Annotated in this window: 60 protein-coding genes and 8 pseudogenes (2 of these 68 cut by a window edge); 26 read left to right on the forward strand and 42 right to left on the reverse strand. The window is 46.2% G+C overall.

From position 1 onward, the window contains the following. The 4 genes from ABXS88_RS00575 to ABXS88_RS00590 form a co-directional block, all read right to left on the reverse strand. A protein-coding gene (locus ABXS88_RS00575; protein ID WP_353673275.1) for a cation:proton antiporter crosses the window boundary here: on the reverse strand, window positions 1-2,020 show its 5' portion. Its footprint begins 107 nt before the window's first position; the window shows 2,020 of its 2,127 coding nt (coding positions 1-2,020); the start codon lies at window positions 2,018-2,020; the stop codon falls past the left edge of the window. Between the two features lie 333 nt (window positions 2,021-2,353). Beyond that, window positions 2,354-2,833, reverse strand: coding sequence for a Spy/CpxP family protein refolding chaperone (locus ABXS88_RS00580; protein WP_353673276.1), 480 nt, complete (start codon window positions 2,831-2,833; stop codon window positions 2,354-2,356). Between the two features lie 67 nt (window positions 2,834-2,900). Then, window positions 2,901-3,245: a hypothetical protein gene (locus ABXS88_RS00585; RefSeq protein ID WP_353673277.1), complete on the reverse strand. Its 345-nt coding sequence runs from the start codon at window positions 3,243-3,245 to the stop codon at window positions 2,901-2,903. Next, window positions 3,235-3,864 (reverse strand): sigma-70 family RNA polymerase sigma factor, encoded by a 630-nt coding sequence (locus ABXS88_RS00590; RefSeq protein WP_353673278.1) that lies wholly within the window; start codon window positions 3,862-3,864, stop codon window positions 3,235-3,237. Before ABXS88_RS00590 ends, ABXS88_RS00585 begins: the two co-directional genes overlap by 11 nt. 70 nt (window positions 3,865-3,934) lie before the next feature. Between ABXS88_RS00590 and ABXS88_RS00595 the strand changes: the two genes are divergently transcribed. The 4 genes from ABXS88_RS00595 to ABXS88_RS00610 all read left to right on the forward strand — a co-directional run bounded on the left by ABXS88_RS00595 (window position 3,935) and on the right by ABXS88_RS00610 (window position 8,721). After that, entirely contained in the window at window positions 3,935-5,077 is a 1,143-nt protein-coding gene (locus ABXS88_RS00595; protein ID WP_353673279.1) for a Na/Pi symporter, read from the forward strand. A gap of 42 nt (window positions 5,078-5,119) precedes the next feature. Continuing rightward, on the forward strand, window positions 5,120-5,698 hold the full coding sequence (locus ABXS88_RS00600; protein ID WP_353673280.1) for a thioredoxin family protein: 579 nt from the start codon (window positions 5,120-5,122) through the stop codon (window positions 5,696-5,698). A gap of 411 nt (window positions 5,699-6,109) precedes the next feature. After that, window positions 6,110-7,030, forward strand: coding sequence for an alpha/beta hydrolase-fold protein (locus ABXS88_RS00605; protein ID WP_353673281.1), 921 nt, complete (start codon window positions 6,110-6,112; stop codon window positions 7,028-7,030). Continuing rightward, the gene (locus tag ABXS88_RS00610) at window positions 7,030-8,721 is read left to right on the forward strand and encodes a phosphatidylglycerol lysyltransferase domain-containing protein (RefSeq protein WP_353674846.1); all 1,692 of its coding nucleotides are present in this window, start codon (window positions 7,030-7,032) and stop codon (window positions 8,719-8,721) included. Before ABXS88_RS00605 ends, ABXS88_RS00610 begins: the two co-directional genes overlap by 1 nt. Window positions 8,722-8,869: 148 nt before the next feature. Here ABXS88_RS00610 and ABXS88_RS00615 read toward each other — a convergent pair. Continuing rightward, window positions 8,870-9,022: pseudogene (locus ABXS88_RS00615) on the reverse strand (transposase); the annotation flags it as partial. Between the two features lie 82 nt (window positions 9,023-9,104). Between ABXS88_RS00615 and ABXS88_RS00620 the strand changes: the two are divergent. Then, entirely contained in the window at window positions 9,105-9,614 is a 510-nt protein-coding gene (locus tag ABXS88_RS00620) for a helix-turn-helix domain-containing protein (RefSeq protein WP_353673282.1), read from the forward strand. Between the two features lie 38 nt (window positions 9,615-9,652). After that, window positions 9,653-10,174: an IS630 family transposase gene (locus ABXS88_RS00625; RefSeq protein ID WP_353673283.1), complete on the forward strand. Its 522-nt coding sequence runs from the start codon at window positions 9,653-9,655 to the stop codon at window positions 10,172-10,174. On the opposite strand, the pseudogene ABXS88_RS00630 reads toward ABXS88_RS00625, so the two are convergent. Then, a pseudogene (locus tag ABXS88_RS00630) lies at window positions 10,174-10,505 on the reverse strand (transposase); the annotation flags it as partial. The gene ABXS88_RS00625 and the pseudogene ABXS88_RS00630 sit on opposite strands and share 1 nt — an antisense overlap. Between ABXS88_RS00630 and ABXS88_RS00635 the strand changes: the two are divergent. Then, entirely contained in the window at window positions 10,476-11,261 is a 786-nt protein-coding gene (locus tag ABXS88_RS00635; RefSeq protein WP_353673284.1) for a hypothetical protein, read from the forward strand. The pseudogene ABXS88_RS00630 and the gene ABXS88_RS00635 overlap by 30 nt on opposite strands. 36 nt (window positions 11,262-11,297) lie before the next feature. On the opposite strand, the gene ABXS88_RS00640 is transcribed toward ABXS88_RS00635, so the two are convergent. The 7 genes from ABXS88_RS00640 to glsA form a co-directional block, all read right to left on the reverse strand. After that, window positions 11,298-11,450, reverse strand: a complete 153-nt coding sequence (locus tag ABXS88_RS00640) for a DUF3368 domain-containing protein (RefSeq protein WP_353673285.1) — start codon at window positions 11,448-11,450, stop codon at window positions 11,298-11,300. Beyond that, entirely contained in the window at window positions 11,447-11,797 is a 351-nt protein-coding gene (locus tag ABXS88_RS00645) for a DUF3368 domain-containing protein (protein WP_353673286.1), read from the reverse strand. The genes ABXS88_RS00640 and ABXS88_RS00645 overlap by 4 nt, the downstream gene beginning before the upstream one ends. Then, a complete protein-coding gene (locus ABXS88_RS00650; RefSeq protein WP_353673287.1) occupies window positions 11,790-12,044 on the reverse strand; it encodes a UPF0175 family protein in 255 nt (84 codons plus the stop codon). Before ABXS88_RS00650 ends, ABXS88_RS00645 begins: the two co-directional genes overlap by 8 nt. A gap of 112 nt (window positions 12,045-12,156) precedes the next feature. Further along, window positions 12,157-12,552 (reverse strand): type II toxin-antitoxin system VapC family toxin, encoded by a 396-nt coding sequence (locus ABXS88_RS00655; RefSeq protein ID WP_353673288.1) that lies wholly within the window; start codon window positions 12,550-12,552, stop codon window positions 12,157-12,159. Beyond that, entirely contained in the window at window positions 12,553-12,792 is a 240-nt protein-coding gene (gene vapB / locus ABXS88_RS00660) for a type II toxin-antitoxin system VapB family antitoxin (RefSeq protein WP_353673289.1), read from the reverse strand. It lies immediately after the preceding gene. Window positions 12,793-13,102: 310 nt separating this feature from the next. Next, window positions 13,103-14,017 carry a transglutaminase family protein gene (locus ABXS88_RS00665; protein WP_353673290.1) on the reverse strand — a complete coding sequence of 305 codons (915 nt, stop codon included), beginning with the start codon at window positions 14,015-14,017 and terminating at the stop codon, window positions 13,103-13,105. Between the two features lie 57 nt (window positions 14,018-14,074). Next, a complete protein-coding gene (gene glsA / locus ABXS88_RS00670) occupies window positions 14,075-14,911 on the reverse strand; it encodes a glutaminase A (protein WP_353673291.1) in 837 nt (278 codons plus the stop codon). Here glsA and ABXS88_RS00675 point away from each other — a divergent pair. Continuing rightward, window positions 14,876-15,250 carry a hypothetical protein gene (locus ABXS88_RS00675; protein WP_353673292.1) on the forward strand — a complete coding sequence of 125 codons (375 nt, stop codon included), beginning with the start codon at window positions 14,876-14,878 and terminating at the stop codon, window positions 15,248-15,250. The genes glsA and ABXS88_RS00675 overlap by 36 nt on opposite strands. A 470-nt stretch (window positions 15,251-15,720) precedes the next feature. Here ABXS88_RS00675 and ABXS88_RS00680 read toward each other — a convergent pair. The 3 genes and pseudogenes from ABXS88_RS00680 to ABXS88_RS00690 form a co-directional block, all read right to left on the reverse strand. Beyond that, a pseudogene (locus ABXS88_RS00680) lies at window positions 15,721-15,825 on the reverse strand (hypothetical protein); the annotation flags it as partial. A 336-nt stretch (window positions 15,826-16,161) separates the two neighbouring features. Next, the gene (locus ABXS88_RS00685; protein WP_353673293.1) at window positions 16,162-16,422 is read right to left on the reverse strand and encodes a hypothetical protein; all 261 of its coding nucleotides are present in this window, start codon (window positions 16,420-16,422) and stop codon (window positions 16,162-16,164) included. Window positions 16,423-16,466: 44 nt separating this feature from the next. Further along, a complete protein-coding gene (locus tag ABXS88_RS00690) occupies window positions 16,467-17,129 on the reverse strand; it encodes a HEAT repeat domain-containing protein (RefSeq protein WP_353673294.1) in 663 nt (220 codons plus the stop codon). 333 nt (window positions 17,130-17,462) lie between these two features. On the opposite strand from ABXS88_RS00690, the gene ABXS88_RS00695 reads away from it, so the two are divergent. The 6 genes and pseudogenes from ABXS88_RS00695 to ABXS88_RS00720 form a co-directional block, all read left to right on the forward strand. After that, a complete protein-coding gene (locus tag ABXS88_RS00695) occupies window positions 17,463-17,993 on the forward strand; it encodes a hypothetical protein (RefSeq protein WP_353673295.1) in 531 nt (176 codons plus the stop codon). A gap of 357 nt (window positions 17,994-18,350) precedes the next feature. After that, on the forward strand, window positions 18,351-18,662 hold the full coding sequence (locus ABXS88_RS00700) for a hypothetical protein (protein WP_353673296.1): 312 nt from the start codon (window positions 18,351-18,353) through the stop codon (window positions 18,660-18,662). Window positions 18,663-19,547: 885 nt separating this feature from the next. Beyond that, complete coding sequence (locus ABXS88_RS00705; protein ID WP_353673297.1) at window positions 19,548-19,970, forward strand: hypothetical protein; 423 nt, start codon at window positions 19,548-19,550, stop codon at window positions 19,968-19,970. Window positions 19,971-20,305: 335 nt separating this feature from the next. Continuing rightward, window positions 20,306-20,897, forward strand: a pseudogene (locus tag ABXS88_RS00710) (IS630 transposase-related protein); the annotation flags it as partial. A 90-nt stretch (window positions 20,898-20,987) separates the two neighbouring features. After that, on the forward strand, window positions 20,988-22,007 hold the full coding sequence (locus tag ABXS88_RS00715) for an IS4 family transposase (protein ID WP_353674761.1): 1,020 nt from the start codon (window positions 20,988-20,990) through the stop codon (window positions 22,005-22,007). Window positions 22,008-22,074: 67 nt separating this feature from the next. Continuing rightward, window positions 22,075-22,218 (forward strand): annotated as a pseudogene (locus tag ABXS88_RS00720) (transposase); the annotation flags it as partial. A gap of 93 nt (window positions 22,219-22,311) precedes the next feature. Here the strand turns inward: ABXS88_RS00720 and ABXS88_RS00725 are convergent. Then, window positions 22,312-22,845 (reverse strand): AbfB domain-containing protein, encoded by a 534-nt coding sequence (locus ABXS88_RS00725; protein ID WP_353673298.1) that lies wholly within the window; start codon window positions 22,843-22,845, stop codon window positions 22,312-22,314. A gap of 531 nt (window positions 22,846-23,376) precedes the next feature. Here ABXS88_RS00725 and ABXS88_RS00730 point away from each other — a divergent pair. Further along, entirely contained in the window at window positions 23,377-23,898 is a 522-nt protein-coding gene (locus ABXS88_RS00730) for a hypothetical protein (RefSeq protein WP_353673299.1), read from the forward strand. Between the two features lie 93 nt (window positions 23,899-23,991). On the opposite strand, the gene ABXS88_RS00735 is transcribed toward ABXS88_RS00730, so the two are convergent. Then, complete coding sequence (locus ABXS88_RS00735; RefSeq protein ID WP_353673300.1) at window positions 23,992-24,405, reverse strand: hypothetical protein; 414 nt, start codon at window positions 24,403-24,405, stop codon at window positions 23,992-23,994. Between the two features lie 155 nt (window positions 24,406-24,560). Between ABXS88_RS00735 and ABXS88_RS00740 the strand changes: the two genes are divergently transcribed. The 4 genes and pseudogenes from ABXS88_RS00740 to ABXS88_RS00755 all read left to right on the forward strand — a co-directional run bounded on the left by ABXS88_RS00740 (window position 24,561) and on the right by ABXS88_RS00755 (window position 30,035). Further along, a complete protein-coding gene (locus ABXS88_RS00740) occupies window positions 24,561-26,324 on the forward strand; it encodes a bifunctional serine/threonine-protein kinase/formylglycine-generating enzyme family protein (protein WP_353673301.1) in 1,764 nt (587 codons plus the stop codon). 853 nt (window positions 26,325-27,177) lie between these two features. Further along, complete coding sequence (locus tag ABXS88_RS00745; protein WP_353673302.1) at window positions 27,178-27,636, forward strand: PIN domain-containing protein; 459 nt, start codon at window positions 27,178-27,180, stop codon at window positions 27,634-27,636. 617 nt (window positions 27,637-28,253) lie between these two features. Beyond that, window positions 28,254-29,105 (forward strand): annotated as a pseudogene (locus tag ABXS88_RS00750) (IS4 family transposase); the annotation flags it as partial. Window positions 29,106-29,188: 83 nt separating this feature from the next. Then, window positions 29,189-30,035: pseudogene (locus ABXS88_RS00755) on the forward strand (IS630 family transposase). Between the two features lie 328 nt (window positions 30,036-30,363). On the opposite strand, the gene ABXS88_RS00760 reads toward ABXS88_RS00755, so the two are convergent. From ABXS88_RS00760 to ABXS88_RS00775, 4 genes are all read right to left on the reverse strand, one after another. After that, complete coding sequence (locus ABXS88_RS00760) at window positions 30,364-31,749, reverse strand: flotillin domain-containing protein (protein WP_353673303.1); 1,386 nt, start codon at window positions 31,747-31,749, stop codon at window positions 30,364-30,366. Window positions 31,750-31,770: 21 nt separating this feature from the next. Then, window positions 31,771-32,790 (reverse strand): IS4 family transposase, encoded by a 1,020-nt coding sequence (locus ABXS88_RS00765; protein ID WP_353674761.1) that lies wholly within the window; start codon window positions 32,788-32,790, stop codon window positions 31,771-31,773. 51 nt (window positions 32,791-32,841) lie between these two features. Beyond that, the gene (locus ABXS88_RS00770; RefSeq protein ID WP_353673304.1) at window positions 32,842-33,375 is read right to left on the reverse strand and encodes a hypothetical protein; all 534 of its coding nucleotides are present in this window, start codon (window positions 33,373-33,375) and stop codon (window positions 32,842-32,844) included. A gap of 66 nt (window positions 33,376-33,441) precedes the next feature. Beyond that, on the reverse strand, window positions 33,442-34,113 hold the full coding sequence (locus ABXS88_RS00775) for a hypothetical protein (RefSeq protein ID WP_353673305.1): 672 nt from the start codon (window positions 34,111-34,113) through the stop codon (window positions 33,442-33,444). Window positions 34,114-34,563: 450 nt separating this feature from the next. Here ABXS88_RS00775 and ABXS88_RS00780 point away from each other — a divergent pair, with 450 nt between their 5' ends. Beyond that, the gene (locus ABXS88_RS00780; protein ID WP_353673306.1) at window positions 34,564-35,628 is read left to right on the forward strand and encodes an alpha/beta hydrolase; all 1,065 of its coding nucleotides are present in this window, start codon (window positions 34,564-34,566) and stop codon (window positions 35,626-35,628) included. 704 nt (window positions 35,629-36,332) lie between these two features. Then, window positions 36,333-36,743: a hypothetical protein gene (locus ABXS88_RS00785; RefSeq protein ID WP_353673307.1), complete on the forward strand. Its 411-nt coding sequence runs from the start codon at window positions 36,333-36,335 to the stop codon at window positions 36,741-36,743. A 337-nt stretch (window positions 36,744-37,080) separates the two neighbouring features. Here ABXS88_RS00785 and ABXS88_RS00790 read toward each other — a convergent pair whose 3' ends face one another. The 8 genes and pseudogenes from ABXS88_RS00790 to ABXS88_RS00825 all read right to left on the reverse strand — a co-directional run bounded on the left by ABXS88_RS00790 (window position 37,081) and on the right by ABXS88_RS00825 (window position 40,799). Continuing rightward, on the reverse strand, window positions 37,081-37,572 hold the full coding sequence (locus ABXS88_RS00790; RefSeq protein ID WP_353673308.1) for a hypothetical protein: 492 nt from the start codon (window positions 37,570-37,572) through the stop codon (window positions 37,081-37,083). A 115-nt stretch (window positions 37,573-37,687) separates the two neighbouring features. Beyond that, entirely contained in the window at window positions 37,688-38,023 is a 336-nt protein-coding gene (locus ABXS88_RS00795; protein WP_353673309.1) for a hypothetical protein, read from the reverse strand. 22 nt (window positions 38,024-38,045) lie between these two features. Then, window positions 38,046-38,630 (reverse strand): annotated as a pseudogene (locus ABXS88_RS00800) (IS630 family transposase); the annotation flags it as partial. A 10-nt stretch (window positions 38,631-38,640) separates the two neighbouring features. After that, window positions 38,641-38,991 carry a transposase gene (locus tag ABXS88_RS00805; protein WP_353673310.1) on the reverse strand — a complete coding sequence of 117 codons (351 nt, stop codon included), beginning with the start codon at window positions 38,989-38,991 and terminating at the stop codon, window positions 38,641-38,643. Window positions 38,992-39,105: 114 nt separating this feature from the next. Continuing rightward, window positions 39,106-39,465: a nuclear transport factor 2 family protein gene (locus ABXS88_RS00810; protein WP_353673311.1), complete on the reverse strand. Its 360-nt coding sequence runs from the start codon at window positions 39,463-39,465 to the stop codon at window positions 39,106-39,108. Between the two features lie 23 nt (window positions 39,466-39,488). Beyond that, window positions 39,489-39,959, reverse strand: a complete 471-nt coding sequence (locus tag ABXS88_RS00815; RefSeq protein WP_353673312.1) for a cupin domain-containing protein — start codon at window positions 39,957-39,959, stop codon at window positions 39,489-39,491. Between the two features lie 49 nt (window positions 39,960-40,008). Beyond that, window positions 40,009-40,272, reverse strand: a complete 264-nt coding sequence (locus ABXS88_RS00820) for an antibiotic biosynthesis monooxygenase (RefSeq protein WP_353673313.1) — start codon at window positions 40,270-40,272, stop codon at window positions 40,009-40,011. An 8-nt stretch (window positions 40,273-40,280) separates the two neighbouring features. Continuing rightward, window positions 40,281-40,799, reverse strand: a complete 519-nt coding sequence (locus ABXS88_RS00825; RefSeq protein ID WP_353673314.1) for a hypothetical protein — start codon at window positions 40,797-40,799, stop codon at window positions 40,281-40,283. A gap of 253 nt (window positions 40,800-41,052) precedes the next feature. Between ABXS88_RS00825 and ABXS88_RS00830 the strand changes: the two genes are divergently transcribed. Continuing rightward, window positions 41,053-41,520 (forward strand): helix-turn-helix domain-containing protein, encoded by a 468-nt coding sequence (locus ABXS88_RS00830; protein WP_353673315.1) that lies wholly within the window; start codon window positions 41,053-41,055, stop codon window positions 41,518-41,520. A 143-nt stretch (window positions 41,521-41,663) separates the two neighbouring features. On the opposite strand, the gene ABXS88_RS00835 is transcribed toward ABXS88_RS00830, so the two are convergent. After that, window positions 41,664-42,335, reverse strand: a complete 672-nt coding sequence (locus tag ABXS88_RS00835; RefSeq protein WP_353673316.1) for a recombinase family protein — start codon at window positions 42,333-42,335, stop codon at window positions 41,664-41,666. Window positions 42,336-42,874: 539 nt separating this feature from the next. Here ABXS88_RS00835 and ABXS88_RS00840 point away from each other — a divergent pair. The 3 genes from ABXS88_RS00840 to ABXS88_RS00850 all read left to right on the forward strand — a co-directional run bounded on the left by ABXS88_RS00840 (window position 42,875) and on the right by ABXS88_RS00850 (window position 46,854). Next, a complete protein-coding gene (locus ABXS88_RS00840) occupies window positions 42,875-43,528 on the forward strand; it encodes a TetR/AcrR family transcriptional regulator (protein ID WP_353673317.1) in 654 nt (217 codons plus the stop codon). A gap of 65 nt (window positions 43,529-43,593) precedes the next feature. Further along, window positions 43,594-45,177 carry an HlyD family secretion protein gene (locus tag ABXS88_RS00845; protein ID WP_353673318.1) on the forward strand — a complete coding sequence of 528 codons (1,584 nt, stop codon included), beginning with the start codon at window positions 43,594-43,596 and terminating at the stop codon, window positions 45,175-45,177. A 162-nt stretch (window positions 45,178-45,339) separates the two neighbouring features. Further along, a complete protein-coding gene (locus ABXS88_RS00850) occupies window positions 45,340-46,854 on the forward strand; it encodes a DHA2 family efflux MFS transporter permease subunit (protein WP_353673319.1) in 1,515 nt (504 codons plus the stop codon). Here the strand turns inward: ABXS88_RS00850 and ABXS88_RS00855 are convergent. The 7 genes from ABXS88_RS00855 to ABXS88_RS00885 form a co-directional block, all read right to left on the reverse strand. After that, window positions 46,851-47,120, reverse strand: a complete 270-nt coding sequence (locus ABXS88_RS00855) for a hypothetical protein (RefSeq protein ID WP_353673320.1) — start codon at window positions 47,118-47,120, stop codon at window positions 46,851-46,853. The genes ABXS88_RS00850 and ABXS88_RS00855 overlap by 4 nt on opposite strands. A gap of 738 nt (window positions 47,121-47,858) precedes the next feature. Next, the gene (locus tag ABXS88_RS00860; protein WP_353673321.1) at window positions 47,859-48,209 is read right to left on the reverse strand and encodes a DUF5615 family PIN-like protein; all 351 of its coding nucleotides are present in this window, start codon (window positions 48,207-48,209) and stop codon (window positions 47,859-47,861) included. Continuing rightward, window positions 48,210-48,521, reverse strand: coding sequence for a DUF433 domain-containing protein (locus ABXS88_RS00865; RefSeq protein ID WP_353673322.1), 312 nt, complete (start codon window positions 48,519-48,521; stop codon window positions 48,210-48,212). A gap of 16 nt (window positions 48,522-48,537) precedes the next feature. Continuing rightward, entirely contained in the window at window positions 48,538-50,052 is a 1,515-nt protein-coding gene (locus ABXS88_RS00870) for a WD40 repeat domain-containing protein (RefSeq protein WP_353673323.1), read from the reverse strand. Then, on the reverse strand, window positions 50,049-50,249 hold the full coding sequence (locus tag ABXS88_RS00875; RefSeq protein ID WP_353673324.1) for a hypothetical protein: 201 nt from the start codon (window positions 50,247-50,249) through the stop codon (window positions 50,049-50,051). The genes ABXS88_RS00870 and ABXS88_RS00875 overlap by 4 nt, the downstream gene beginning before the upstream one ends. A 4-nt stretch (window positions 50,250-50,253) precedes the next feature. After that, a complete protein-coding gene (locus ABXS88_RS00880; protein ID WP_353673325.1) occupies window positions 50,254-51,192 on the reverse strand; it encodes a hypothetical protein in 939 nt (312 codons plus the stop codon). A gap of 1,123 nt (window positions 51,193-52,315) precedes the next feature. Continuing rightward, window positions 52,316-53,125: a sulfite exporter TauE/SafE family protein gene (locus tag ABXS88_RS00885; protein WP_353673326.1), complete on the reverse strand. Its 810-nt coding sequence runs from the start codon at window positions 53,123-53,125 to the stop codon at window positions 52,316-52,318. An 84-nt stretch (window positions 53,126-53,209) separates the two neighbouring features. On the opposite strand from ABXS88_RS00885, the gene ABXS88_RS00890 reads away from it, so the two are divergent. After that, window positions 53,210-53,668, forward strand: a complete 459-nt coding sequence (locus tag ABXS88_RS00890; RefSeq protein WP_353673327.1) for a helix-turn-helix domain-containing protein — start codon at window positions 53,210-53,212, stop codon at window positions 53,666-53,668. 135 nt (window positions 53,669-53,803) lie between these two features. Here the strand turns inward: ABXS88_RS00890 and ABXS88_RS00895 are convergent, their stop codons facing one another. The 4 genes in view from ABXS88_RS00895 to ABXS88_RS00910 are tightly spaced (at most 54 nt apart) and all read right to left on the reverse strand, a layout consistent with a single transcriptional unit that may run on beyond the window. Next, window positions 53,804-54,301, reverse strand: coding sequence for a hypothetical protein (locus tag ABXS88_RS00895; RefSeq protein ID WP_353673328.1), 498 nt, complete (start codon window positions 54,299-54,301; stop codon window positions 53,804-53,806). Beyond that, window positions 54,298-55,062, reverse strand: coding sequence for a hypothetical protein (locus ABXS88_RS00900; RefSeq protein ID WP_353673329.1), 765 nt, complete (start codon window positions 55,060-55,062; stop codon window positions 54,298-54,300). Before ABXS88_RS00900 ends, ABXS88_RS00895 begins: the two co-directional genes overlap by 4 nt. Next, window positions 55,059-55,199, reverse strand: a complete 141-nt coding sequence (locus ABXS88_RS00905; protein WP_353673330.1) for a hypothetical protein — start codon at window positions 55,197-55,199, stop codon at window positions 55,059-55,061. Before ABXS88_RS00905 ends, ABXS88_RS00900 begins: the two co-directional genes overlap by 4 nt. 54 nt (window positions 55,200-55,253) lie before the next feature. Next, a protein-coding gene (locus tag ABXS88_RS00910) for a hypothetical protein (RefSeq protein ID WP_353673331.1) crosses the window boundary here: on the reverse strand, window positions 55,254-55,627 show its 3' portion. 163 nt of this gene lie beyond the right edge of the window; the window shows 374 of its 537 coding nt (coding positions 164-537); its start codon lies off the right edge, out of view — the gene reads right to left on this strand; it ends in the stop codon at window positions 55,254-55,256.

Below are 55,627 nucleotides of genomic sequence, written 5' to 3' on the forward strand. Positions count from 1 at the left end.
CAGCAGTACGACGGCGGAAGGAACGGAGAATAATTAGATCAAAAGCTTTGGCCAGCCGGAGAATAACCTTCGCCGCATCTTCATGAACCACAATTTTAATCTGGCAGGGCAGGGAGAAAGGACTAGTGGCTAGCAAATCCGTCAGGGCCGTTTTGAAGGCGGCTGTTTGTTCAGAAGAGGTATGGCGGTCACAAACATGGAGCACTGTCAGGGTGGCCTGATTCGCCTTGGCCAGAAGTTGGGCAAATTGCAGAATTTTTAGGGATTGGGGCGCAATATTTTTCAGAGGTAGGAGAATCCGCCGGAATTGAGTGGGGTTGTCTAGCAAGCGCATAACGGCCACCGGGCAGTGGGCTGACCAAAACACACCGTCAATGACACTGCCGAAGAGCTTGGCCCGGAGGCCAGTGGTACTTTCACTCCAGCCCATCACGATTAATTGGGCATCGTTTTCCCGTGCGGCGCGACTAATGCCCAGGGCCACATCATCATCAATGCGGATAGCCGGTTGAGTCGCTACCTGGAGGTCTTGGCCTAAGGCCTCGGCTTGCTGGAGTAGATGTTGGCTCTGTTGGAGGCGGTTATTCAATTGGGGGTCGTCCATGTGGACATGGGCCTTGGCAATGGCCAGGGGCACCATCACCCCTGATTCATAGCGGGCTAGCATGGCCCCCATCGCCAACAGATATTGCTGGGTGTCGGGATTGGACAGGGGCACAATCACCCGAAAAGTCGAGAGGGCCGACTGGGGCCTATCCGGTGGTGTGATCCAGTCGTTGGTACTAGCGGGTTCCTGCAAGTCAGGAGCCTTGGCGAGGGCTGTCTGGGAGGCAAGCTTGGGGGCAAACCGAGCCGTTAACAGGGGCCCCAGAATGGAGGTCACCAGCATCAAGACGATGACACTATTCAGTACGTTGGCATTGATTAAGCGCACCCCGAGGGCGTTCTGGGCCTGGTAAGCCGCCACGGCCGCCGCTAGGGTCGCCGCAACCTGCGGTAAGGACAAAGACCACATGGTTAGGCCTTCTATCCAGTTATAGCGAAAGCATTGCTTAATAATGGCCGCCGCTAAAAACTTGGACAAAATCAGGCCCCCGACAATACCCAACACCAGGGGGAGATTAAACTGGAGCGTTTGGATAAAGGCCGGAACATCCAGCAGGAGACCCATACCCACAAAAAAGAAAGGAATAAAGAGGGTACTGCCGACAAACTCGACCTTTTCCTTGACGGGCCCTTCTCCCACCACATCATTGACAGCCAGACCCGCTAAAAAGGCCCCGACGATCTGTTCAATGTTAATCACCTGGGCCCCCACAGCGGCTAAAAAGACGGCTAGGAGAATAAACAGAAACTGATTACTCTGCTCATCGCCAGTACGCCGGAAATATTCCTTACCGGCCCAGTCAAAACCGACCAGCACAACCACACTGTAGAGACCCAAAAGTACCAACTGAACGACGAGACTCCCCAGAGAAAATTCCCCTGCATGGATGGCCACACAGACGGCTAAGACGAGGAGGGCCGCAATATCCGTAAAAATCGTTGCGCCAATGGTCACCATCACGGCTTCCGAGCGCACCACCCCCAACCGTTGCACGATCGGATAGCCCAGAAGCGTATGGGAGGCCAACAGAGAACCGATTAAAACCGCCGGATTCCAGCCAAAACCAAAGGCTTGTCCCACAGCAATCCCCATGGCCATCGGTACGGCAAAGGTGGCCAGGCCAAAGGCCAGGGAACGATTGCGGGTTTTACGAAATTCCACCAGGTCAATTTCTAGGCCCGCAACAAACATCAGGTAAATTTTGCCAATATCGGAAAGAAGTTTGATGCTTTCGGAGTCGTGGCTCAACAGACCCAGGCCATCCTGGCCGAGGACAACCCCTGCGAATAATAACCCTACCAGGCCCGGCAGACGCAGGCGTTCAAACAAGGGAGGAATCGTGAGGATTACCAGTAGAAGAATGGTAAAGGCCACCAAGGGGTTGTGGGTGACCGTAGAGAGAAATGGTTCCATGGTAGGGAAAGTTAGGATAGCTTGACCTAGTGTCAGCTCAGGAAACCTTTTTTGCAAGAGGGTCGCATAGAGGACAACCAAAATAATCACCAACTTTGGTTTGCAACTCCAGGGCCGTTAATTTGCGTATGGTATTAAGTCCAGTGTATTCTTCCAGGGCAAGCGGCCTTGAAGCTAGGCGTTCAGAGTCCGTTGGCCCACTATCCCGTACTAATTCTCTCTGTCTGCGATTTTTCGTGCTGCCAATAGCGTTGTTTAGCAGGGCCTGCAAAAATCTCCCTAGTAGAGCTAGGGAGACGAAGGCGAAGCGGAGCAATCTAATGTAATTGAAGATTATTGGTTATTCGCGCCCTGGCGTTTGTTTTGCCACTTGGCCCGACGGGCATTCATGAGTTGGGCCAGTTGTTGGCGTTGTTCCGGGGAGAGAATGTCCCGGCTTTCTAGCATGCTTTCAAAGCGGAGTTTCTCGAGTTGTTGCCGTAGGCCGGTAATTTGGTCGTGCTTAGCTCGGATACTGGCGACGTTGGTTGTATCGCTGGCCATTAATTGGCGGAGTTCATCCTGATTGGCCCGCAGTTGTTGTCGAATTGGCTCCATCTGTCCTTTATATTTCTGGCGAATCGCACTGAGCTGTTGTTGTTGCTGGGGAGATAGATTCAACTGCTGGAGCCAACGTTCTCCTTTGCCTCCATCTGGCCCTCCTTGGGCGAGCCATGGCATATTGGAGGCGCCATCCGGTAAGGCTAAGGCAGTCAGTGGGCTAAAGCCAACGAACATTAGGCCAAGGGCAAGGGCAAAAAATTTGATTTTCATTGTCAACGATCTCCAAGGGATAAAAAGAATTTGGGACAGGGCCAGGGGAAGTCGGTTCTGCTGCCCCCTAGTCATAGCCGGCGGAAAGGAGGGCTGGTTCATCGGTGTTGCTATCCGCCGTTACCGACCAACTTTCCAGCAAAAAGGCCTCAAGTTCTGTGGGGGTCGCCGTCTGCTGGGCGGTTCGCCAGGAGGAAGGCAGGACGATGGCTCCGGCCATAACACTAGCCACCGCCGCTAGAGGGAGGCCCCAGGCCAGCAGGCGGCGGGGGGCCTTTTGGGAGGCCAGGGCCTGACGCGGCAAACAGGCTATCAACTCGTCTTCCAAGGCCGGGAGGGCCGGAGGGGGAAGCGGGCGATGCCGTTGTAGGAAGTGGACGAGGGGCCGGTCATGGGGGGAATTAGAGGACATCTTGAACTCCTTGCGCCTGGAGGTACTGGCGAATAGCCTGACGCGCATAGAACAGGCGAGATTTGATGGTTCCCGTGGGCAGTTGTAAAATATCCGCCACGGTTTTTTGAGGCAGGTCTTCGAGGTCGTGCAATACCAAGACAGTACGGTGCTCAAAACTGAGTTGCTGGAGGCCCCGCCACACCAAGTCTTGATAATGCAAGTGCATTAAATCCGGGCTATCCTGGGGACGACTGAGGGAAACCGTCTCCAGCAGGGCTTCTTCCGGGGCCTGATGACGGGCCACTTGACCCAAGGCCCTGCGTTCATCCTGGGCTACATTCCAGGTAATCCGATAGAGCCAAGTGGCAAAGTAGCGATGCTGACGCAGTTGGGGCAGGCTCTTCCAGACCCGCAGAAAGACTTCCTGCACCAAATCATCCAGGCGTTGGGCCCCACAGAGTTGATAGAGGGTCGAACGAACCTTTTGTTGGTGCCGTCGGTACAATTGTCGGAAGGCCCCGCTGTCCCCCCGCTGACTTTGTAGAACTAACTGCTGATCTCCCAGGGCTTCCCTGGAGGATGGCGCTGAAATTGGCCGGGGGCCGTTGCCGCTCTGGATTGGATTATCCACCAGCATCCACTAACCTCAATGGTGGCTACGGGGGTTTAGACCCAGGGACAGTAGAAAGGGTTCACCTTGTCTGCCTATGACCGCTACTTCTCCTTCCTCCTCCTCAGCCATTTCTCCCTGGGCCTGGGGCCTGGTTCTGGGTCTCGTCTATGCCTTACTCCTGGCTATTGCACTGCTGGGGGCTGGTTTGGCCCTTTTGACCGACCAGCGCTTAGAGGCCCTCTTTACCTTTGCCAATCAACCCTGGGCTGGTCTTTTAGTTGGTTTACTTGCCACGGCCCTGCTCCAGTCCTCTAGTACCGTCACTACCATTATTGTCGGCCTGGTGGCCGGGGGCCTGCCGATTAGCTTGGCGATTCCGATGGTCATGGGGTCCAATGTCGGCACAACCGTCACCAATACCCTGGTCAGCCTGGCCCAAGGGGGCGATCAGGAGGATTTTGAACGGGCCTTTGGGGCGGCCACGGTACATGACTTTTTTAATCTTTGGAGTCTGTTGCTCTTTTTCCCCCTCGAACTAACCACCCATGGGCTAGAGCACCTGGCCTTAGCTGGCAGTCACTGGCTCCAGGGGATGAGTCTGCCAGGCCTTACGGGCTTTAATCCCATTCAGGCCTCAACTCAGCCCCTTGTCCATTTAGCCATGACAGTTATCCATCCCCTACCCTCAGTCTGGGGCGGTCTGGCCCTGCTGGTAGGGGGAATGTTGCTGATTTTTCTAAGTATTGGCGGTCTAGGTCGTCTGTTGAAGCAGTTACTTTTGGGGCCCGCCCAAGGCCTACTCAAACGAGTTCTGGGGCAAAGCGGCATTCTGGCCCTGGGGGCTGGCCTGTTGATTACAGTGCTCGTCCAATCTTCCTCCACTACCACCAGCTTGATCGTTCCTTTGGCTGGCCTCGGCCTCCTAAGTCTCGAAGAAGTCTATCCCTTCACCCTGGGGGCCAATGTGGGGACTTGTTTAACGGCTCTGTTGGCGGCCCTGGCCGTGACCCAAAATCCTGAGGCGGCCCTGGCCATTGCCCTGGTACATCTATTGTTTAACATCGGCGGCGTGCTGGTCTTCTACGGCTTGCCCGGATTGCGAAAACTGCCCCTGGTCTGTGCCCGTCGTCTGGCTCACTTTGCCGCTCATCGTCGTTACTGGGCCCTGATTTACCTGCTTGCGGTCTTCTTTCTCCTACCGGGTTGCGGCCTCCTGCTGTCCTTGCCGAGGTCGTGAATTGAATGGCAGACTAGGAAAAATTCCTATTGCTTCCAAACCATGGCTTTAACTCCCTCCACCATGCTGCCCCTGGGAACCCAGGCCCCCGACTTTACCCTGCCCGATGTCGTCTCCGGCCAAACCATTTCCCTAGCCACCTTTGCAGAGGCAAAGGGCCTGCTGGTGATGTTTATTTGTCGTCATTGCCCCTTTGTTAAACATATTCAGGCGGAATTAGCCCAGTTAGGCCAGGATTATCTTCCCCAGGGCCTGGGCATGGTGGCCATCAGCGCCAACGATGCCGAAAAGTACCCCGACGATGCCCCAGCCAGCCTCAAAGCCATGGCCGAAAGTTTGAGCTTTACCTTTCCCCTCTGTTTCGATGAAAGCCAAGCCGTCGCCCTAGCTTACCAAGCGGCCTGTACTCCCGACTTTTTCCTTTTTGATGGCCAACGTCGTTTAGTCTACCGAGGCCAACTTGATGACAGCCGCCCCAGCAATGGCCTTCCTGTGACCGGCCAGGATCTGCGCCAAGCCATTCAGGCCCTGTTAGCTGGTCAGCCCATTAATCCCGACCAGAAACCCAGCATTGGTTGCAATATCAAATGGAAAGCCGGCCAAGAACCGGCCCTAGCCTAACGCTAGTCTGGCCCTTTTCTAGCGTGCTATAGGGAATATTGATTCAATTCCTTCTTTAAATCGCCAAAGCTTTCGTCTCGCAGGCCTCCAATTTCTTTGCTTCCTCTCGTTTAGACGAGAGTATAAATCATTCGCTTGTCCACCAGTCATTTCTGTACTAAGTCTATTGTTCATACCCAATCTCTGAAGCCTAACCACACCAATAAATCTACCCATCCCCTCCTGTGCAAGAGGAGGGGACGTAAGAAGAATTCGTACAATAGACCGGCGCTAGTTAGTGCCCAATGATCTAACGGATAAAAACCTGGTTTATAAGGAGGTATAAATACAACTGAGCAGATGTGGGATTGTTATTTTGATTGATGGCAACTGCATCATTTTTAATCTTTGCTTCCATCGTTCAATACTTCTGTGCGAAAAGATATGATGAAGGTCAAACAGATTCTATGGATTGGCACAACCTTGATTGGCGTATTAATGGCACTGATTTACTGGTATGTGTTTGTAGCCGGTGCCCCTCAGCTTGATGCACCTACCATTGTTCAAAGCAAGAATTTTAGCTTTCAGGTAGAAACCTTTAACAGTACGGCAATGGGGGCCCCCCGACGCTATGGTGTGATCTTGCCGCCAAACTACGAAAAGCAGCCTCAACAGAGCTATCCCGTAATTTTTCTGCTCCACGGTGGACATGATGATGAGCGGGCGTTTTATGACAAATATGGCCTCACCTCAGTGCTGGATCAGCTTTACCGCAAGGGACAACTATCTCCCGCTATTCTAATCAGCCCGGATGGTAATGATAATCGAGGGTCTAGCCCAATTTGGGATCCCCAGTATTTTGATGGTCCAAATGGAAACGTAGGGACGTTGATTGGGGTAGAACTGCCACAGGTGATTAAATCCCGCTATCGCACCTTGAATGATCCCAAGTATTGGGCCATAGGAGGCGTATCGTCTGGAGGTTGGGGCGCTTACAATATTGGCTTGCGGCACCTTAATACCTTCCACATTTTTTTCAGTCACACTGGTTATTTCACCGATAGTAGCGGAACTAAGAATAGTCCAAATCAATTTATCCGGCAGATTCCCAGGACTCAGCTTCAGATAATTCGCGCCTATCTAGATGGAGGTCAAAGCGACACCGATTTGCTAGCATCAACTCAACAATTTCATCAAACGTTAAACCACCTAGGGGTTGCCAATGAATTTCATGCCTTTCCAGGTGGGCATGGGTTAACTGGGGCGGACTATGGCTGGAACTATTTCCATAAACATCTTGTAGATTCTCTAAGCTACGTAGGTAGACAATTTAAACAAGCGGGGGTGAGATGATGCGATCGGTCAGAAGCGCATTGCAATCACCTCATCCTCGATTTTGGCTCTGGAGTGTCACTCTACTGACAGCGGGGATGGGTCTTGTCAACCTAGTCTCTGCAGTGACGCCTAGCCTACACGATCGGGTCCGATGGTTAGAAGATTTTTTTCCCTTTCCGGTGCGGGCGGGGGCACATATATTTGCTGCCGTGATTGGTTTTTTGCTATTAATACTGTCTGCAAATCTGCTCAGACGAAAACGGACTGCCTGGTTGCTCACGATTGCCCTGTTGACGCTTTCGATCATTAGTCATTTAATCAAAGGCTGGGATTACGAGGAAAGTATTCTGGCGGGAGTGTTGCTAGTGCAGCTTGTGCTGATGCGTCAGCAGTTTACAGCTCAGTCTGATCGCCCTTCCGTTGCCCAGGGAATTCGGAGTTTAATAGTCGCATTGGTGTTTACACTGGCATACGGTACGTTGGGATTTTATTTACTCGATCGCCACTATTCGGTGAACTTTGATCTGGGGTCAGCCCTTCTGCAAACACTGGCGATGTTTTTCACCGATGATAATGCCGGGTTGCAGCCGACAAATCGATTTGGTAAGTTTTTTGCCGATTCGATTTACATTATTGGTGCAGTTACATTGAGCTATGGAGTATGGATGCTGCTGCGTCCTGTACTGCTGCGATCAGATGCAACAAAGCGCGATCGCCAACGTGCCCAAAGCATTGTCGAACGCTATGGACAGTCCTCCCTGGCACGGTTCACGCTGTTGGATGATAAAGAATATTATTTCAGTCCTTCAGGACAAAGCGTAATTGCCTATGCCGCCAAAGGTCGGGGCGCTCTTGCCCTGGGGGATCCGATCGGCCCCCATGAGGATCGGCAGGAGGCGATTGCCGGATTTCAGCAGTTTTGTGCTCGCAATGACTGGTATCCAGCGTTTTATCAAACCTTGCCTGATGACTTGGATCTGTACAAAGCTCTAGGGCTGCAAGTGCTGCAAATTGGTGAAGAGGCCATTGTTGATCTGCATACGTTTACCCTGGAGGGGAAGGCAGGGAAAAATCTGCGAACTTCGATCCGCAAAATGGTGAAAGCAGGCCACAAGGTTGAGTTTTATCCCCCCCCTATTACCGACAGCCTGTTGAAGGAATTGCGCTGGGTTAGTGATGAATGGCTCCAGATGATGCAAGGATCTGAGAAAAAGTTTTCCCTCGGCTGGTTTAATGAGGCCTATCTGCGGGATTGTGAGATTGCTGTGGTACGAAATGCCCATGGGCAAGCGACGGCTTTTGCCAATGTTATCACTGAGTATCGTCTCAATGAAGCAACAATTGATCTAATGCGCCGTCGGCAAAACGTAGAAAATGGCACCATGGATTTTCTGTTTGTTTCCTTATTTCAGCACTTCAAGGAACAAGGCTATTACAGGTTTAACCTTGGACTGTCGGCACTGTCTGGAATCGGTATGTCCAAGCAATCGCCCCGATTAGAAAGAGCAGTGCGCTATCTCTACAGGCATCTTAACCAATTCTATAACTTTCAGGGGTTACACATCTATAAAGAAAAGTTTCACCCCCGTTGGGAGCCCCGCTATTTGATTTATCCAGGCTGGTTTGCCCTACCCGATGTGGTGGTTGCCCTGGTTAGAGCAGATTCAGGTGATCGCCTTGTGGATTACTTAAAACCCACTGGTAACTAAAAACCCTGCTGAAACGATTATTCCGCTTTTTTCCTTCCTTGATCAGCGGGATCTTGCTAATCACGTCCATCTGGGTGATTTCAGGACTTACGCAAGAGTCATAGGAATATCGGGATGCTGAAGTTGGTGAATCAAGTAATTGGAGAGCAATCCGTCGAGTGGCATACCAACTATCCATTAGGACAGTCCGAAAGGGCAGACCCTTGATATGAACCACACTATCGAGCATTGTCGAGACATGGTCGAGCTTGGTTTGTCCATCCCCTTCCGGGTCATAGAGTCGATAGTCTATCACCCAAAACTGGCTCGTCGCAGGATTAATACCAAATCCCTGAGTTAAGACTACAGATAAAATGGAAGAATGACAATCGTGGGATAAAAAGATGGCCGGTGTCTACAAATTAGAGATTAAGGAAAGTTCAACAGAACTCAAAAACCTACTGCGAGACCCAAAAACAGCCTCGGATAAAGAACGAGTGCAATTGCTGTATCTGCTCAAAAGCCAGCAAGCAACCCCCCTTCAACAAGCCGCCGAGTTATTGGGTCGCCATCGAGTGACTATCCAAACCTGGGCTCGGATGTATCGTCAGGGCGGGCTAGAGCAACTCCTCACTCACAAACCAGCGAGCGGGGCACCCTCAACATTACCCCCATGGGCAGAAGAGAAGTTGAAACAGCGTTTAGAACAACCAAAGGGCTTTGAGAGTTATGAGGAGATACGCCAGTGGTTGGCGAGCAACTTGGGGATTGAAGCTGCTTACAAAACCGTCCACAAATGGGTTTATTACCGACTCAAAGCATCACCGAAAGTAGTGCGACCCCGGAGTGAGCAACAAGACCAAGCTCAGTTAGAAACCTATAAAAAAAACTGGCAGAGAACCTGGCGATGCTAGGGGGGTTTGCTCTGAACGTCTTGGGTTGGAGTGGCTCAGTGAGATTGTTCTGTCAAGACGAAAGCCGCTTTGGCTTGAAAACCATAACAGGACGAAGAATTACAGCCCGGGGAGTCAAACCGGTAGGGAAAGTACGGTGGCAGTTCAAGGCAATGTATTGGTATGGGGTCGTCGAACCAGCAACGGGAGAGTATTTTTTCTGGGAATGTAGTCACTGCAATAGCGACTGTTTTCAAATCTTTCTCAATCTGGTGGCACAGCAGTATAGCGACAGTATTTTGATAATCCAGGTAGACCAAGCGGGTTGGCACAAGGCCAAGCGATTGCAGGTGCCAGAGAATATCATCCTGATGTTTCAACCGGCTCATTGCCCGGAAAGTAATCCGATAGAGCAAGTGTGGCAATACCTGAAAAAAAGATTGCGCTGGAAGAGTCCTAATACCTTAGATGAGCTGAGGGAGTTATTGCGGGAACAATTACTGGTTTTAACGAAGGAGACGATAGCCTCAATCACAGGAAGGGCATCGATACTAGAGGCACTATCTGTAGCCAGACTTTGAAGATTTGGTATAACGTGCACACAGCTCACCAGACCAATTCCCCTAATCACACGATGCTCATTACCACTGTACTGTCGTCGGGTTAGCTCAATCGAATGGGAAAATCGCTTGTCCAGTACGGTGTCATCAAAGATAAGGTAAGCTCTAGCATCAGACACGACAGAGGACTTGACATTGTCCAACAGCAAACGCGGAGTTAGTTTCTCGCCCCGTAGATAACGATTGATAGTGTCGTGACAACCCCAGCCAAATGCTCTGACAAGTTCGTCAGAGTGTAATTTATAGGACTGCTCAATAGGTATTGGCAATAGTCTATTTTTGTCAATCTCATCCCTTCACCATATACCAACTTTGCGTAAGTCCTGTTAGTGAAGATTTTTGGGAGGGCCTGAAGGGAGAATTGCCCTGCGTCCAGGCCACCACTGAATGGGTCAACCAACTCCAGAATGCGGCCCTCAATAGCTCCAAACTCCTGCGGGAACTCGATGAGCGCATCGCCGAGGCCAACAACCGCATTGATGAAGCCAAGGCCAGAAACCTAGACTCCATTGCCCTTTCCACCTTCTCCTCCTTCCTACAAAGCTTCCTCTATTCCACCCTGGGGCCAGTGAACAACGGCGTTGAAGGCCCGGTCGCTAATCCCTTCCGCATCATCTTTGGTGACTTGGGAGCAGCCCTGTTGGGGAAAGGCCTGGGGGCCTTATTCAACTGGTCGAGCCTGAATGCCAACGATGCCCAACTGAGTCGTTCCATTGCCATCAGTGACCTCCAGGTAAAGGTAGCAGAACTGCAACGCAATAAAGCAGAGATTGCCGACAAGCTACGGGAGAGAGTTACCCTAGAGGCCCTGAAGTTGGAGGAAATCGCCCGAGACTTCCAGATAGAGAAGGAGATTGCCAAGCGGGAGAAGCAACGGTTGGAGATTAGTCGAGTTTCCTACCAGTTCGGGGAAGGGGACAGCAAACAGTACCTGGCGGAGTTATCGGCCTATGACCGACAGAAGGCCGCGACCTGGAAGCAGTGGGCCAAGTTGCGGTCACAGTTAACCCTGGTGAAGATCCTGGTCTTGGGGAATAAGGATGAATAAGCAAAGCCTCCAGTTCATCTTAAGCTTGTATACTTATTAATCAATTTCTCCTGACTCTTTTAGGGCAGTTTGAATGACGCTCGAACTAAGACGAATACCTTGATTGAGCATCCGAGTAATCACTGTTTGCATAGAAAAATCATAACCTTCTTGCTTAGCTCTGAGTAAAATGCCAATGGAACCCGTCATTTGAGTGAATTTAACCTGGCAATGCGGCGGCCAATTGCTTCATCAATGCAAACGGTTGCAATCCCTAAATTTAAAGAAAGCTGAATCACAGAGGCTTCCCCTAAATCTAAAGAATTGAGTAAAAAAGGCATAATTTGTAGCGGCTTATCGAGTCGCTGTAAAGATTTAGCTTGTTCAAATTCGGCAATGCCAAATCCTAGTTTCCCTCCTGTTAAAATCTCCTGCCCTACTTCATAGGTTACGAAAACAGTTTCATATAATTCTCCCAAAATAGCTAAATCTCCTAGCCCAGCAATCAGAGCTAATAAAGGAGATGTATTAATGACAATTTGGGTCGGTTTAGGCATTGGCTAAGTCAGATAAAATTTCATCCTCGCTCAGATCTATCATGGCAACTCCAAATTCCTGGAGACGTAGAAGAAAGGTGACTCGATCTACTCCAACTAAGGTGGCTGCCATGCCGGAGGAGAGTCGTCGTCGCTCGAATAACTTAACGGCCATCGACCATTTCGCCTCTTCTTCAAACTCGTGTTTCGTTTCACCCAGAGCATCCGGAAAATTTTCAGGATAGGGGATAGTCAGCATAGAGGTCATGGTTGGCTTGCTCCAGTCGGTTGTGTCTTCAGGCTCTGACTTTAATGTAAAGCTATTTTGAAGGTTTATCCCCTGTTCCATCAGCGGCGGGCCAATATTCACAGCTCAGAGACTAAGCCCAGTTTTCCACCGACAGACCCGGTACCCTTAAAAATTCTCGCTCGTTATTGGTCACCAAAACCCGGTCTAAACTCAAGCAGTGGGCGGCGATCTGTGTATCCAGTAAACCAATAGGAGTTCCTTTTTTATTTAAATCGGCGCGAATCTCCGCATAAATTCGACTAACCGGACGATCCCAACTAAAAACATCTAAATAGCGAACAAAATCCTCAACAACCCGGTAATTCTTTTGAGGATTAGAGGACTTTGCTGCGCCATATTCTAATTCAGCTAACGTGACAATGGATATCCCCAAAGCACTGGGGTCAATTTGCTCGAATCGGGCTAACACGGCTGGTGGTTTTTTCTTGATGATATAGATGCAAATATTGGTATCCAGCAGAAACATCTAAAACAAATCCTCTCGCTCCTGAGGCCGTTCATCATCTCGCTTCACCATAAAATCCTCGGAGGGCAAGGGCCCATTTTCAAAGAAATCACGCCAGGACTTCGGTTTTGGTGACAAAATCACCTCGTCTCCCTCCTTGCGGATATAGACCTCTTTCCCCTCAAAGCGAAACTCCTGGGGCAGTCGGATCGCTTGACTATTACCATTCATAAAGATTTTTGCGGTTTTTGAAGCTTTCATCCTACACTGCAACCCCAAGTATATATTTACAATATATATAACGATTCTCTTTTCGGCCAACCCCTCAGGGAAAATTTCAGCATCGGCTAAGGGAAAGCGGCAAGGAAAGACAAGAGAGTTTTTCTGTAAAATGTTTAAATTTTCTACCACCTAGAACGGCTCAATCTATATTCCAATTATTCCGCTTAATTGTAATCCACGAAGTAGAAGAGGCCCTTGGAGGGGTAAATGCCGAACTGATTCAGTCAAATTTATCGAATGAGAAGGAGGCCAAACTCAGTGAGCATTTTAGCTTAGAGGCTTAGTTTTTTCATCCCGATTTCCCTTCTTCAAACTCAGGGAGCGTGCCCAGTTTGCGAATGCTTACGTTCACCTCCATGCCCAAATAGTCTTGAGCGTCTCCAAACCAGAAACCCGACAGGGGAATGACCTGCCCCGGATGACGGGCGATCGCCACTGGGATCAGATCAAATCCAGCGGTAATTTGATTGGTCGGATCATAATTGCGCCAACCAGCTCCTGGAAGATAGACCTGTAACCAGGTATGGGTGGCCCCGGAGCCAATCATTCCGACTTCTCCACCATCAAGAGCGGCATCGTAGAGGTAGCCGCTAACAAAGCGACAAGCTAAGCCCAACCGCCGCAATGCCTCAATCATTAGCCAAGCATAGTCTCGGCAAGTTCCCGATTTCAACCGCAGAGTTTCACCGGGGGATTGGGTTCCTTCTGTCTCCCTGGCTTGGTAGGTCAAGTTGTTTCTAATGCTATCCATCATGTATTGTAGCACGTTGAGGGTATCATCCTGATCACCGGCAACGAAGCTTTTGGCCCAAGCGGCAAGACAACCATCAGGATCTTCGGCATGGGGACGCATATATCGAGACAGATCGAGCCATTCATCTGGAGTATATTGCACTGGAATTTCGATGGCACGGGCATCTAAAGGAAATTCAGCGATCGCCTTTATGCCAAAATGTTCAGCACGCAACCAGCCAGTGACACTCAGCTCTTGGGCCGGTTCGCTAAAGGTAATTGTTGCCACATTGTTGGAGAGGGTATCCATTGTCCAGCGGATTTTGGCAGGAATATTGGTTGTCAGCGAGTAACTCAAAATCTGTTCGCCATAGCTGGCACTGGGCAAGAAGATGGCGCGATGTTCGCCGAAGGTAACCGGCTTGCGATAACGGTAAGTCGTTATATGTTCTAAGTCATAAATAACAGTCATGAGTTTCACCCATAATCTAAATGTCCTACATTATCCAAAAACCCTGATGAGCCAGGGCTAATGTTCGGCAAAAGGCTGGGAGGCGAATAAATTCAGTCCCAACTGTTGAGAAAGAAAACGAGTCACCAGCTGGCCTTTAACGCTGTTGCCAGCCTCGTCGAGGGGGGGAGCGAAAATCCCTAGCCCGCCTTTACCCGGAGAAACCGTGACCATCCCGCCACTGACACCACTCTTGCCGGGTAGACCCGTTTCATAGAGCCAGTCGCCAGAATTTTCGTAGAGTCCGGCGGTGACCATTACCGCTAAAACGTGCTGGCAGTGGATGGCATCAATAATGGGTTCTTTGGTTAACGGGTTTACGCCCCCATTGGCCAGGGTTGCTGCCATGACGGCCAAATCCTTAGCGGTTACGTTGAGAGAACATTGTTTAGTGTAAACATCGGTCGCTTCAACGGGGTCGAAGAAGATACGATCATAGGCCTGGAGGAGTTTGGCAATGCCTTGGTTCCGTTGATTGGTGGCGGCTTCAGACTGATAGACTTCCTCGTTAAGGGATAGGGTTCTGCCAGCAAATCTGGATAGTCCATCGTGAATAAATTGCCACTTCTGGGCCGCTGTTTGACCGGGGGCCAGACTGGTGGCGGCGATCGCTCCGGCATTAACCATAGGATTGCTTGTCCCTTCATCAATGCGTTCAATGGCAATCACAGAATTAAAGGGCAGACCAGTGCTTCTGACGCCGAGCTTATCGCGGGCCTCATCTTCACACCTAACCGAGGCTGGACTTTGATGGAGGCGGTCATCGTGGCCCTGATGGTGGGTATCCTCTCTGCCATGGGCTTTCCCAGTTTCTTGCAGATGATGGCGAAACAGGCCCTCAAGGAGGATCTCCATGAGGTCAAGGGGGCCTTGCAGGAGATTCAGCGGGTGGCCATCAAGAAGAGCATCACTTGCCAAGTCACTATCACTAGCCATACTGTCCAGGCCTCGCCGGTTGGTTGTCTCCCTTCCGCCGTGGACTTGGATGATAACACCCATCTAGAACTGGTCAATTTTCCAGGCCCTGGCCTCCAGGTCAGTTATCGTGGCACATTCCACATTGGTGGCGGTGATAATCTTATTCTCTTTCATCACTCCCAGACTTCCCAGAAGTATTGTCTGGCCCTCTCTGAACCATTGGGCCTGCTCCAACCTGGGATTTGGTCAGATTCTGCCTGTTCGGCCCAGTGGTAATTGTTTCGTCCGGCTCTGCCCAGCTTTGAAATAACAAGGTCTAACCCCTCATCCCCCCACTAGAGTTGATCAAGTTTTGTTGCAGAGTTGTATCAGTCTGAGAAATCAGAGCTATTTTTCTGGAAATAGCACCTTCTAGTACTGGATTTTCCGCTCAAAGAAGGTCATTTTTAGTACGCTAATATGTCTAACACGCTTTGGAGAGTGTTAGACGGAAAGCTTCTTCCTAATCTCTAGTTATACCCTTTAGCTGAGGAAAGTGATTGATTGAGAGCGAATAAAGTCAACCAAGCTATGTTTAATTTAATACCCTATGATTCTGATATTCAGACCGATTCTGGCTAATTCGGGATTACCATTCACAATGGGGTTCATCCCAGTTAAGATAGTACACACAGGCTAGGGGGAGAAAGACGGTTGAAATAGGCACATTGAAGGCGTCAGATTAGACTAAGTTGATATGAACTCTTTCAAGTGGGATGCACCTCTGTTGCCCCCCCAATCACCGCCAAAATCGCAATCATCATGATGCTCAAAAATGGATGCTCTACCCCTTTGCGCCTACGGGGGTCTTCTAGTTCAGCAAATTAAGATTCCCACTGCTGTTGTACCGATTTAGCGTTGAGAGCCGCCGGCAATGGTTGCGGGGAACGCTGTCGATGGGCTGAGTCTTGGAATGAGGCAAAACCGTTTGCCATAGGACATCTCAGGGATTCTGGGCAGGGTTGTTCCTTAGCATATTACTAGCTCTTTGTTCTTGCGCTTACCCTGACTAGTTAGACTTGCCGACACCTTGGCTCCATAAAGTTCTCCTAGCTGAGCAATGATGTCCCGAACGGAGCTTTGACCTAAATCTAGTGTTTTGACTAAGTTTTAGGCTATTGTCTGTTCAAAATGTGCCTAAGTCCTATTTAGGATAGCCGAGTGGTGAGCATCCAGGTGTAAATGGCAATCACAACCATGGCAAGGCCAAGAATAGTGTCCCGTCGTGATGTTAACCATTGCATTAGCGTTGCTAGAGCAGTGCGTCGTTCCTGAGCCAATTCTGCCATTAATTCAGCGACTTTTGTATCCACTTCCTGGAGGGGAATTTTGCCCTCTTGGTAGGCGACGTCTAATTCATCTAATTTGCGCCAGTAGGTTTTGGTTGCTTCAAAAAGAGAGGGAAACATAGTTTTGGAATAACGAAAATAGGGTGAAAAGATTATGGCGATGATCACACAAGCAAAAGCCGTTCCAGAGCTGCACCAATCACGTAATGATCCTTATCGTGCTGGAGTTCGGCGAGGGCCGCCTTGGCCTCTGGGTGCTCAAAGTAACCAAGGCTTCTGGCGACTTGAGCACGAATATCCGCTGATTCCACCGTTGCCAGAGGTAACAACACCGCAAGAGCGCCCTCCTCTGAGGAGGTTCCACTGAGGTCGGCCAAATAGGCGAGCGCCGCTTGTTGGACGAAGATGTCATCATCGGCAATGCCCCATTGACAAAGCTGTAACAAAATTTCTGAATGGTCAAAGGCAGAGACAGCAGCCAGAATACTTTGCCGTACTAGCCAATGAGTATCTTGTTCAAATAAATTTAATAGAAAAGGAAGAGAGCACTCGCCAAATTTGGCCAAGGAGTTTGCCGCTTCAGCCCGGACATTGGGGTCGTTTTCGTACTCAATGAGAGTAATCAGAGCTTCAAAGGCACTTTCTGTGTTCTGACGACCCAAGCCCCCTGCCACCAGGGAACGAATAATAAATTCTTTGTCGCACATACGTCGCTTGAGTAAGGGAACCGCTACTCCCGGCGAACAATGTCTCAATTCGGCGATCGCCGCCATGCGTTCTGCTGGATTAGGACTATCAATACGAGATTCTAGGTTGGCTGAGTCCATGGTTGAAATTAATGAATTTACATATCGTTACACACCAGTTTACAAAACTTTACTGAATATTGGGGGGAATTACACAAAAAAATAAAGGTTAATCACCTTATTTCGGACGGGATTTCTTGGCTGGCAAGCTTTGATACCTCATTTTCCTAGATTTCTCTGGTCTAAAACCCATGGATGCTAGATGCCACTATGGCGATCTCCTTCACATAATTCAAGATAAATCTCAGATTAGGGGTGGAATTTCTCATCTATGGCACTCCAGCCTTAGCATTACGATAAAAAGAGCAGGTCAGTTTTCTGTGTCTTTCGACCTATACACGTACTCAATCAGCCATGGCCGCCGATACCCAAACTTCTAACAATCCAGACCCCGATAGAGACAGAGAAATTTTTTTAGAGGCGATCGCCGGACGGAAATTTACCTTAGCCGATGTCATTGGTCAGGCGGGGGGAGATTTTTTGAAAGGGGAATCTCCTGTACCAAAGTTAGTGCAACTCAAGACAGAGTTAAAAGCCTTCCTGCGTGAAGAACTCCAAGATTCTAGTGGTGCATTGTTATTGGTTCTACAAAATGATGTAGATGAAGCGGATGCACTTATTAGTCAATCTTTTGAGCGTCCCTTAGTAGCGCTACAAAAATATTTAGAAGATACCTTGGCCCATCCTGAAAAATTATATGAATTGGTGCGACAAACTGATTTTCGGTGGGGACAGCTCTATGGCTCACGACCGCATTTTAATACACCAGGGCAGACCCCTCACCCTGAAGATGAATATACCCACGAATCCGTCAAGCAACAATTAGAGTATTTGCTTGGTGTCATAAAAAAACGACTTGCTCCAGCAGAGCAACAAGAAAGCTAAAGAGTCTCAGGGACGGACACAAGTGCTTGAAAGCGATATTATCCCTCTTGCGTCAGAACGGAGAAGTCGATTTTTTGAAAATTGTCGAAAGCTTTGAGCGAAAAGGGTTTTAGGCAATATACTAAATCTTATCAGTAATAAGAGGGCAAAATACCTTCAAATGCCAGCAATTCTTGGTTTAATACGCTTGTTCTAAAGCAGGTGCCTAAACAAGCCGCTTTGCTCAATTTCCCGAACGACGTAATAAGGGTTTCAGTTACTTGAAGAAGTTGAAAGTCGACAATTTAGTGAGAATCATTTTCATAATGAGAATTTCTGCAAAAGCCAAAATATCGATGTCAATTAGCTATCATCATTTTGGCTATTCTAATTGGCCTCTTAACCCTGTTTTCCGTTCCACTGCACCTCAAACCCCATATCCAGGCCTCGCCGGCTGGTTGCCTCCCTTACACCTTGAACTTGGATGATAACACCCATCTAGAACTGGTCAATTTCCCAGGCCCTGGCCTCCAGGTCAGTTATCGCGGCACGTTCCACATCGGCGGCGGGGATAATCTCATCCTTTTCCATCACTCCCAAACTTCTCAGAAGTATTGCCTGGCCCTTTTTGAACCATTGGGCCTGCTCCGGCCTGGGGTTTGGTCGGGCTCCATCTGTTCGGCTCAGTGATGATCGTTGCGTCCTGCCCTTGGCCGGCCGCGTTCAAGTTTCGCCCGGCTCTGCCCGGCTTTGAAATAACAAGGTCTAACCCCCCATCCCCCCCCTCATCGGGGGGCTACCTGTATAAGCACTGCCACGCCAGGTTTGGCCATTCTACCTACGGGGTCAAGGGTGCCTCCGGCATCAACTCACCTTCCGTTGCCCCCGCTTTCCCTTGGCCCTGCGGGGCTATGGTGGGGGCCTTGGTTATCAGATTGCTCGCCCTTGTCTCCCTTCGGTCTCCTTAACCGCGTTGTTTCTGGCGGTTTTGGCCATGTTCGCTTTGTTTTTGTTTGCTGTTTGGTTCTGCTTCGTTTCCTGTTTGCTCCGTCGTCCTGTTCCTCGCCTTGTGCCGGGGGTCATTCCGCCTGGTGGGTTCCCGCTTCCGCCCTCTGTCGTTTCCGGATGTTGCCTGCTTCGTTCTGCCTCTGGGCGTTCGCTCTCTGGTGGGGCTTTGTCTTCTCGGGTCGCTCGCTTGCGTCGGCTTTCGGTTTTGGTCTAGTTTTTCTCGCGGGGCCTCCGGGCCTCGTTTTTTTATGCGTGTCGACCGGGCCTAGAATTGAGATTTCAGGGCCAGTCAAATTGTTCTGGGAACTCAAATCAGTGCCAACCTGGTTTTGCAACGGACAAAAGCTGGTCAAGGGCTAATGCAGTGTCTGAAAAAGACTCGTCAGAAAAATGTGTGTTTATCTGACATAGTAACAACATGCTTCTAGCTAGGTCTTATTCTGCATCCATAACTTTTCCTTTTAAGAGTGTTTTAAGATTGTGAATCTTAGGCTGTACACACAGGGGCAGTGGGGTCTGTATAATCACTTATCAATGATGCGGTTTAGTCAATGGTAGGTTCTGCTAATGAAGAGTATAATCAATCGTGTTTTTCAAGAGCTACAACGTACAGAAGACTCTACTCTCCCTCTTTTGTTGGCGAGTCGTGCTACCCACATTTGTGGCACAACTGACCCTCAGGAAACCTTTGAAACTGTTCTTTCTAATATTCAAACTGCCCGTCAGTTGGGTTATATCGAAAAAATGGTTGATGGAAATGCCCTCTGTGACCGCTACGTTAATCTAGTGCATTCTGTAGAACTCGAAGGATACGCCAGTAAAGCGGATTGGTTCAGAGAAGAGATCATCCAACGGATGTATGACCTTAAACTGCATTCGCTGATCCATTCCTACTTCGGGGCCTACGAAATCAACTGGATGCATCATACCGTTGTGGAACGAGTATTGTCGGTTGATCTTGCGGAATCGAATTTGTGCTTGGCTTTTTAAAAATAGGGAACACTAAGGTGATAGTTTCTTGGGAATAACCAATCAGCCCCGGCTATGGTCGGGGTTTTCTACTAGTCAGTCAAAACCCCCTAGGGAATCCCTGAGGTTTGGGCCGATAAATCCCCAAAACAGTTAAAAAATTTGCCGGGCCTGGTTCTTTGTTCCCAGTTTTGTTATGAATTTTTTCCCTACACCTGCGGTCTCTCGCCCTATCCCCTCCTTGCTTAGAAGAGAAAAGGAGATTGGAATATATAGCCAATTCGATTAAGAGTGGGACAGTTGGTTATGAAATTCCGTTACAATGACTGCTGGACTCCTTTCGGAAAAAACTGATTATGGCTCACAGCCTTGATTCGCGACAAAAGGTCATTAACTTTATCGAAGCTGGTGGTAGTGTAACAAAAGCGGCGCAAATATTCAAGGTCGGCAGATCTAGCATTTATCGATGGCTTGATAGGGAAGACCTTGCTCCCACCAAGGTAGAGCATCGTAAGAAAAAAGTAGACATTAAAGAACTCGAAGAAGATGTAAAGAAAAATCCCGACATCCCCTTGAAGGAACGAGCCCAGAAATTCGGTGTTACTTCAAGTTCTCTGTGCTACAGATTTAAGAAGATGAAAATCACGCAAAAAAAAACAACTTCGCTATCAAGAAAGAAATCACGGTGAAAGAGCAAAATACTATAGAGAGCTAAGAGAGTTGGTGAAGATTTACGGTATTGCAAGCCTGGTGTTTATAGATGAAGCGGGGTTTGAGGAGTTTGTATCATCGATATATGGATGGTCAAAAAGAGGGAAAAGAATCTATGGAGAAAAGCAGGGTAGAAGAGGAAAGAAAGAAAATTTAGTGGCAGGAAGAAGAAAAGGAGTAAAAGACTTTATAGCGCCAATGTTATTTATGGGGAGTCTAAATGCAGAAGGGTTTGAGGCAGAAGTGTTGAATGTTAGAAGAAAATCAAAAAGGTAAAGCCCCTAAACTTGTATAATTAGGGGCACAAAATCAAAATAACTGAATATGATTATATCAAACTTTCCTCAAGTTGTGCAAAAGCATCTGGGTCACTTGCCCAAAAAGGATTATCCAGAACTGGACACCTTTAAGTTTGTCTCAATTTGGCTAAGTTTCGTGCTAGACCAAAGCCAAACAAGCATGAGAAGTCAATTCAAGAGATTAAACGCGAGAGGAGAGTCAGTAGATATATCGACCTTCTCAAAAGCAAGTAAAAAGCGAAACCCAAAGGTTTTTAAAGAAATATTAAAAAAGCTAAAAAAAGAAGTAGAAGTCTCTCGAGAACCAGAAAAAAGGGAACTGGTTTTGTTTCCACTGGACTCAACAGTGATATCGTTAACGAGCAAATTATTATGGAGACAAGGACATCATCAGGTAAAACTATTTAGTGGGATTAATTTAGACACAGGAGCCCCAGGAGGAATAGTAATTAATTTTGGTCAAGGGCATGATAGTAAATATGGGAATGAAACGATAGAAGCAACGCCAGAGAATGGAGTTGGGATAATGGATAGAGGATTTTGTAGTCTAGCAAGAATAGCAAAACTGCAAGAAGAGAAAGAGCGTTACTTTGTGTTAAGAACAAAGAACAATATAAGCTTAAATATGCTGGAAAATGGAAAGTATGAAATAGGAAGTGGGAAGGAAAAGCTAGAAGGAAGAGTAGTAGTATTTAGTGATAGAGAAGAAAGAACAGAGTTTAGGTTGGCAACAAATTTACCAGAAGAGGGAGAGGGAGGAATAAGTAATGAAGAGATAGCTGAGTTTTATCGATTGCGTTGGCAAATAGAACTATTATGGAAGTTCTTAAAAATGCACTTAAAGTTGGACAGGCTAATCACTAAAAATACAAACGGAATAGAGATTCAGATTTATAGTTGCCTGATTGGATATTTAATGTTGAGATTGGTAAGAATTCCGAAAGAGTTTGGGGAATCTTTATTAGATAAGCTACGGTATTTACAGGCATTTATGTGTGAAAAAATAAGTTATGTACACTGGCTAAGAGAGTTAGTGGTAAATTGTTGAATCTGGGCTTTTACAGAATCGTTGTGTCTATTCCTTGGTGGTTCAAATAAACCATTCAATATTTCTGGGGCACAAGGTATTATTTCTGCCGACATACTCACCTGATTTAAATGACATTGAACATGACTTTGGGGCGTTGAAGAGAGCAAGAATCAATGCCAATGGAGAGAAAAGTATTGACGAAATCATCCGTGAATATTGTGCCAGTTAGTGCCCCATTCTTATTTGAATTGGCTATATCTTTTCGGGGGGTTATGCAAAAAAACAGTAAAGAGCGCTAGGGTCTAAAAAAAGAGCATTATTTTTAAGGTGCATCTCTTTGAATAAAAGTCGCATCATCTCTGAAAAGTGTACTTTCTGTAAATCCACTAAATTTATCAAGCCAAAGTTCAAAGTTTCGGTGTCGAATATAATGCCCTGGATAATTATTTGACTCAAAGGATATTCCTCCTTTAGAACTCAATCCATTTTTCGGACAAAAAGTTGCATCTTGCTTAAAAAGATTACTATTATCATTAGCAGATAGAATTACACGATAGTTCCTGTGCCTTAGAAAGTGATTGGGAAAGTTTTTTGATTCTAAAGAAATACAATTAGGGTTTGCCAATCCTGTTATTATACGAAAGCTAGAATCTAGTTTATCTAAATCAGTTTTTATCGGTTCAATATACCCAAGATAGTTTCTATGACGGATATATCGCTCAGGGTAATTCACTGATTGGTAACGAACGTAGGAGCCTTGAGCTTGAACTTCCTTGGATTCAAAAAAACTAGCTATAGGAGATATAGCTAAAGCTAGGGTTAAACTAAATAGAGGAAAGAAATGTAGAATTTTCATTTCATTTATTTTTTAATTTTATTAGAGTTTGACTAACTATGGTATCTAGTAGACTATCTAGAAATTTTTATTCGATACCGCGTTATATGGTATAGTATATTCACTGAATAATCGAATGTTATATATTAAATATTTTGTATTATTTTTATACACTATTCTTTATCACTCCAGTAGATCCTATCGCCATGCTATTGATTTCTAGTTTACCCTTAGTTGCTGTCAATTGTCAGTAGCGGCACAGCAAATGCTAAATCGAAGGCATGATTTTGTATTCATCTTTTAACAATGGATGTAGCGCTAAAATAATGACTGGAAAAGGATTTACAAACCTGCTCCCAGAATTCACACTTGAGTTTGAAGACAGTCCTCAGAAACGAATCTGACGGATCTAATAGTTCCAATATCCTCTTAAACCTGTAAAAGGAGATTTTTGACTCCTCCGTTAAAGAATGACAAAGTATTTCTATCACTAATTACTCCAGGATCTTTATGGAGTCAGAGAACCGTTTTCTATTTCTGCTTATCATCGTCGTGAGCTGTCTTTTTGCAGCTGGACTGGTGATTGTTAATCTTATCGGTTGGCTATCAGCCCAGACTTCACCGGCTTCGATTACTAAATTACCCAGCTCTCCGATACCTTTTTCTCCACTGGAACCATCAGATTGGCAAGTCTTGGAGGTTCTAGCAGGCAATCGTATTAAGATGCTTCACAAAGATCAAGAGATGATCGTCAAATTAGCCTGTATCTTGGACAAACCCGACCCGACCCTAGCTCGTCATGCTACTGATCGCTTGCGTGGGCTGACTCATTTGGGGAATCCAACTTTCCAGGTCACTGAGCTGGGTCTGGATACCGATGGTGCTCTCTTAGTAGAACTCTGGATCTCCCAGTATGGCAATGCCCCACAACTTGTTCAAGCGATTTTGGCAGGGGGTAGCTATGTTAGCGTCTCTCCCCAAGCTGATGTGTTGTGCCCCAACGCGCCTCGAATGGTAGAAGCTCAACGTAATGCCGAGAAACGTCACCAATCTCCCCGGATTATTCATTTTTAGGCCAAAATTCTTTTGCACCAATAATCCAAATACATACAACAGTACTTAACTACCAATCAAAACAAACACATTAAATCTAGGCAAATAACAACCCTAGCGGATGGAAATTTTTAATTGGTAGCTGGCATTCCCCCGAGTGCCACCGACGACCACCCAGTATTGACCGGAACGGGGAAGCTTACCCTGCCAGCGACTGGCGTCATCCGTTTCTCCTGCGCCGGGTAGGGTTTGCCCCACAATCTCGTCGCCTTTTTGCCGAGCGCCTGGTGCATAGATCTGAAACACGGCATTATTTTCTACCGAGGAAAGATCGAGGGCCATGGTTTGTCCACCCTTGGCCCCCAGGGCGTAGATGCTTCGTTCCCCCCGGATAACGCTCCCTTTGACTGTTGTTCCGGAAGTACCCGGAGCAAATTTAACGGTTTGTATCGGATTGGCAGCAATGAGGGCCGGGGTGAGTAAGAGACTGGTAATCAGCGAAAGACCGAGATAGGGAGACAGGTTCATAGCTAATCAGTCTTGTTGGGCTAGTTCGTAACATAACACGGCTGATGCAAGATCAAGAGGAAACGGGACTGTTTTTTAATGACGGATATAGCCCTAAAACTCTGACTGCTTTCTATTTCTACAGGTAATTTAGAGGAAAGAGTATTTGCCTTGTCATGAGTCAGTGCCTTAATCCTGATTGCTTTGCCACCGTTCTCGACCACCACCGCTTTTGCCAGAAGTGTGGCCAGTCCGTTTTCCTGAGAGAAAGATACCAAACCCTACAACTTATTGGCCAGGGCGGCTTCGGACGAACCTACCTTGCGGTTGACCACGACAAACCCTCAAGGCCCTACTGCGTGATCAAACAGTTTTTCCCGATGCTAGAAGGCTCCAACGGGGCGGCGAAGGCAGAAACTCTCTTTGCCCAAGAGGCTCAGCGTTTAGAGGAACTTGGCCACCACGACCAAATTCCCGCTTTGCTGGCCTACTTCACCATCGAGGGCCGTCAATATTTGGTGCAGGAATACGTCCCAGGGCCAACCCTAGAGCAGGAGTTAAAGGAACAGGGCCTGTTTAGCCAAGAGAAAATAAGACACCTACTGCTCAACCTGTTGCCGGTATTGGACTTTATCCATCAGGCCCCCGTCATTCATCGAGACATTAAGCCCGCCAATATCATTCGTCGTCAGTCGGACAACCAGTTGGTACTGGTAGACTTCGGGGCCGCTAAGCAGATCTTACCCAACCAGGGTTCTGTCACGGGAACCATCATCGGAACGTCGGGTTACACGGCACCAGAGCAACAAAACGGCAGAGTAACCCTAGCCAGTGACTTGTACAGTTTGGGGGTTACTTGTCTGTATTTACTAACCGGAGTATTACCCTCGGAGTTATTTGATACGGAAAACTTTGAATGGGCTTGGCGAAGCAAGCTCTCTGGTAATTCAGTGGATGACCAGTTGGCCAGTATTTTGGATAAATTGGTTGAGCCGGGAACGAAAAAACGATACAGCCTGGCCAAAGAAGTACTCCAAGATTTACAACCAAAAATAGTTGTTTCTACCCCCAAAACGACTCTCCAAGTAGCCAATCCCCAAGCAAATACTCTAACTTCTGGCATTGGCTATTTTGACTTTGAAAGCGTCACGGTTAACCACCAGGGGCAGATTATAAAGAAGACACCCGGCAAAGCAAAATTTTACCGGGAAAATCTAGGGAAAGGAGTATTTTTGGATATGGTCTATATTGCTGGCGGTACTTTTCTGATGGGATCTCCAGAAAGTGAACCTGGAAGCTATGCCCACGAAAGACCCCAACACCGTGTTAGAGTACCTAGTTTTTGGATAGGCAAGTACGCTGTAACGCAAGTGCAGTGGGAGACTATCATGAGAAGTAACCCCTCTTACTTCAAAGGGCCTAATCGACCGGTAGAATGTATGAGCTGGAATAAGTGCAAAGAGTTTTGCCAAAAATTATCAAAACTAACAGGAAAACGATATCGCTTACCGAGCGAAGCAGAATGGGAATATGCTTGCAGAGCAGGCACGACAACTCCCTTTAACTGCGGAGAAACTATTACAATAGCTTCAGCTAACTATGCTGATAATAACGCTTATGATAAAGAAAGAAAAGGCCAGTATAGAAAGCAAACAGCAGAAGTGGGGAGCTTTTCATCCAATGCCTGGGGACTGTACGAAATGCACGGTAACGTCTGGGAAAGGTGTGAAGATGGTTGGCATAATAACTATCAAGGAGCACCGATAGATGGAAGTGCCTGGACTGACAACCACAGCAGTACTGCGATGATAGTACTCCGGGGTGGTTCTTGGGACAACAACCCTACACGTTGTCGTTCTGCCTTCCGCCGCAACAGCGACCGCGACTACAATGCCATCAACATAGGCTTGCGGCTAGTCTTGAAGTGGGATGGGTCTTAATACCCTTTTTTCTGCCGCGTTTAGAAAAAAGAGCTCGTTTTGCGGTGTCCCCCTCTGCAAGGTTGATATCGAATCCCACGCCTTCATTGCGCCTATTTTTACTAGAGTACTTTGCGGTAATATTTATTTAGATGTAGTGGACATACCGCGCCTGCGGCATAGTTGCTAATTAAGCCAATCAATTTTGGGGTAAATATGACACCATATCGCAATCTAAACGGCAATTCGAATGTGCTTGAATACGAGGCAACTGACGATTCAATTCACGTCGTATTCAAGTCTGGGGCGCATAGAAACTACCTCTATAACCACGTTAGGCCAGGCAAGGCTATGGTTGATCGAATGAAGGCTTTGGCTAATCAGGGGCACGGCTTGAACTCATATATTTCTACTACCGTAAAAAGCAACTTCGCCAAAAAATGGTAAAGCGGACAGATCATTGGATGGCTCAACAACGATGGCATTATCCTTACCCAGCGAAGGTTTAGGCACGATATCCATTCTTAAAAGACAAAACCTTTAATACTTGAAGGACTCATTCAAGGGTGCTGTTCAGCAATGGGGACTTGCTAGGTTATTATCAGTATATCCCCAATCAATAGGTATAGGCTATGCTCCGGGATACTCTGAAGCAGGAAATCGATAAACTTAGCGAGGTTCAGCTAGCTAGAATAGCTGAACTTATTACTCTGGTTAAGCTCCAAACTCAAGATGTGCCTGCAAGTGTACCATTCTGGCAGCATGCAACTCCTAAAGAACGGGCACAGAGTTTTCGGGCATGGGTTGAGCAGCTTCCAAAGACAGGCTTGAGTCTCCCGGACGAAGCCTTTGATCGTGCTTCCATTTATGAATAATGACCAGGTATTTACTTGATACCAATGTTGTTCTCCGTTTCAGTAATACTTCTGATGAGCAACACGGATTAGTTACAGAAGCAGTTGCTAATTTGCTCGAACAAGCAAATGAATGTTACCTAGCATCACAAGTTTTAATCGAGCTTTGGGTTGTTGCTACACGCCCTCTTAATGTTAATGGCTTGGGTTGGTCAGTCGAGCAAACACAGAATATCATTGAACAACTGCTTGAGCACTTCTCAGTTGTGGAGGAAACATCACAAATATTCTCAATCTGGTTAAACTTAGTTACTGAAAATAAAATAAGCGGCAAAAGAAGTCATGATGCACGTATCGTTGCTATTATGCTTGCATCGGCAGTCAGTCATATTCTAACCCTTAATCCAAGTGATTTCTCGGGTATGTCTAGTATTACAGTAGTGCATCCATGTGAAATTATCGCATCCTTGGGCAATTAATAAATACTGCCTAATAATGCGTTGGTGCGGATGGTACAGAGCGGATTTTCACCCATAGGGGGGCCGAAGTTAATTAGTATGACCATGGGACTGGCTGATTAGTTCCGATTGCTTAGTACGATAGAGATCATTGCTACGGTGCTACACATGCCACAAGAAAGAACTTTCGACGCAAAGTCGGTGAGACTGAACTACCTCGACTATGGATCTTCGTCGAACCAACCACTGGTTCTGCTACATGGCGGTGCCGGGCACCTCACTGACGAACACAAGTGCCTCAAACCCTGGCTAGGACTGGGTTTCTTTAAATAGACTAGTCCACCATTCAAAAACGCTGAAACCTTTGTTGTATTTGGATTACGAGCGAAGCATTTACAAAAGTACCAAGATAAGCGTCCGTTACTTAGGGTGGCTGAGTTTTGCTTTGGGCTGACTATTACTGGGACAATGCTATTAGGGACAAGCGGGCGGCGACAGAAGAGGAAGTAATGGCAGAAGTGTTGAATGTTAGAAGAAAATCAAAAATATAAAACCCCTAATCTTGTAGAATAGGGGCATAAAATCTAAAATAACTAAAGATGACTATATCAAACTTTCCTCAAGTTGTGTAAAAGTATCTGGGTCACTTGTCCAAAAATGATTATCCAGAACTGGACACCTTTAAGTTTGTCTCAATTTGGCTAAGTTTCGTACTAGAACAAAGCCAAACAAGCATGAGAAGTCAATTCAAGAGACTAAACGCGAGAGGAGAGTCAGTAGATATATCGACCTTCTCAAAAGCAAGTAAAAAGCGAAACCCAAAGGTTTTTAAAGAAATATGGGAAAAGCTAAAACAAGAAGTAGAAGTTTCTCGAAAAAAGAAAACAAGGGGACTAGTTTTGTTTCCGCTGGACTCAACAGTGATATCGTTAACTAGCAAGTTGTTATGGCGACAAGGACATCATCAGGTAAAACTATTTAGTGGGATTGATTTAGAAACAGGAGCCCCAGGGGGAATAGTGATTAATTTTGGTCAAGGGCATGATAGTAAATATGGAAATGAAACGATAGAAGCAACGCCAGAGAATGGAGTTGGGATAATGGATAGAGGATTTTGTAGTCTAGAAAGAATAGCTAAACTACAAGAAAAAAAAGAGCGTTATTTTGTGTTGAGAATAAAGAACAATATAAGCTTAAACATGCTGAGCAATGGAAAATATGAGATAGGAACTGGGAAGGAAAAGGTAGAAGGAAGAGTAGTAGTATTTAGTGATAGAGAAGAAAGAACAGAGTTTAGGTTGGTTACAAATTTACCAGAAGAGGGAGAGGGAGGAGTAAGCAATGAAGAAATAGCTGAATTCTATCGATTGCGCTGGCAAATAGAACTATTATGGAAGTTTTTAAAAATGCACCTAAAATTGGACAGGCTAATCACTAAAAATACAAACGGAATAGAGATTCAGATTTATAGTTGCCTGATTAGATATTTATAGTTAATTTAATTAAGAGTGGTGCAGGTGATTATGACATTATGCTAGCATAACTAATAAACTTATCCAAAAATGAACAACTTATGGCTTACAGCCTTGATTTGCGACAGAAGGTCATAAACTTTATCGAAGCTGGCGGTAGTATAACAAAAGCTTCAAGAATATTCCAGGTCGGTAAATCCAGTATTTATCGATGGCTTGATAGAGAGGAATTGGCTCCGACCAAAGTAGAGCATCGTAAGAGAAAAGTAGATATTAAAGAACTGGAAGAAGACGTAAAGAAAAACCCCGACACTCCACTGAAGGAAAGAGCCCAGAAATTTGGTGTCACCTCAGCTTCTCTATGCTACAGATTTAAGAAGATGAAAATTACTCAAAAAAAAACAACTTCGTTATCAAGAAAGAAATCACGGCGAAAGAGCGGAATACTATAGAGAGCTAAGGAGATTGGTGAAGATTTATGGTATGGCAAGCCTGGTGTTTATAGATGAAGCAGGGTTTGAGGAGTTTGTATCATCGATATATGGATGGTCAAAAAGAGGGAAAAGAATCTATGGAGAAAAGCAAGGGAGAAGAGGGAAAAAAGAGAATCTAGTAGCAGGAAGAAGAAAAGGGGTAAAAGATTTTATAGCACTAATGTTATTCAGAGGAAGTCTAAATGCAGAGGGGTTTGAGGGATGGCTAAAATATCATTTGCTGCCAGCCTTAAAAATGCCATCAGTCTTAATAATGGATAATGCGCCGATTCACCGAAAGAATAAAATAAGACAACTAGTAGAAGAAGCAGGGCACAAGGTATTGTTTCTACCGAAATACTCTCCTGACTTAAATGACATTGAACATGACTTTGGGGCATTGAAGAGAGCGAGAATCAATGCAAATGGAGAAAGAAGTATTGACGAGATAATCCGTGAGTATTGTGTCAGCTAGCGCCCCACCCTTATTCTAATTAGCTATATGTACACTGGCTAAGAGAGTTAGTGGTAAATTGTTGAATCTGGGCTTTTACAGAATCGTTGTGTCTATTCCTTGGTGGTTCAAAGAAACCATTCAACATTTCTGGGTTCCCAGTAATTCTTAATTTAAAATATTTGCACCAAAATGATTACCTCGGCAGGCCGCTTTGCTCAATTTTGGCACTGGTCTTTTTACGATGGATTTAGCACTGAAACACCTACTGAAGAGGGATTTGAACCCCCTATTTCCCACTGGCTTGAAAACCTGCTCCTAATAAGGGATTTAGACAGCTATCCTTCTTTCAGAGACCAGTGCCTGAACCTACCGAAGAGGTATTCTGGGTGTCCTGGTGACTAGGTTTAGCGGCGCGTAATTTAGCCACCAATTGAGGATTATTTTGCAGAAAAGTCATCACCTGGGATTCAGCTAAAGGCACTTCTGTTTCCAAACCTTGCATTAATTTTTCTCCCCAATGGCTTACCATCGGACTCTGTAAAAGTTTGGTTAATAACGTTAACCCACTGGTTGCCAACAATAACTTCGTGGGGTCGCCATTCTCTCCCTCCTGGGTTCCCGCCAAAATAATGGGATTTGTCCCTAAAACCCCCGGTTGAGGAGCTAAGGCCGCCATGACCTTGGGCAAGACCGTAATCAATTCTTCCAAATGATCTTCAGCTAATTGCACCGTTAAGGCTTTAATAGACAGGGTATTTTGAGCCGAAATTTTTGCTTTTTCCCCCTCCGCTTCCTTCAGGGCTTTATCCAATTCTGCCGCCGCTTTGAGTTTAATTGCTTCCGCTAATTGTAATGCCATAATTTTTTCATTTTCGGCCCGTAGGCGTTCCTGTTCTAGTTCCCCCTGTTGTGCAATTAACGCCGCTTGTTTGTCCTGTTCTGCTTTAATTAAGGTTAGGGCTTTTTGACGTTCCTCCTCCGCTAACTTAATGGCAGTTTCTTTATCCGTTGCGGCCAGGGAAACCGCTTTTTGGGATTCAATTAACGCCTTTTCGGCATTCGCTAATTCCTGATTTTTTTGATTAATAGCAATTCCTTTGGCAATTTCCGCTTCTTCTAGGGCCTGTTGTTGTAGGATATGTTGTTCTTTCAGTTGTTTTTCCGAGAGAATCATCCCCTCTTCGATCGCCTGTTGTTTTTGAACCTTGAGGAGTTCCTGGGTTGCCCGCTCCGTTTCCCGTACCTCTAGGACTTGACGCTCATTGGCGGCGGTCATTTGCTCCGTTTGTAAGGTATTTTCCAGTTGTTTTTGTTTGAGTTGTCGTTCGGCATCCAGTTGTTTTTGAGTTTCTAAGAGTTTTAACAGGGCGATTTCGGTTTTGGTTTCCTCTTGGACTTTTTCCAATTCTTTTTTATTTTGTTGCACAATAGATTCACGGGTAACTACCGCCTGAATATCCAAATAATTATCTGGATTGTAATGATTTAATTCATCAATATTGGTGATAGCAATGTTCAAGAGTTGTAACCCATAGCGAGCCAAGTCTGGTTCAACTTTTGACTTTAAATTATTCGTAACCGTTTCCACACTGCCTTGCAATTCCCCTAAATTAGCCTGGGAAGCAGCATCCCGTAAATGGCCTTCGAGAATATCGTTCACCCGTTTTTTAACTTCTTCTTCAGCGACAGAAATATTGAATGGTTTATTTGAACCACCAAGGAATAGACACAACGATTCTGTAAAAGCCCAGATTCAACAATTTACCACTAACTCTCTTAGCCAGTGTACATAACTTATTTTTTCACACATAAATGCCTGTAAATACCGTAGCTTATCTAATAAAGATTCCCCAAACTCTTTCGGAATTCTTACCAATCTCAACATTAAATATCCAATCAGGCAACTATAAATCTGAATCTCTATTCCGTTTGTATTTTTAGTGATTAGCCTGTCCAACTTTAAGTGCATTTTTAAGAACTTCCATAATAGTTCTATTTGCCAACGCAATCGATAAAACTCAGCTATCTCTTCATTACTTATTCCTCCCTCTCCCTCTTCTGGTAAATTTGTTGCCAACCTAAACTCTGTTCTTTCTTCTCTATCACTAAATACTACTACTCTTCCTTCTAGCTTTTCCTTCCCACTTCCTATTTCATACTTTCCATTTTCCAGCATATTTAAGCTTATATTGTTCTTTGTTCTTAACACAAAGTAACGCTCTTTCTCTTCTTGCAGTTTTGCTATTCTTGCTAGACTACAAAATCCTCTATCCATTATCCCAACTCCATTCTCTGGCGTTGCTTCTATCGTTTCATTCCCATATTTACTATCATGCCCTTGACCAAAATTAATTACTATTCCTCCTGGGGCTCCTGTGTCTAAATTAATCCCACTAAATAGTTTTACCTGATGATGTCCTTGTCTCCATAATAATTTGCTCGTTAACGATATCACTGTTGAGTCCAGTGGAAACAAAACCAGTTCCCTTTTTTCTGGTTCTCGAGAGACTTCTACTTCTTTTTTTAGCTTTTTTAATATTTCTTTAAAAACCTTTGGGTTTCGCTTTTTACTTGCTTTTGAGAAGGTCGATATATCTACTGACTCTCCTCTCGCGTTTAATCTCTTGAATTGACTTCTCATGCTTGTTTGGCTTTGGTCTAGCACGAAACTTAGCCAAATTGAGACAAACTTAAAGGTGTCCAGTTCTGGATAATCCTTTTTGGGCAAGTGACCCAGATGCTTTTGCACAACTTGAGGAAAGTTTGATATAATCATATTCAGTTATTTTGATTTTGTGCCCCTAATTATACAAGTTTAGGGGCTTTACCTTTTTGATTTTCTTCTAACATTCAACACTTCTGCTTCAGCGACTAAGATTTCCTTTTCACCTTTTTTGCCCGTTCCTAATAACATGGCGGCATTACGAATACTATCTTGATCTGGATTGACTCGCACCTGCAAACTACCATTAAAAACCGCTTTTAAATAATCTTTGGTTCTCAGGGGTTTTTCGGCGGTATTCCCTCGAACAACGGAAACCGTGACTTGATTTAAGCTCACAATGGTAATGGTTTCAAAGCCTGGAAAAAAGAGGGTTGAACGGGTAATCACCTGCTTATCACGGGTCGGGCCAGAAATCACAAAAGCCTCATTGGTATTACAAACTCGATAAAATTTGGTGAACATCAAATAGAGGGTAATCAAGACCGTGAGAATGCCTCCACTAAACAGCGCTAAGGGCATTAACCAGCCCAAATCTAAGGGACTAGATAATTGGGCTAGATAGGGAGTGTCGGGGTTAACAACGGTGATCGCCTGGGTTGGGGTTTTAGGGGTCAGGTCAAATTTGCTGTTCATGGTTTTTACTAAAATAAGGGGAGTTGGGAATGGGGAGATAGGGATAGAGGAGATAAAATTTATTCACTATTCACTGCCCACCAACGCTTTCAATTCATCATTGCTATCGGCTTTGACTAGTGCATAACGACGGGGGGCAACTAAATCCACAACGTAGACGCGATCGCCGACGGCAAACGCTTGGTCAGAGGCTTTTTCCCAGGGCAATCCATAAATTTGTACCGAGCATTTTCCCCAATCATCATAGACATTAACTTCCAATAATCCCCCGCCTAAGACCCCTAACACCTGACCTTTCGTGCCAATAAATCGCTCTGGAATTAGCTTTTCGGCAACGGTTTGGGTTTTAAGGAGTGGCCGAAAACGTCTCGTGATCCCCACTAAAAAACGCGCTAACATTAACCCACTTCCCCGAATCAGCCAAGGTGCCGGTGGTAAGGTAGGATAGGAACTAGTTTGACGAAACCAGAGTAAGTTCGCACTCCATCCCGTCAGACCCACCATAAATGGATAAATACCCAGCAGAAAAAGGATTGGGACTTCTCCCACCCCCAGTAACGCTAACAACCAACCCATTAAGGGAATTCTCAATAAAGGCGGATCTTTGGCTTCTTCTCTTTTGATTAAATCCGGGGCGGCTCCGGTCATCACCGCTAAGAGAATCAGCAGAAACCCCACCAAGGTCATAATAATAAAGCCTCGATTAGGGGGAGCCACTAATTCGCTGAAGTCAGTCATGTCTTAAGTTTTAGGGGGCCATAGCTTTAATACTAGCCGAGGTCTTAGAAAAGTTGACCGTTTATAATAATCTTTTCACCTATGCCCGCCAACTATAGCCGCAAATCCAGATAAATAGAAACCTTCTCTAACGTCCTTATTTTGTACTGTAACAAGTCTTTCCTCCGCCTTTCTTTAACCTTGCTGGCCCTGGTCTTTTTACGATGGATTTAGCACTGAAACACCTACTGGAAAAGGATTTAAATCCCCTATTCCCGCTGGCTTGAAAACCTGCAATAAGGGATTTAGACGACGATCCCTCTTTTAGAGACCAGTACCGTTTACCCTCACAATACACACAGTTCATTTTTCTCAAATCTATCCTACAGAACTATTCTAGCTCTCACTCTCTAAATAGATAGTGCCCGATAGAAAGACGGTGTATTTGCCAATCATGACTATAATTCAGTCATGCGATTTAAATCCTCGTTATCCATCTTTGGCTTTTTCCTATTCATTCCCCTGCTTTTGCTGGCCGGTCTAGCGACCCAAATCCCGGTTTCGGTTTGGGGGATTGGATACCTGCTCGGCGGATTAACCCTGGCCTTTGGCCTAACTCTGTCCCCCTGGCGCACTGTCTGGCTGGCGACGGGGACTGGCGCGCTCACCCTTCTCCTGCTTACCGTTACAAGGGTTGGACTCGGCATCTGGGAGCCACACCCCGTGCTGGAGATGCTCACCCTACCTTCGGGAGACAGCGCGCCTTGGCTGGGCTATGTCATTGATGAACAGGATGCGGTGATTTTTGGCGAAACGCTATTCCACCAAATCGGTGGCTCCTCTGCCAGGGAACATGTGGGCATAGCCGAAGCGCTCAACGCTGATTATTCGTCCCTGCGGCAGGTTCAGGCGGTAATGCCCTCACCCGTTCTGGATACCTATCTCGGTTTGCAGGGAGCGGAGGGCTTCGATACCATCTTCATTAAACCGGAAGCTAATTCTCACCCGGAGACGGCGGTCGTTTTTCTGCATGGATTCGGAGGCAACGTGACCGCCCAGTGCTGGGAAATCTCCCGCGCCGCTAGCCGTTTTGGGGCGCTGACGGTTTGTCCCTCCACCGGTTGGCAGGGTCAGTGGTGGCAACCGGACGGCGAAGCCTCCCTACGCGCAGCACTGCGTTATCTCACTTCCGAGCGGGGCATCCGTAATATTTACCTGGGCGGATTCTCCAATGGCGGGTTCGGACTCAACCGCCTAGCACCCAAACTGACCGATGAAAAAGCCCTGCGCGGTTTGTTTTTCATCGACGGTATCGCCAAAAGCGCGGAAATTCGCGCACTGGGACTGCCTGTGCTGGTTATCCAGGGCAGTCAGGATGAGCGCATGCCAGCCCTCGAAGCGCACCGCATTGTTGGTGAGATTGGCAATTTGGGAACTTATGTGGAAATTGCCGGCGACCACTTTCTGATTATGAAAGAACCGGCTGCCGTTCAAACGGCCTTGTCCGCCTGGCTCGAAAAACAAGCCGGTAAATAAAACACACCTGCAGCAGATGGAAACCGGGCCCTACTCACTAGGGAAACTAATTGATTGGAAACGAGATGATCACCCCAGATCGCCCCTGAGCCCAATAACCCTTTAAGGAGGACAGTGGGTATAGTTGTCGGTCAACTAGGTTTTGAGTCGTATCTAAGCTTAGAACCCTGGCTCCCCCTTCTTTTACTTCTATCCCTGAAATTAACTTACAGCAAGCCTTTCAGCTACTCACAACCCACTTTTGTCAGTCAATCAGGTTTAAGGCTGCTTCTGGATTTTCCGAACAATCCCTTACTAAGGTTATAGAGTCTATCTTGACAGCTTTTATTTGGGAGTGGGCTTGTAAAATTTGTCCGTTTCTATTTTGCGAAAGCATGGGCACAAACTTTTCGAGTGAGCCTTAGGCATAAAGCTCTTGAATGCTTACAAGCCAGGTATTGCACCTCAATAGTTGTGAGAGAAATCAGCATTGAAAGCTTGATGAAGAAATGCGCAGACTATTCTCTTCAGAAAATTTAATCTTTGTTAAAGGTTGCCTGCGGTAATATTCGTTTAAACGTAGTAATTATTTGGTTAAATACATAATTGGTCTGGGATTGTTCTGCGCTCTCTAGAAAAAATTATTGCAACTGACCGCAAACAAAATTCTATTATCTAGTAAAAATTTCTTGCGGCGGTTGAATTCAGCCGTTGGACAGACTTGCATGGCGACGCAATTCCGACAACTAAATAGCGGATGGAATGCCGAACCAAATGTCCCCGACCCAGCGGTGCAGGTCGATGGTCGAGATGTTTTGCTAACGTTCCTGGCTAATCCCTTTCAGTTCCCGCGATTTACCGAGCAACAACGCCTCCGTCTTCGGTTCAAAGGGGCGCGAAAATATCGTCTTGGACCGACTAACGACGAGGGTTGGTATCGCGGGCAGTGCCGCTTCAGCGGAAAGGCGCCAGCTTGGGGGGAGTTCTATGAGATTTCAGGTGACCTAGAGCTGGATCGTTGCCCCAATGATTGGCACATGCTCGAAGACACTCGTCCGCTGGGTCGTAATTTCTTATTCTACCTTCGCGATAACACCTTCGAGTGCGAAGCGGATGACTGGATTCTTGAAGAATGAGCTGTCTAATATGGCGTTAGCTGGCTTGTTAGCTTTATTCTTGCAGGACAACGCGACCTACTCTTAGAGTGCATCAAAAGTGGCAAGCATGGAAATCGAGGCGCTGGAATAGTATTGAACATTGCCTTGAAACACAAAAAACATGGATGAAATTGGGGATTGGGGTGGCTGCTGTTGCCTTCCTAGCCGCATCCACCGGTTAGATCTTTGCCCCCATTGTATAGAGTACACTAGTTTCTCGCATCAGTGGCTACGCGCTAACAATCCCCAGCCACTATTCCTCAAAAAAATGCGGAAGATTCTTTTGTTGAGATTTTCCCTGGGAAGGTGTACCGCCTTACCCGCACAGTGCCCTTTTGTTAATCCACCGTGCTTCGAAGTTTCCTTTAAGATGAATATTCCTTTCCGACAAGAAATCGAATTCTCCAAGAACCGATTCGTTGTTGTTAACTCGGGTAAACCGGACTTTACCTTTCAACTCCTGGCGGGGTTGTTTTTGCCAGACAATTGACTGAGGCAATTTAAGGTCAAGGTAATACATTACAGTGCCGATCTCTTGCCCTTGTGACTGATCTGGAAAGATAAATGTAGTTCGAGATTCTTCAGGCGCTCTCCAAATTCTTAAATGGATCCAGGAATTCGACCTACCTCCGAATTTTTCCGCAGGAATCCATAGACCGAAAGCTGCCCCATCCCAAGGCGCACAATCATGTTCAACTGTCACCTTCAACTCGCCATTTGACTTATTGGAATCAAGTTCAGCAGGTTGCGCCCCTTGCAAATAAGTAACCGCTAGAAAAGTTGCTATCAATAATGGTCGATACTTCATTCGAAACTCAGGCAGTATAATGTTCCTAGTCAGCGGCGGCAGATCACCTTTGCATCATCACCAAGATCTCTCAACCGTCCGCTGCACTAGGCTTGTTATGCGGCGATTAAAGACTCTACAAGCATCTATGCTCAGGCTTTCGACCCAAAATATAAAGAGTAGTGAGATCATCCCAGATTCCCTGGTTAGCCTGAAGAGATTCCAGTTCTGCATCAAAATCAGCTTTGGCTTGCACTAATTGTACTGATGTCAATTGATACAATCCATTACCAGAGACCTTGAGTGAGGTAGACGAAGGATGCACAACGACCCCATCCCAAGTTGCTTTTGCTTTAGCCAAACTCGTATAGCTGCCATACTGCTCTATTTTAACTTCAACTGCCTCAAAACCAGCGTTCCTAAACAAATTTTGACACTGCTCTATTGAACCAATTCGATTGCTTACTTCCAAAGTGATACAGCGGATTCGCCATCTATGTGGCACAGTAGCAACAGTGGGTAAAGTAGTTTTTTCTGGTGTCAGCAGAATTCAGTAGAACCGCTATTTTCAGAAACTTTTCTACGGTCTCTCGCTCCTTGGGTCTAAAGCGTCGCACAAAAGCCTTCAATTCCCACCAGAGATGCTCGATGGGATTGAAGTCAGGCGAATAGCGCGGCAGATAAATAATCTTCGCCCCTACTTCCTCCAACATTTCTTTGACTCCTTCTACTTTGTGAACCTGGAGGTTGTCCATCACCACGGTCGCTCCCTTCCAGAGATTCGGTACTAGTTCCTCCTTGACATACTCTTGGAACAACTCTTTATTAAGAGATTGGGGTAAGAGCTTGAGCGATAAAACACCATTGAGGCTCATCGCACCAATATAATTGAGGCGCTGTCCTCTGTAGGTACAGTCAAAGTCATAGGCTCTCGTCCCGGCCAAGCTACGAGCCCTATCGCGCATTATCCCCAGTAAAATTCCCATTTCATCCAGGAATACCAAGTTTTCCGGTTCTTCTTGCCCAATGACTGACCAGTAATCTCGTCTTTCTTGCTGTACTTCCTCTAGGCTCGCTCTACGGTTTCTTTTAGTTTTTTTTACGAGTTAATTTCAGGCGCTTCAAAAAGGTACACATGGTACTTTCGCTCATATCGATACCCGTTCGCTCTAGCCAAAGCTCACAATACTCGCTCAGAGTGTAATCGGGATGTTTGCCTACCATGGCAATCGCTTGGGCTTCGGTGCCCATGAGGCGACTGGGCTTACCTCCACTAGGTGGCTTGGGCATCAGTTGCCCAGTGGTGCGTTTTAAGACGATAAGGTCATGGACGGTGGTTTTGCTGACATGAAACTGCTCAGCGACCTTTCTGATGGAAGTATTACCTTTTTCGTAGGCAAGGATAATTCTCTCTCGAAGCTCCATGGATAGAGGAGGCATGGTACTCTATGGCTCTTAATGCAGTGATAGGCTCGTCCTGCATTGTACCGTTCCGTCGGAGAATCTGCTGTAACCTCTCGGCGGTCGATTGCATTGAGGTTGTTATGCCTTGCATTACCCATTGTAATTTGCGATTACTTTTGTAATTTTTCCGGTTGAACTTAATTCCATCAATTCACCTGCTTTTAGACCTTTTTGATTGATGTAATAAACAACAACACTGAATATTCCCCACATCACATCGAGAAGCTCAAATTTGAGGTCAGGATAAACTTCAAGCCCCTTCTTGAAATAATCCCTGAGTGCTGCTTTACCCTGAACTGTCCCGAACGAATCATTCAGAATTTTTACTGCAACCGGAGAGACCAAAACCACATCCTCCGCATAGTGAGTCAAGATTTCATCGAGGTCATGAGAATTCCAAGCTTGAATCCAATGAGAAGCAAATTGGTTTGCCTGTTCTTGGGTTAACATAGTTGCTCCTGTTAATCATAATATTAGTACGGAAGGTCGTCTTTGTGTGTGAATATCCATTTGCCGTTGATAGATTGTGCTGCTTTGAGATCATCGTTTGGGTACTCAACTTCATCGCCTGGAGTGCGATCTCCAATCTCCAGGTAAGTCACTATTTCTTGCGAGCGATTGACTAGTTGATGCGCTATCCCTGTCCCTGCTTTAAAGCCATAGCAATCGCCTGAACTTAGTAAATATTCCTGGTCTCCCAGTATCAATGTTGGAGACCCTTCCAGAATCAAGATAAATTCATCTTGCTTAGAGTGACTGTGAACCAGGGCAGACACAGAGCCTGGCGAAAGGTGAGTCAGATTGATCCCGAACTGTGTCAGCCTGAAATAGTCGCCCAGTTTGCGTTTCAGTCGTCCTCTGACCTGCGACGCAAAGGGTTCTGGATAATTTGTCTGTCCCAATATTGCAGGAACCGCACGGGCTGAAATGGGAGATTGATTCATAGTCGAAAGAAACTCTTTACTTCAAATAGGGATTATAAGACACCAGACTCTAACTGATGCAGATAGATGAATTCGGGGACTTCACACCTGCTTTAGCTCGAATTTCGACGAGTTCAGGCGATTCAAAAAATGCCCGTGCATCTGTCGTCGAAGTCCAGACCGAGAAATGTACAATCTTATTTGGCTCACGCTCGTCGCGTAGTACTTGATAGGAAAGTTCCCCCGCTTGCTTGCGAATCGATACCGCTTGATCAAATACTTGTTTCCAAGCTAGATAATCTTCGACTTCGTGAATGATTAAAGTGTAGTGCATGAGATAAGTTACCAATGGATGACGAGTGGTAGATCAGGACGGAGATCGATTCGTTGACCTTGAAATTCTCCATCAATTCCAAACTCCAGGCAGTATTCTGCACCCAATCGTAATCTGATCAGTTGGGTATCCAACAAGATTTGGAGTTCTGGAGAGGGTGCTGTTGTCATAGGACTGACTAGTTCGACGCGATCGATCTCGCGCCAGTTGAGGCGATCTTGTAGCGGTTGGGCCTTCCCAGTAGTCGCTTGATCGGGACGTTTCCCAAACGGAATCTGAAATAGCATCGGCTCAGTTAAATTATCGCTGTTGGTTGCGATAGCAATTCCCAAATCAGGCGGCAAATAGGGAGGATAGTATTGCCAACTCGAAAACGCAATTTCATCACTCGCACCAGTGCTAGAACGCAGACAAATCCCAAAGGGACAACTGAGATTACGATCGCGCCACCGTTCCCACAACCGAGTACGACAAATTGCCTCAGACTGTGCTTCTTCTGGATTATGAACCCACAACAATTCCAGCATCGCATTGTGAAAAAAGAACCGCCGATTCGTAGTCCCTTGCCCAGGATGAGTGTTGGACGAACCCTCAACGAACCCAAACGAGACGAGACGATCTGCGATCCCAGCCCCAACATCAGTACAGATAAATAGATGATCCAATTCAAAGGTTATCGCTTCTCCCCTCTTGACAAGATCTGAAGATTGGCAAGGGATGAAAAATATGTCATCAAGATTGACGTATTGAATTTATCCGAGAATCCATTATTATGTCAACATGCCTGACCTAAATCATCTCGACTCTCAACGGGAGCAAGAACTCAACAAGGCTCTGGAAGCCCTGCATTTCGCGTTTCGTTCTGTGGCCGCAAAACCAGATGCCATCCTTGCGGAGCAGGGGCTTTCGCGAGTGCATCATCGAATTTTGTATTTTGTGGGTCGTCATCCAGGCTTAAGCGTGAATGAACTGCTAGCAATGCTGAGAGTCAGCAAGCAGTCCTTAAATGCTCCATTACGGCAATTGACGAAATTAGGGTTAATTGAAGCACAGACTGACCCCCTCGATCGTCGCATCAAGCAATTGGCGCTGACCCAAGCGGGATTAGATCTGGAGAAACAATTATCTGGGGATCAGCGACAACGGTTTACTAAGGTGTTTGACATTGTTGGGCAAGAGGGTGAGGCGACCTGGCATCAAATTATGAAGCTGTTAGCAGAGGATCTATCGTCCGATCAGATGGACTAAAAAACATAACTAGCGACTATGTCGCACCTGCAGCGTGGTCACTGCTTTTTGATGAAAACTACCGCAAAGCATTGGGTTTAGGTAAAAGACAAATACAAAACCTTACATTTGGTAGAAGTCGCAAAGACCCTCTGAGTCAGAACCTATCCTGCCCTTCTATCCAAAACTCTTTTGACCGTCATGGCCTGCCATTGACCGCCGCGCTTGCTGGCTATGCCCTGATTATTCAGATACTCTGTTATCTTGCCATAGGACTTGCCAGAGCGACGATGACGACGGATTAGGGCAATGACCTCTTGCTCTGAGTCATCTGCCACCAGTTCTCCATCCTGAGCCGTTGTCCCAAACTTAGGAGCGCCGTAAGCATAACCGCCCTTGCGGGCCTTGGCCCTGCGGCCGCCTTGGGTACGTTCATTAATCTGGGCCCGTTCTAACTCGGCCACCGCCGCCATCATCGTCAAAATCATCTTGCCGGTCGGGGTCGAGGTATCCACATTAAGGTCGAGCAAGACCAGGGCCTTATTCTTAGGCTGTAGGACATCTTCCACCAGGGCCAAGACATCGCGGCAATTACGGGCGATGCGGTCTAACTTGAGGGCCACTATCCCGTCAGCCTCATTGGCCACCATCGCCATCGCCTGTTGGAACTGGGGACGGTTGGTGGTATTCTTGCCCGAGCCGACCTCGACAAACAGATGGGCCAGCTCATGGCCAAAGGCCTTACAGTAGGCCTCTATCCGTTTCCGCTGGCTCTCCAGAGAGGTGTTATCCTCTTGTCCTTCAGTGCTAACTCGACAATAGCCAACCAATTTCATAACATAGCTCTTACTAGACATAGCCTTAGCTGGCTTTAAACATAACATTTTTCAAAACAATATCCGACTTTATAGAATACTGTACAAAAACGCTCGCCTTGGCTTAGTTTTAGCAATGGACAAAAAATGGTCGTTAAGACTGAAAAGCTTACCAGTTAGAGCTTTCAGATAGCATCCATTGAAGATGCTTATTGACTTAGACTGTCTCATATTGATCCATAAATGGGACACTTCAAATTGCGAAGAACGTTTTTGCGCCGTTTAAGGCTTCTAGTGTTTGATTAGCCAGTTACCCAAAATGGGACAGTTGCCTTTGGCGCTTCACTAACGACCAGAATTTTTCCGCTGCTAATATCAAGCCTTAGATGAAGTCTCCGGTATTTTCAGCCTGATACAACCGATAGCAACGGTGATCGCCAATCATTCCCCGCCCCACACTGGAAGTAAATCCATCAGGAGGCACCACAGGGAAAAGCAACCCCCGTAACCCCCCTAATTTTATAGGCTATAATATGTAAGTTAGCACTTACATAACTCAAATGAGCCGAACGAATCGAAATGTAGAATTGACTCGTGAGCTTTTATTGAAAGCCGCGATCACCGTTTTCTCTACTGATGGCTATGTGGGAGCAACAACCCGTGAAATTGCTCGTGTTGCAGGGGTGAGCGAAGTCACCTTATTTCGTCACTTTCAGAGCAAAGAGCGACTACTGAGTGCCGTTGCCCAACATATCACTGCCCTATGGATGGAGGCCTTCACCCATCAAAATAAGTGGACTTATAACCTCAATGACGATCTATTGAAATATGCCAAGCTCCACGACGACATTTTGGAAGAGCATGAAGCTTTATTCCGAATGTTTATTGGTGAAGCCCATCGGCATCCAGCAGACGCATTAAGAGTTCTTCAGGAATCATTTCTACCATTGCGAGAAAAACTTATTCTTTATTTACAAACAGGGGTTGAAAAGTGCTGTGTTCGTTCCGATGTTAATTTGCCGATGGCAGTAGATCAATTAACAGGAATGCTTTTATCTGGCATGATTCGCCGACATGTTATTCCATTTGAACGCGGTTATAGCCACCAAGAATATATTCAAGAATGTGTCAATTTATTTGTAAGAGGCATTGCAATATCTAATTTTTCTGTTGGGCAGACTCCATTTTTAGCACCAATATTGCCGAGAAATTAATTAAGGTCTGAACTTTTTAGTTGCGATGACCAAATGTAATAGCTGTATGTAATGACGAGGTAGATATGAAACGCTCTCAAACACAACATCATCCTAGAAAAGTCAGTGAAACTAATATTCAGTCTCTACAAAAAATGGAAGAGTCGAATCTTCAATCATCAACCCATGCCCAACCCAAAATTTATGCCACTGGGCATCAACTCCAAGCAATATCGAATGAACAAGGGACAAGATCGCCAAATTCTCTTGAATCCAAAGAACTCGTTCTCAATACTGAAAAAAATGATTCTCTAGGCTCAAATGGTAATAAGTTAACCGTTAATCAAGTCAGAGAAGAACCGAAATCCTTGAGTGATCAACAAGAGGCAGAAGAGCCATCAAAAAACCTAGGTCAAAAAATTCGACGGGTATTATTTTTAACCGTTGGCCTCATCGCACTAATAACGGGTCCTGTCTTTGCACAACGGTGGTGGCAATTCCAAACTTCTCATGTATCAACGGATAATGCTCAAATTAAAGGTCATCTTTCCCCGATTTCTGCCAAAATTTCAGGAACGATAGAAAAAGTATTGGTTAATGATGGAGATTATGTCAAAGCAGGGCAGACGCTCTTTGTTTTACAAGACCAAGATTTGGATTTTAAAATTCAACAGGCAGAAGCGAATTTAGCTGGAGCTTTAGCACAATTGAGAGCGGCCAAAGATTCTGTCACGGTGGTTCGTCAAACCAATCCAACCCAGGTTCAGCAAGCTCAATCAAATGTTGCCGCTAAGGAAGCCGCCGCGATCGCCGCCCAAGCCAATATCAATCAAGCTCTGGCAAAGGTTGACATCAGCCAGGCTAGTGTCGCTCAAGCACAAACATCTCTCACCAAAGCTCAGGCAGATTTTCATCGTTACAACTTTTTATACAAAGAAGGAGCCGTTTCAGCGCAGGAGTTAGATACAGCAAGGGCCGCTAGAGAGAATGCCCAAAGTGAAGTGATCGCTGCTAAGAAAGGTGTGGCTCAAGCGCAAGCTGAGGTCAAAAATGCTCAGGCTGAATTCCAACATTCACGGGCCGAAGTTGAAGCAGCAAAAGGACAAGTTATTGAAAGAAGGGTTTCTGGACAGAATGTCATTATTCAAACAGACCAAAAAAAGCAAGCTCAGGCTCAAGTTGAACAGTCTAAAGCCGCATTAGCTCTGGCTCGTCAGCAAATTATTTACACAAAGGTTAAAGCCCCTATTAACGGTTATGTCGGACAGTTGACGGCCCAAGTCGGTCAAAAAGTCCAAGCTCAACAGCCGGTGCTATCGGTCGTTCCCTTACAAACCGATGAAATTTATGTGGATGCCAATTTTAAAGAGACGGCATTAGGTCGATTGCGGATTGGAGAGGAAGCTCAAGTGGAGGTAGATGCTTACCCTGGTGAAATTTTTAAGGCCAAAGTTGCTGGTATCAGTCCCGCTACAGGAGCTAGTTTTGCCATTATTCCCCCCGATAATGCGACGGGGAACTTTAACAAAATTGTGCAATGGGTTCCCGTTCGGCTGGTATTTATGCCCAATGCTGATCCAGAACATAAACTTAAACCTGGCTTAAGCGTGAAGGTGACAGTCGATACTCCCACAGGAAAACAGGCTATATCAAATCGTTCACAGCATTAATGGGATTCTATCTTTTTGAGATAGTTGAGATTTTCTATGCCAACTCCCTCTGTTCCGACCCAATCTCACCGTAACCGACGAATACCAGCGACTCAATCCTTAGAAAATTCTGGTTATGATGCGGCAGACTATGTTCAAGGGCCCCTCAAATGGGCGATCGCCTTGACGGCCTCTTTGGGCGCAATTTTAGAAGTGATTGATACCAGTATTGTGAACGTTGCGCTGACGGATATGCAGGCGACTTTAGGGGCTACGGTCACTGAAATTGGTTGGGTTGTTACTGGTTACGCGATCGCCAATGTCGTCTTAATTCCCCTTTCTGCTTGGCTGGGCGATGTTTTTGGGAAAAAATCCTATTTTGTTTTCTCGATGATCGGATTTACCGCCGCTTCAGTGCTATGTGGTTTATCAATTAACCTATCAATGCTGATTATTGCTCGCATTCTTCAAGGTTTATGTGGTGGTGGACTCCTGGCCAAAGCCCAAGCAATTCTCTTTGAAACCTTTCCGCCAGCAGAACAGGGATTCGCTCAATCAATCTTTGGTGTTGGGGTGATTGCAGGGCCGGCGATTGGGCCCACTCTGGGGGGCTATCTGACCGATACCTTAGGTTGGCGTTGGATTTTCTTTATCAACTTACCAGTGGGAATCTTGGCAACAATGATGGCGATCGCCTTCTTGAGACCCGATCTTAAAAAATCCCCTCAAACCCAACAGAAGGTGGACTGGACTGGAATTATCTTGCTCTGTATTGCAGTTGGCAGTTTACAGGCTTTTTTAGAACAAGGAGAACAGGATGGTTGGTTTGAATCTCATTGGATTACAAGTTTGGCGCTCATCGCAGGAATTGGACTGATTTTATTTATTTGGCGGGAACTGAGCACGAACGCTCCTGCCGTTGATCTGCGAGTATTACGACATAAATCTTTAGCCGCAGGAAGCCTCTATTCTGGCATTTTAGGCATGGGACTTTATGGAGCCTTATTTGCTGTTCCCTTGTTTACCCAAAGTGTCTTAGGATTTTCAGCCACTCAAACGGGATGGTTACTCGCTCCAGGGGCCTTAGCTTCTGCCATGATGATGATTTTATTAGGCAAAATTTCAACCAAAATAGATGCCCGTATTTTAATCGGACTAGGAGCCGTTGGCACGACGAGCGTGATGTTCGCCCTAGCAAAAATTACGCCTCAAACGGGAACCGATAATTTATTTTGGCCATTGATTTTGCGGGGAGCAACGACAGTCTTAATGTTTTTGCCGTTAACTTTAGCCACACTCGGTTCCATTCCAAAGGAAGATGTTTCGGCTGGCTCAGGTTTCTATAACTTAAGCCGTCAATTAGGAGGTAGCATTGGCATCGCTCTTTTGACTACCCTACTGACCCAACGAGAGGCTTTTCATCGCGCCATTTTGTTAGCAAAGTTAACACCTTACGATCCCGAAACTAACCAACGACTTCAAGTTTTGACAGGATTATTTCAAAGTCATGGTTCTGACGCTGTTACGGCCCATCAACAGGCGATCGCCTCACTGTCTCAACTGGTCAATACCCAAGCAGCAATTTTATCCTATGCAGATATTTTTCGCTTTGTTGGTATTGTCTTTCTCTGCTCATTACCCTTGTTAATCTTTCTCGGTAAAGGAGGCATTAGAGCCAAAGCACCTGTGGCTCATTAGTCTCGAAAAGCGACAGGAACCGAAACCGCCCAACCCTCAGAAACCCGACGAGCCGCAACAAACGGCAGACCCGGAACACGGCCAGCCCAGCGCGAAGCAAAAGCCCCAGCGCAAGTCGGAGAGGCAAAGACTGCAACCAGGACAAGGCCAGAAGCGGAGCGAACCGAATCCCGCAGGAACCAACGCAAGGCCCCGGAGCCGAGAGCAGAACCCGAAACGAAGCGACGGGCTGGGAGGGCAACCCACAAATCAGAAGAAACAGACACGACGAAAACCGCCAGAAACAACAGCAGAACACAGAGCGGCGGCGATCAAGGTAAGCCCGAAGGGGAACCAATGATAAAAGGCCCCAACGCCGTTCGATGTCTTTGGCTCTAGGTTTGTCTTTTCGCGGCGGTTAGGGGCAACGACTGAGATGTTTCCACTGAGCAGGGTTGAGGCTTGCCTGTTGGGTTCAAGAAAGTGAGCATGAATCATGCCGCTAGACTGAGAAAGCTGTGTGGCGGCCAACCAATCAGGAAGTCAATCAATAACCAATAACAACGCCGCAGGCAACCGCTTCTAGGGGTAAACTCAAACTCCTAATACCAATTCTTCACGTTGAAGCTACAGATGTTTACCCCTCCGCCTCCGTCACCTCCCATTACCAAGGGGAGGACGGGTGGGGTCATTTGTGTAGTTAGGTTTCAGAGATTTGGTATAAAAGGGAAAAATCATAGACCAAGGTATGTCCGCAAGACACTCTTCCGCCCAACGCCTTTGTTGCCCTCTTCGTCTCTCCTTACAGGCCCCATAAACCAGAGCAGTACCTTTGATTGCCCTTACTAGGACAGGCAGAGAAAAACTCGATTATCATATTCTTGAATTAGAGCAAAAGTGCTACAAAGTCGTCCATGTATCAGGAAAGAGGTCTAATGGTCCAGTTGAGCCGCCATAGACAAACTTTGACTCTTACCGATTACCTCTCATCGATCGGCTCCAACGCAGTGTTATGTGCTTGTCTCTCACTTGAACGGGATATATTCAACCGCGTTGATCCATTCGTCAGGTTCAGAAGCTTTAGCAATCAGTTCTAAATCCTTAACAAATTGACCAATCGTACCTCCAAGTTGATGACCAAAAATCAAGCCTGAAAACTGTTTACCTTTTATCTGCCAAGTTTCGGCTAAAACTCTAAAGCGAATATCTTGGGTAAAGAGAACACGCTTAAGCTCAGTCACTCTTACTAAAAGCTGATCGTCAGGCAATTCCGTAGTTCTGTCCTCAAATGCCGTCAATACGTCTATGCCTCGGCGACGCAACTGCTCGGTAATCGCTTGAGAAACATGAACATCCATGTATAAAGCAATAGCCATTTACAGTAGTCCCTTAGCTTTCATACGAATGTAGAAAGGGGACTTGACGGCTTGAGTCATATTTTCTTGAACTTGCTGCCATTCTTGCCTGATTTCTTGGTCAATTTCTTCTTGGTGGTCAAAATAGTAGCCCATTGCTGCATGAGCTTCGGCTAGGGTTAAGTAAAGGTGCTGACGACATATTTCCTCTACTGACCAACCATAGGCAATATAGTCCATGACAATTTGGGCAATTCTAATGCGCGGCAAGCGTTGCAAACGTGCGGACTGATGGTCACTTTTTTCGATGTGTGGATAACTGAGGGTTAACATAATGCTTTGTTTTCACCTAGCTAAGTTGCCATATTCTAACAGTTTTATCTTTGCTGCCACTAGCCAGTAGTTTTCCGTTGGGGCTAAAACTGACAGACATTACAGGCTTATCATGCCCAGACAACTCACTTTTTTGCGTTTTGCTCTTGACATCCCAAAGTTTTACTTTGCCATCATCCCCACCACTAGCAACAATTTTTCCGTCAGGGCTAAAAGCAAGTGCATTAACTCCTCCTACCCAATCAGAGTATTCACATAGTAATCCCTGATCTTCTACACCATTCTTATAACTTGCAATTTTGATTTTTCCATCTTCTCCGCCGCTAACCAACATTTTTTGGTGAGGACTAAAGGCAATAGCATTTACCGTGCTGCTGTGACTAGGTAAACTGCCAATTCGTTTTAAACTTTTCCAGTTCCAGATTTTCACAAATCCCTGTTCATCACCACTAGCAAATATATTATCAAATGGACTTGATTCAATGCACTTAATATTACTTGTATGCCAACTTAATTCTTCACCTCTAATTCCACCAATTTTTGTATCTATTAACTTAATTTGCACTAATGAAGTTGGTATTGGTAAATTGTTTCTTTCAAAAGTTGCTACGACCGAGCCATCAGATGAAAAAGCAAGAGCAGCAACTCTACCTGCCTCACTAGGGTTACTCTCTCTAATATCTTTTCTTTCAGAAGATTTGTTTAAATCCCATATTTTGAGAATATTACGATCAGGGGTAATTACGTTATAGGTGCATACTAGTTTAGCATCAGCACTGAGAGCAATTTGGCGAATATAACGATTCAAGCCTCCTTTGATCAGAACTTCTCTCTTATCTTCTTTCCAATTTAGTATAATTACTGCTTTGTCGTATTGATGTATTAAAAGTCTTGAATCATCAATAAATTTGGAAAAATAGATTTCACCATCAAAAGAAAATGGATTGCTAAAAAAAGAAAATGGATTGCTAAAAGATGATGGATCTAGGTTGGGAGAGGTACTTTTATTTGATAGTTCGGGCTTTGAAGCTAAAGAACTGATTATATATTCTGGAACTTGTCTGTATTTAAGTGAATTTCCTTCGTCTTCTAAGCTAGTCGCTTCTGACGCAATGGCGGGTTGAGGAGATACCCATTCCCAGAAATTTCGATAGTCATTGATGAGTTGTTGGTGATTAAGTTCTAAATTCTCGAATGTTACAGATATTGAAGGTTTTATTCCTTTTACAACAATACCTTCTAGAAAATATATTTCTCTGCCAAAGGAATCCTTTAAAGTTCCGTCAATTTCAGGATTTATATCTTTAGCTTGAGCTTCAATGACTCGATAAATAATGGTTAAATCACCAACTTTTGAGCCGTGGATTTCACGATAGTAAACGCTATCATCATTTGTACGATCGCCCTCTGCTGCTTTTGCCAAAAGACTGGCTATATTCGCTTGACACATAAAATCAGGAGCTATCACCGTTCGATAGTCCAAAAATTGATTGCGACTGACTAGAAATCGCCAAGCTTTGATCTCGCTCATACTCTTAACTCTGATGCAGGAAAGCGATAAACCAGTTGGTTCTGGATTGAAACAAAACAGTTGATAGCGTGTGTTAATGCTGTTTCTTCATTTGCCACTTTTTTTAGAGACTCTGCCTGTTCGCGCCTTAATTCCTCTGTCCTTCTTGCTGCAAAAGCAATTTTTTGTTGTGCAGGAGTCTCAGCCCATTCAATCAAAGTTTCAAGAGTCTCGCCTGCGAACTGAATATTTGCGCGGTAAAAGTTCTTGTACGACCTTTAGTCCACCAGCAAACAGTTGTCCGAGGAAGTCGAAGAAATCTATATTTGGCTTGACCTCGATAGGTGTTTCTAATTCGGATTTCCGTTTTTTAATTAGTTCTTCCATCATTACCTGAATCATGTCGGGCAGAATACAGGCTAGAGGAACCTCAACTTGGAATGGCTTAGGAAATTCTCCAGTTTTTTCCATACTGCCATCAGGCTTAGCGATCGCAAATCCTTTGCCAACTGCGCTAACTGGAATGAGCCGCACAGGTGAGCCAGCTTGATTTCTGAGCTTGACTAGATTTTTAAATTCATCAATCTCAAGCAAACGATCCCTAATTTGCTCTAAAGTGTAGCCCTGCTCAACAATATCCCACTTGCTAATTACAAAGTGAACGGGTTTACGCGAGCCTTGCATTACGTCAATCATATTACGCAGATCGTTGACTGCCCAAACTGTCCCCATCTTCTCTTTTCTGATTAAGGCACAGAGTTTTTGACCATCCAGCAATCCTAATAAAGCATCTGCTGCTTTAAACTTATCGTTAAACTCCGAACTTGCATCTTCCTCATCTACTTCTTCGTTAATTCTGCCCCCCGCGTAGTCAAGATAGGTAAAACAGCAAGCATCATAAATTGACAAATCACTTGGATTTTGTACTCTGCAAGTAAATGTCCATTCAGAAACCTCACTATATCTTGTCCCCGCAGGCCACTTTTCATCGGCAGCGACTTGAGTGTAGATATTGTTGAGTCGCTTGCGCTTTTCACCAGTATCAACTTGAAGAAAAAATCCTAGTTCGCTCTGTGTAGATAGTTTTTTATACAAACTGGACAAGAATACTGTCTTCCCTGAACCGCTTGGACCAAGCATGATAATTGAGTAGTTGTTCATGGATGATGTATTGCTTTAGGATACTAAGACTCTAACTCTGGGATGGCACATAACTAGGGGATATGCGGCGGGCGACCGCATAACACTCCAGGGTGTTTGCTAGTGAAAACAACGATTTTTCAACCGTCAAAGACAATTTAGCGCCGTTTTTCGGGGGAGTCAATCCCCGCCGCCGATTTACGCTCCTTTTTCTGAAGAGTCTTTTTCAGACACCGCATTAGCCCTTGACCATCTTTTAGTCGTCGCAAAACCAGTCAGAATATCAAAGTCAGAAAAAGTCTGCACTGATTTGAGTGCCCAGAAAAATCTGACTGGTCCTGCAATCTCACTTCTAGCCCCTGGGGACACGCATAAAAAAACGAGGCCCGTAGGCCCCGCGAGGAGAACTAGACCAAGACCGAAAGCCGACGCAACCGGGCAACACGGGAAGACAAAGCCCCACCAGAGAGCGAACGCCCAGAGGCAGAACGAAGCAGGCAACACCCAGAAATGACGGAGGACGGAAGCGGGAACCCACCAGGCGGAATGACCCCCGGCACAAGAGGACGAACAGGACGACGGAGCAAACAGGAAACAAAACAGAACCAAACAGCAAACAAAAACAAAGCGAACATGGCCAAAACCGCCAGAAACAACGCGGCTAGGGAGACCGGAGGGAGACAAGGGCGAGCATTCTAATAACCAAGGCCCTCACCATAGCCCCGCAGGGCCAAGGAAAAGCGGGGGCAACAAAAGGTGAGTTGATGCCGGAGGCACCCTTGACCCCGTAGGTAGAATAGCCAAACCTGGCGTGGCGGTGCTTTTACAGGTAGCCCCCCGATGAGCGGGGGGATGGGGGGTTAGGCCTTACCATTTAAAAGCCTGGCAGGGCCGGGCGAAACTTGAACGCGGTCTGCCGGAGGCGGGACGCAACGATAGAGCTCTGTAGATCTGGTTGAAGATGCGAACATTGCAGGAAAGTGCCTCAAACATTGAAAACTTGTTGAAGCCTTCGATGTATGGCACCGCACATTGTCTTCAATATTTAAAAATAATCTTTTGACGATTGATATGCATAAGTATTGTTATGTGTATTGACATAAAAACCAACAAACTACTTTTCATAAATACCTATATTTTTAGGTTAAAACTTAACAAAAGAGAGTAACATTTTCAAGCTTAATATGAGTGAAATGACTGCGAATATCTTTTTCAAAAAAGCCTCAGGTAAGCGATGTGACCAACGAGCACCATAAGGAGCAGCAATAGAACTAGCAATGGATATTGAAAAAAATGCAGGTAGGTAAATGAATCCAATGGTATGCGGATTATTCAGGGTCTGAGACCAACCACTAATCATATAGCCAATCGTTCCTGTAATGGCGATAAAAAAACCAATTGCGGCTGAGGTGCCAACGGATTTTTTCATGCTAATATTCTTGTAGCTCAGGTAGGTAACAGTAAGAAAACCGCCGCCTACTGCTGCTAGGGCAGATACCGCTCCAATTGCAACGCCAACTGTCAGTAATCCGCGAAATGTGACTGGCTTTAAGCTTGGTTTGGGTTTCCAATTTACAAACATCTGTACGGCTACAAGCGCCATGAAAAGCGCAAAAAATAGAGCAATATAAGCCGAGTTGAGATTGGCAGCGACATGGGTGGAAAGTAGCGCACCCAGCATAATTCCGGGAGCCATGCCGCTAACGACTTTCCACACTACAGCACCTCGAGAGGCATGGGCGCGAACACTGGTAATGGAGGAAATGATCATACACATCAATGACGTTCCCAAGGACAAATGGATTACTTCATCTCCACCGATACCCTGATAAAACAGGATGGATGCCAGCAAGGGAACTAGTATTCCACCACCACCAACACCGAGCAAGCCTCCCATAAAACCAACAAAACTGCCCAACGCAAGGTATACCAATATCCACTCAAGACCCAGCATATGTATCTAGCCCATAAAGTTGCATGTAAGGCTACAATACAAATTCAAGTTAACTTGAGGTCAAGGGTTAATCGCAAAATTGACATGATGGATATATCTGAAGTAGCAAAGGCATCAGGGTTGCCAGCCTCAACGCTACGCTTTTACGAAGAAAAAGGTCTGATTCAGTCAAGGGGACGCAGTGGGCTGCGCCGTCTATTTAGTGCCGATGTTGTGGATCGGCTTGCTTTAATATCTTTGGCGCGCAGTGCTGGTTTTTCATTGGATGAGATAGCTGAAATGTTTACTCCTAAAGGGCCTGAAATTAATAGAGCACTACTTTCAGCTAAAGCAGAGGAACTGGATAAGAAAATCAAGGAACTGACCTCAATGCGTGATGGGCTGCGTCACGCGGCTGTTTGTAAAGCACCAAATCATTTTGAATGTCCAAAATTTCTTCGTCTTCTCCGGATTGCGGGTAAGAATCGGTCTAGAAAACCCAATCAATTGCAGAAAAAAAACCTGGACGAGATGCGCAGAAGGCATAGCGCAGGTGAGCTTTAATATTCGCAGAGAAAAACAACCGGGGATTGTATTAGGAGGTTCTCGTATATCACGCCCAAGAGAGTGGTCGTAAGACGTTAGTTGATTCCGAATGGGGAAGCGAGGTTGAGGGTAGAGCAGGGCGGGACGCAACGACTACCACCGGGCCGAACAGATGGAACCCGACCAAACCCCAGGCCGGAGCAGGCCCAACGGTTCAGAGAGGGCCAGACAATACTTCTGGGAAGTCTGGGAATGATGGAAAAGGATGAGATTATCTCCGCCGCCAATGTGGAACGTGCCGCGATAACTGACCTGGAGGCCAGGGCCTGGAAAATTGACCAATTCTAGATGGGTGCTATCATCCAAGTCCACAGCAGAACTGAGGCAACCAGCCGGGGAGGCCTGGACAGTATGACTGGTGATAGTGACTTGGCAGGCCATACCCTTCTTGATGGCCACCCGTTGGATTGCTTGTAAGGCCCCCTTGACCTCATGGAGATCCTCCTTGAGGGCCTGTTTCGCCATCATCTGCAAGAAACTGGGAAAGCCCATGGCAGAGAGAATACCCACCATCAGGGCCACAATAACCACCTCCATCAAAGTCCAGCCTCGGTCAGGTGCCCCAACCCCTAGTAAAAAATTCCGCATCATGGCCGGGGACTATAAAGCTTGCCCTTGAGACAAACAGAGCCAGCACTGTCCCAAAGATTAGCGGGGTTGAAGTAGTACAAGACGGAGCCAGTGGAGCGACGTAACTGGTAGCCATCAACATATTGGAAGCTTTCCCCCATGCTGGTTTTCAGGTCGCCATCCCAATACTCCAGGATGTTGAAGGAAACCGTTCCGCACTTGCTGGCCTTGAGAGACTTCGTTTTGGTACGCCCAGAATAGGTTCCCTCATGGTTGCCAGCTAAGACAACGGCATATTCTTTATTGGCCATCTCTGGCCCTAGGGGCGGGTCATAGAACTTGACCAGACCTCCCCCAACCCAGACCGTCCATTCCCCAGGGGGCCAGGGAGTACCATATTCTCCCTTCGTGACTTGGCCATTGACACAAAAAGGCTCATTAGCGGGGCTATCATCGACAGCGGCATCACCCCAATAGAAGACCCATTTCCAAAGGGCGGGGATTTCGACCCGTTGCCATCCCCCATTACCGACCCCCCGCAAAGGATATTTATCCGCTTTGACGGTCAGGATACCGCAGGCATCAGCTTTGCCTTTGGTGCGATAGCGATAGGAAGGAATGAAAAGCTCATATTTCTCATAGGGAGTGAGGCCCCCCAAAGTGACAGTGGTTTTTCGTGTCTTGGGATTGAAGGAAGTGCCCCCCGTTATCTGTTGAGCAGAGGCAGGCAACAGAGGCAAGAGGGCCGATAGCAGGAGAGCGAAGGAAAGAAGGCGTTTCATTTGCGATTAGGGTTAACATTTTCGCTAGTGCGGCCATCCTCTTGTCTAGGGGGCGGGTTATTCCCTGGGGTCTGGGCCAGGGTAGGGAGAGAGACGACAGCAATGAGGAGAAGCGAGAGCAGAGATTTAAGGGCCATACGAAAAAAGGGGAAGATTCCCCCAGGTAACGAGTGAGAAGCAAACAACAAGAATTAGGGCCAGTCTGAAGTGAACAGGGCCACGCCATTACGACAAATCGGCCCCCCACTAACCGAGGCGATGGTGGCGGTATCAATGCCGATAACCGTGGCCTGAGTCTCCTTATTCTTGAGAGTCAGGACACCAGTAGGATTTGCATAGGCCCCCGTACTAGAGAGCTTAGCGATGCCACAGGTATTTGCCTTGATACTGCGAGTCTGGGACAAGTCCAGATACCGGACATCATGCTGGGAGTAGTCCACCAGGCCTGTGAAATAAACATCCCCCTCAGCGGTTTTCAGAACAGCGGCTGGGGTTAGGTTAGTTCCAGCGAGTTGACCATCGGTACATTTAGGAGCGGCCTGGACAGGCAGACTGCCGACCGTGA

This window comes from Synechocystis sp. LKSZ1 (assembly GCF_040436315.1).
GTDB lineage: Bacteria > Cyanobacteriota > Cyanobacteriia > Cyanobacteriales > Microcystaceae > Synechocystis.

Coding starts and splice junctions, on each gene's coding strand:
- ABXS88_RS00580 (WP_353673276.1), bottom strand. CDS start 2,833: ATGAAAATCAAATTTTTTGCCCTTGCCCTTGGCCTAATGTTCGTTGGC.
- ABXS88_RS00585 (WP_353673277.1), bottom strand. CDS start 3,245: ATGTCCTCTAATTCCCCCCATGACCGGCCCCTCGTCCACTTCCTACAA.
- ABXS88_RS00590 (WP_353673278.1), bottom strand. CDS start 3,864: ATGCTGGTGGATAATCCAATCCAGAGCGGCAACGGCCCCCGGCCAATT.
- ABXS88_RS00595 (WP_353673279.1), top strand. CDS start 3,935: ATGACCGCTACTTCTCCTTCCTCCTCCTCAGCCATTTCTCCCTGGGCC.
- ABXS88_RS00600 (WP_353673280.1), top strand. CDS start 5,120: ATGGCTTTAACTCCCTCCACCATGCTGCCCCTGGGAACCCAGGCCCCC.
- ABXS88_RS00610 (WP_353674846.1), top strand. CDS start 7,030: ATGCGATCGGTCAGAAGCGCATTGCAATCACCTCATCCTCGATTTTGG.
- ABXS88_RS00620 (WP_353673282.1), top strand. CDS start 9,105: ATGGCCGGTGTCTACAAATTAGAGATTAAGGAAAGTTCAACAGAACTC.
- ABXS88_RS00640 (WP_353673285.1), bottom strand. CDS start 11,450: ATGACGGGTTCCATTGGCATTTTACTCAGAGCTAAGCAAGAAGGTTAT.
- ABXS88_RS00645 (WP_353673286.1), bottom strand. CDS start 11,797: ATGCCTAAACCGACCCAAATTGTCATTAATACATCTCCTTTATTAGCT.
- ABXS88_RS00650 (WP_353673287.1), bottom strand. CDS start 12,044: ATGACCTCTATGCTGACTATCCCCTATCCTGAAAATTTTCCGGATGCT.
- ABXS88_RS00655 (WP_353673288.1), bottom strand. CDS start 12,552: ATGTTTCTGCTGGATACCAATATTTGCATCTATATCATCAAGAAAAAA.
- vapB (WP_353673289.1), bottom strand. CDS start 12,792: ATGAAAGCTTCAAAAACCGCAAAAATCTTTATGAATGGTAATAGTCAA.
- ABXS88_RS00665 (WP_353673290.1), bottom strand. CDS start 14,017: ATGACTGTTATTTATGACTTAGAACATATAACGACTTACCGTTATCGC.
- ABXS88_RS00675 (WP_353673292.1), top strand. CDS start 14,876: ATGATGGCGAAACAGGCCCTCAAGGAGGATCTCCATGAGGTCAAGGGG.
- glsA (WP_353673291.1), bottom strand. CDS start 14,911: ATGGAGATCCTCCTTGAGGGCCTGTTTCGCCATCATCTGCAAGAAACT.
- ABXS88_RS00685 (WP_353673293.1), bottom strand. CDS start 16,422: ATGTTTCCCTCTCTTTTTGAAGCAACCAAAACCTACTGGCGCAAATTA.
- ABXS88_RS00690 (WP_353673294.1), bottom strand. CDS start 17,129: ATGGACTCAGCCAACCTAGAATCTCGTATTGATAGTCCTAATCCAGCA.
- ABXS88_RS00695 (WP_353673295.1), top strand. CDS start 17,463: ATGGCCGCCGATACCCAAACTTCTAACAATCCAGACCCCGATAGAGAC.
- ABXS88_RS00705 (WP_353673297.1), top strand. CDS start 19,548: ATGAAGAGTATAATCAATCGTGTTTTTCAAGAGCTACAACGTACAGAA.
- ABXS88_RS00725 (WP_353673298.1), bottom strand. CDS start 22,845: ATGAAAATTCTACATTTCTTTCCTCTATTTAGTTTAACCCTAGCTTTA.
- ABXS88_RS00735 (WP_353673300.1), bottom strand. CDS start 24,405: ATGAACCTGTCTCCCTATCTCGGTCTTTCGCTGATTACCAGTCTCTTA.
- ABXS88_RS00740 (WP_353673301.1), top strand. CDS start 24,561: ATGAGTCAGTGCCTTAATCCTGATTGCTTTGCCACCGTTCTCGACCAC.
- ABXS88_RS00745 (WP_353673302.1), top strand. CDS start 27,178: ATGACCAGGTATTTACTTGATACCAATGTTGTTCTCCGTTTCAGTAAT.
- ABXS88_RS00770 (WP_353673304.1), bottom strand. CDS start 33,375: ATGAACAGCAAATTTGACCTGACCCCTAAAACCCCAACCCAGGCGATC.
- ABXS88_RS00775 (WP_353673305.1), bottom strand. CDS start 34,113: ATGACTGACTTCAGCGAATTAGTGGCTCCCCCTAATCGAGGCTTTATT.
- ABXS88_RS00780 (WP_353673306.1), top strand. CDS start 34,564: ATGCGATTTAAATCCTCGTTATCCATCTTTGGCTTTTTCCTATTCATT.
- ABXS88_RS00785 (WP_353673307.1), top strand. CDS start 36,333: ATGGCGACGCAATTCCGACAACTAAATAGCGGATGGAATGCCGAACCA.
- ABXS88_RS00790 (WP_353673308.1), bottom strand. CDS start 37,572: ATGAAGTATCGACCATTATTGATAGCAACTTTTCTAGCGGTTACTTAT.
- ABXS88_RS00805 (WP_353673310.1), bottom strand. CDS start 38,991: ATGCCTCCTCTATCCATGGAGCTTCGAGAGAGAATTATCCTTGCCTAC.
- ABXS88_RS00810 (WP_353673311.1), bottom strand. CDS start 39,465: ATGTTAACCCAAGAACAGGCAAACCAATTTGCTTCTCATTGGATTCAA.
- ABXS88_RS00815 (WP_353673312.1), bottom strand. CDS start 39,959: ATGAATCAATCTCCCATTTCAGCCCGTGCGGTTCCTGCAATATTGGGA.
- ABXS88_RS00820 (WP_353673313.1), bottom strand. CDS start 40,272: ATGCACTACACTTTAATCATTCACGAAGTCGAAGATTATCTAGCTTGG.
- ABXS88_RS00825 (WP_353673314.1), bottom strand. CDS start 40,799: ATGCTGGAATTGTTGTGGGTTCATAATCCAGAAGAAGCACAGTCTGAG.
- ABXS88_RS00830 (WP_353673315.1), top strand. CDS start 41,053: ATGCCTGACCTAAATCATCTCGACTCTCAACGGGAGCAAGAACTCAAC.
- ABXS88_RS00835 (WP_353673316.1), bottom strand. CDS start 42,335: ATGAAATTGGTTGGCTATTGTCGAGTTAGCACTGAAGGACAAGAGGAT.
- ABXS88_RS00840 (WP_353673317.1), top strand. CDS start 42,875: ATGAGCCGAACGAATCGAAATGTAGAATTGACTCGTGAGCTTTTATTG.
- ABXS88_RS00845 (WP_353673318.1), top strand. CDS start 43,594: ATGAAACGCTCTCAAACACAACATCATCCTAGAAAAGTCAGTGAAACT.
- ABXS88_RS00860 (WP_353673321.1), bottom strand. CDS start 48,209: ATGGCTATTGCTTTATACATGGATGTTCATGTTTCTCAAGCGATTACC.
- ABXS88_RS00865 (WP_353673322.1), bottom strand. CDS start 48,521: ATGTTAACCCTCAGTTATCCACACATCGAAAAAAGTGACCATCAGTCC.
- ABXS88_RS00870 (WP_353673323.1), bottom strand. CDS start 50,052: ATGAGCGAGATCAAAGCTTGGCGATTTCTAGTCAGTCGCAATCAATTT.
- ABXS88_RS00880 (WP_353673325.1), bottom strand. CDS start 51,192: ATGAACAACTACTCAATTATCATGCTTGGTCCAAGCGGTTCAGGGAAG.
- ABXS88_RS00885 (WP_353673326.1), bottom strand. CDS start 53,125: ATGCTGGGTCTTGAGTGGATATTGGTATACCTTGCGTTGGGCAGTTTT.
- ABXS88_RS00890 (WP_353673327.1), top strand. CDS start 53,210: ATGATGGATATATCTGAAGTAGCAAAGGCATCAGGGTTGCCAGCCTCA.
- ABXS88_RS00895 (WP_353673328.1), bottom strand. CDS start 54,301: ATGATGCGGAATTTTTTACTAGGGGTTGGGGCACCTGACCGAGGCTGG.
- ABXS88_RS00900 (WP_353673329.1), bottom strand. CDS start 55,062: ATGAAACGCCTTCTTTCCTTCGCTCTCCTGCTATCGGCCCTCTTGCCT.
- ABXS88_RS00905 (WP_353673330.1), bottom strand. CDS start 55,199: ATGGCCCTTAAATCTCTGCTCTCGCTTCTCCTCATTGCTGTCGTCTCT.